We start from the raw sequence: 57,671 nt of genomic DNA on the forward strand, positions 1-57,671 counted from the left end.
ATAGGTTGATAGAAAATCCAAACAGTTGCATAAAGAAGAAAGTCCCAATTAAGGATACCGGTACTGCTATCGCAGGAATAAGGGTTGACCTGAAGTCCTGCAAGAAAATAAACACTACAAGTGATACTAATAAGAAGGCTTCAATCAAGGTTTTGATTACCTCAAAAATCGAAGCATCCAAAAACCTGGAAACATCATAGGAAACATTGTACTCCAATCCAGGGGGAAATGAACTTTCCTGAAGCTCTTCCATTTTGTCCTTTATATTCTGGATGACCTCTTTGGCATTTGAGCCAGGCCTTTGCTTGATCATTATGGATGCTGAAGGCCTTCCATCAGTCATGGAAACCATATTGTAATCCTGAGAATCAAACTGAACTTCAGCAACATCTTTAAGTTTGAGCAGTGAACCATCAGGAAGTGACTTCAGCGTGATATTTTCAATATCTTCTTCTTGGTTGAACTTCCCCGTGTATTTGAGGACATACTGAAGGGCCTGTGGATCCCTATCAGAGGAAATTCCTGATTTCCCAGGTGCGGCTTCCACATTTTGATTTCGAATGGCCTCTGTCACATCCTGAGGGGTCAATCCATAAGCCACCAACCTGTCCGGGTTGAGCCATACTCTCATTGCGTAATCCCGGGAACCCATGATTTGGGCGAAGCCCACCCCATCAATCCTTTTCAGCTCAGGCAGTATATTGATATCAGCAAAGTTGAAAACAAATTTTTCGTCTTGAGTACTGTCTGAAGTCATCAGATTGAGGTACAAAAGCATAGAGTTAACCTCCTTCTCTGTCTGTACGCCAGCCCGGATTACTTCCTCCGGCAATTCATCCAAAACAGTAGCCACACGGTTTTGAACATTTACAGCCGCTTGATCGGGATCAGTTCCTACTTCAAAAACAATGTTGATCAGTGATATTCCATCATTTGTATTAACTGAAGTCATGTAACTCATCCCCGGCACTCCATTGATGGCCCTTTCCAGAGGTGTGGCAACAGCCTTGGCCAAAACCTCTGCATTGGCTCCGGTATATTTGGCTGTTACCGTAACTGCCGGCGGTACAATTTCAGGGAATTGGGTGATTGGCAGAGAAGTCAATGACAAAAGCCCTAATAAGGTGATGAAAACCGAAATCACTGTGGAAAGTATCGGCCTTTTGATAAATAGTTCTAGCATCTTATGGGAAGTTTAAGCTTTGAACAATGTATCGTACACCTCATTTTCAGGAGTCAGTTCAGGAGAGATTTCCATCCCGTCTTTGACTTGCTGAATACCTTCATAAATGATCCTGTCTCCTTCCTCAAAACCATCCGTAATGTAGAATAGACCAAATCGCTGCAAAGGCTTGAAGCTTCTGACCCTTACTTTATTTTCCTTATCTACCAAGTACACATAGCTGTAATCCTGGATTTCAAAAGTTGCTTTTTGAGGAATGAGAAATATGCCCTCCAATTTATCCTCCATCTGCACTTTTCCACTCGCACCATGTTTGATCAATTGATCAGGATTTGGAAACCTAACCCTCAAAGCAATTGAACCTGTTCCTCTTTCAAAATCTGCTTCCATGGTCTCAAAAACTCCTTTATGGGGATAAACTTCTCCATCCGAAAGAATCAGGGAAATTTCTTCACTGATAGAATCAGTACCAACCTTATCTCTCATGTATTGCAGGTACTCATTTTCATTGATCTTGTAATAAGCAAACACCTCTGAGATGTCGGTAATGTTGGTTAATAAATCACCAGCAGTAACCAAACTTCCGGTCTTAAACGGAATCCTATCCACAATCCCGTCAAATGGTGCCTTAATAGTGGTATAGGAAAGGCCGGTCCTGGCATTTTTCAACATGGATTCAGCCTCGGCGATAGCTGACTCAGCTACTGCTTTTCGGGATTTTGCCAATTCCAACTCAGAGCTTGAGATGATATTTTTTTCCACCAAAACTTTGAGTCTGTCAACCTCCAGTTGTGCTCCTTTGGCTTCCGCTTTTGCCTGCAGCAATTTGGCATTTGCTGAGTTGACTATCTCATTAAATTCATTTGAGCTCAGCTGGAAAAGGTTTTGTCCTTTTCGGACAAATTGACCTTCATCCACAAAAATTCTATCGACAAAGCCTTCTACTTTGGCCCTGACTTCTACAAATTGGACTGCCTGAATATCACATACATAAGTTTTGGGGACATTCACTTCCATTGGTTTTAGCTCCATGATGGGAACTAAAACGGGTTGTGTACTTTGGTTTTTGCCAGTTCCGCTACTACAAGAAAATAACGTAGACAATAAGACATATAATAATATGTTCATCGTAAAAGCCAAGACAGGGTAAAACCTATCAAAGCTCACTTTGAAGTAATAATTGTTCATAAAATAAGAGATTTAAATACCTTTTGATGAAAGGCTACTTTGGGTTTTAAAGAGTCTTATGATTAAAAAAGAGCACTCAGGGTGCGTTCATACTGATAGACTTCCCTACCAGAATCTCTAAACTGGAAAATAATTCTACGGGTATGTATGAAAGAATTTGAGATGGCTTGACCTCAAGTCTTGTGATACTTAGGAAAAAATCATAAATCCTGAATAATTCAATACGCTGAACTTTGGAAGCAGGTGTAGTTGATGGCCTGGAGATAGAAGTAGGGAAATCCACATAATCAAAATCAGCCTCATCAAAAAAATGACCTTGATATTCTATTTTTTCTTCAACCTCAAACCCGTCGAAAACAGCTAACACTACGAAAAACAAAGACAGCAAACAGGCTAAAAACCTGAATTGGCAGGAAAATGCATATCGTAGTTTTTGAATCATCGCACAAAATTAACTTTTTTCTCGATATTCAATACCCTGTTCAAAAAGATTGCCAATTAAATAAGATTACCCTGTCTGCAATTCTTTCAACTGAATAAGATTTTAGACATTTGTATCATGAATAAAAAAGATTTACGGATTGTTTACATGGGTACCCCTGAATTTGCGGTGCCTTCATTGGAAATATTGGTAGAAAATGGCTGGAATGTAGTGGCAGTAATCACGGCTCCTGACAGACCTAAAGGAAGAGGTCAAAAAATGATCCCTTCACCTGTCAAAGAAGCTGCATTGGAGCACCAGATTCCGGTGTTGCAGCCAAGTAACCTGAAATCACCGGAATTTTTGGAAGAGCTTCAATCTTACCGTGCGGATATTCAAGTGGTAGTTGCATTCAGAATGCTCCCGGAAGCTGTCTGGAATATGCCTCCACAGGGCACATTCAACCTGCACGCTTCCCTCCTGCCTGATTACAGAGGTGCTGCACCGATCAATTGGGCCATCATCAACGGTGAAAAAGAAACTGGCGTGACCACATTTTTTCTCAAACATGAAATAGATACAGGAAGTGTTATTTTTCAAGAAAAAGAACCCATTCATCAGGAGGATAACGTGGGATCACTCTACGAAAGACTGATGGAACGTGGGTCAAAACTTGTCTTGAAAACCATAGAAGCAGTGGCGCAAGGTACAGTAACCACCACGGTTCAGGATGAAAGCAAATTCAAACATCATGCTCCCAAGATCTTTAAAGAGACCTGCCAAATCAACTGGGAAAAACCTGCAATTGACATTCAGAATTTGGTCCGGGGGCTTTCCCCTTATCCTGCTGCTTGGACGGTGTTGGAAGGAAAAACCTGTAAAGTGTTCCAAACGGAAATATTAGATGAAAATGATCCACATTTAAAACCAGGAGAATTTGAGAGCGACAATAGGTCATATCTGAAATTTCAAACAGGATCAGGGAAAATTTCAATTTTGGAACTGCAATTGGAAGGCAAGAAAAGAATGAAGCTAGAAGACTTCCTCAGAGGGTATCAACTGAAAAAAGGATAGTCTTTTTCATTACCGACCAATACTCTTTCAAAGCATGATTTTAATCACTCAGCAAAAAGCTTAACAAAAGAGTATTGGTCAATCCACCCAATTTTTCCTAACTTGTTAAACAAATAATATCGAGCACCTTATGAAAAAATTATGCACGCTTTTATTGGGTATTTTTCTAGTGAATCCCTTTTTCGCTGAAGCCCAAATTATGAATAGACTGAGAAATGCTGCTGAGCGAGGCGTTAGTAGAGCCATAGAAAAAACGGTAGAGAACGAAGCTGAGAAATTGGCTCAAAGACAACTTCAAAAAGCTTTTGCAGGCCTTTATGGCGAAGACGGAATGCCCGGAGTAGACTGGGATAAAGTACTGAGCGGGATCAGTTCAGATGTAGAGGTGGCTGATCAATATGACTTTACAGGCTATACCGTATTGGAAATCACTGGCAAAGACAGCAAAGGAAAGGATATGGATCCCATGAAAATGAAAGCTTTCCTGTCAGAAGATGTTCAGGTCATGGGTATGGAAGTGGATATGGACCAGGGCAAAAAGAAAAAAGAAGATGGAACTGCCATTATGATTTATGATTTTTCCCGGAATGCTTCCATCATTCTGATGGAAAGTGAAGGAGAAAAGCAACGCATGGCCTATGGCATTGATCTGGTCAAAATATCAGAAGGGATTGAAGTGGATGAAGAAGATATGCCAGAAGAAGACTTCACATTTACCAAAACAGGAAATACCAAAACCATCAATGGCTATGCATGTGAAGAATTTGTCATGGATTCTGAAGATGCCAAAGCAAGTTACTGGATAACCCAGCAACCTATCAAAGGGAATAATACTTTCTGGGGCAATGAAAACCCATTCCTTACTTCAAAAATGAAAAGTAAAAACCAATCTTACTTCAGTGACCTACCTAAGGGAAACTTGATGGAAATGTATTATGAAAGTAAGGTTGATAAAAGTATTGTAGACATGAAAGTCATTGAAATCAATGACAATCAAAAACAGGTATTCAAAATGAGTGATTACCCGAGTGTGTTTGCAGGTATGCAGGCAGCTAATGATTGAACTTAAACAAGTTTTTACTTATCCCGAGCAGGAAACACCCTGTTCGGGATTTTTTTTGTCAATCTACAGATAGTAGTATTATATTGTAGATCTAAATCTGAATATTTTGAAAATATCCATCATTGTAGCAAAAGCCAACAACAATGCCATAGGCAAGAACAATCAGTTGATTTGGAAACTATCCTCTGATCTGAAACTATTCAAAAAGATCACTTCTGGTCATTACATTATCATGGGCAGAAAAACCTATGAATCAGTCGGGAAACCCCTACCCAATAGAACATCTATAGTAATCACCAGAAATCCGGAGTTCCAACTCCCTGATGGGCATATAGTCTGTCACTCCCTTCAGGAGGCCATTCAATTGTGCATTGGAAAACATTTGAATCAGGTTTTTATCATTGGAGGAGCTGAAATCTACAAACAGGGTCTTGAATTGAGTGATGAATTATTGGTGACAGAGGTAAATGCTAGCCCTGAGGCCGATGTATTTTTCCCTCCTATTGATCCTTCCAAATGGAAAAAGGTATCTTCAGAATCTTATAGAAAAGATGATAAAAATGAATTTGACTTTGACTTTGTGACTTACAAAAGGATAAAAAAATGAGCCGGAAAATTGTATGGATCACAGGAGCGACATCGGGTATAGGGGAAGCCTTAGCCAAACTTTACCTTTCAAAAGGTCATCAAATTATCGTTTCTGCAAGAAAAGTAGAGCTCTTGGAAAAAATCAAAACTGAAAGTAGGTCTCCTAAGGATGTTTTTGTTTTGCCATTGGATTTGAACGATTCAAACGGGATGAAAGAAAAAGTGAAGGCAGCTACCCAGGCCTTTGGAAGGGTTGATATACTCATCAACAATGGTGGTATCAGTCAAAGGTCACTTGCTGCGGAAACCAGTTTGGAAGTAGATAGAAAAATAATGGAAGTGAATTTTTTTGGAACTGTGGCACTCAGCAAAGCCCTACTTCCTCATTTTATCGACAAGAAATCCGGGCATTTTGGAGTAGTCAGCAGTTTGGTTGGGAAATTTGGCTCACCTTACCGAACAGCTTATGCCGCCAGCAAACATGCATTGCATGGATTCTTTGACTCACTTAGGGCTGAGCATTTTAAAGACAATATAGGTGTAACCATGATCTGTCCAGGTTTTATCAAAACCAATGTTTCTATTAATGCTTTAACAGGCAATGGCAGTCCGCTCAAAGAAATGGATGATGCCCAAGCCAAAGGGATGTCTGCTGAGGATTGTGCATGGCAGATTTACAAAGCCATTGAGTCTAAAAAAGAAGAGGTTTTGATTGGCGGTAAAGAAAAATATGCTGTTTACCTTAAGAGACTATTCCCTTCTGTATTTTCCAGAATACTTCGAAAAGCAAAAGTGAGGTAGATGATCTTTAAATTGGATTTACGATTTACGAGGCTTTTTCTGATTTCAAACTGCTTCAAGTTACTTGTTTCAAATTTACTTTCTGACCTCCAAGGTTTTTAAAACCTCAGAGGTACATATCTCATTAAGTTATCTTTAATTGTTTCCTTGTCTCGGTATTTGCTTCTCCTATCTCGATTCTATCATCTAATCTCTCGCTTCTTCTACCTTCCCAGACCTACAAGCCTAAAAGGCAACATCAGCAGATTCCTTATAAAGGAAAAAGAAATATCAATTGCAAAGCCCAAAAGTCTGAACGGTAACAACAGCAACCAAACAATTGGATAAAGTATTAGGGCAAGAACTGCCAATGGCCAGCAAAGAACCGCCAATATCAACCAGAGTAAGAATGTCAACATATTGGATTTTTATTCAGTCAACACAAATTTGAGACCAGCCATGCCAAATCTGCCCTCAATAAAGGAGAACGGGATTTTACAAAAACACTCCTCTGTCCCTTGTCCAAATACGAAACAGAATTTGTTCGAAACTGAACAATAAAAAGCTTCCTCTTTATACTTTGAAATATTCCCCTTCGGATAAATATTGATTGATAGTCTTGCCTATATTCCTATTTTAGCAAATCAATCAAGACACCCAATATATGCTTAGAAATTGCTTTCAACTGCTGGTATTTTTCTTCTACCTAGTTCCGGCCATAGCACAGGAAAACCTGGACAGGTGGAAATCCCATGCCCAAAACACCGAAATCATCAGAGATGAATATGGTGTCCCTCACATTTATGGCAAAACCGATGCTGACGCAGTCTTTGGTATGATTTACGCCCAGTGCGAGGATGACTTCAACCGCGTGGAATCCAATTACATTTTTGCCTTGGGGAGAAAAGCGGAAGTGGAAGGTATTCAAGAACTCTATGCCGACCTCAGGATGAAGCTCTACATAGATGAGGAAGTACTTAAGCAAGAATACAAGGAATCTCCGAATTGGCTTAAATCCTTGATGGATGCTTGGGCTGACGGGATCAATTATTTTCTACATTCCCATCCGGAAATCAAACCTAAGTTACTGACCAAATTCGAGCCTTGGATGGCATTGGCCTTCTCTGAGGGCAGCATAGGCGGAGATATTGAAACCATTTCGGTCAATGAGCTAAAAAGTTTCTATGACAAAGATTTCCACGCTGGTTTGGTATATCAGGAGCGGGATTGGGATGAGGAACCCAGAGGATCAAATGGCTTTGCCATAGCTCCAAAGCTCTCTCAAACTGGCAATGCCCTTTTATTTATAAATCCGCATACATCCTTCTATTTCAGGCCGGAAGTTCATATGGTTTCCGAAGAAGGGTTAAATGCTTATGGAGCGGTTACTTGGGGACAGTTTTTTATTTATCAAGGATTCAACGAATACAACGGATGGATGCATACTTCCAGCAGGGCCGATGCCATTGATCATTTTGCGCTGACTGTTGAAAAAAGAAACGGGAAATACCATTACAAATTTGGAGAGGAATGGAGACCACTTACCGAAAAGAAAATCCTTACCAAATACAAAGAAGGTGATCAGTTAATCGAAAGAGAATTTACGGCGTTTTATAGCCATCACGGCCCGGTCATTCGCGAAGAAGACGGCAAGTGGGTCGCCATCTCCTTGATGGTAGAGAGGCAAAAGGCTCTTACCCAATCCTACATCCGAACCAAAACAAAAACACACGAGGAATTCAAGGCCACCATGAACCTAAAGACCAACTCTTCCAACAACACGGTGTATGCCGATAAAGATGGGAACATTGTGTATTACCATGGGAACTTCATTCCGAGAAGAAACCCGGATTTTGATTGGAGAAATGTGGTGGATGGCTCCAATCCGGAGACTGACTGGCAGGGACTTCACGAAGTGGATGAGATGATCTATATTGAAAATCCTGAAAACGGTTGGATACAAAATTGTAATTCCACTCCCTTTACCGCGGCAGGTCCATACAGTCCAAAGCAAGAAGATTATCCTGGCTATATGGCTTGGGACCTCGAAAATGCCCGCGGGATCAATGCTGTAAGGATCATGAAAAACAAGGACAATTACACCATGGAATCCCTAACCAAAGAGCTTGGCTACGAACCTACCCTGATGGCTTTTGATCCACTGATTCCTGCCCTTGTAAAAGCTTATGAAGCATTACCGGCCGATCACTCCCAAAAGAATTCCCTTTCGGATCCAATCAAAGTTTTAAAAGACTGGGATTTGAAAACAGGTGTTTCTTCTGTGGGTACCTCCATTGCTGTTTTTTGGGGAAATCAACTATTGGCAGAAGTAAGAAATATGGACAGGCCTTGGGATGCCTATATTTTTGATTATATCGCTGAAAAAATGGAAGGTCCGGCCATGCTTGATGCCTTAGAAAGAGCGGTAGACAAGCTCATGGAAGATTTTGGTACCTGGAACAGGCCTTGGGGAGAAATCAACAGGTTCCAAAGGGTCACCAACGAAATTCAGGGAAAATTTTACGATGATCTGCCAAGTTTACCTATTGGATATAACTCTTCCCTTTGGGGCTCATTGGCAGCTTACGGAAGCAGGTCGTATCCAAATACCAAAAAGTGGTATGGCAATGTAGGCAACAGTTTTGTGGCCGTAGTGGAGTTCGGTGATAAAGTTAAGGCAAAGAGTCTGCTTGCCGGAGGGCAAAGCGGAAACCCATTTTCACATCATTTCGTCGATCAGGCAGAGATTTATGCTGCTGGAGAATTTAAGGATGTACACTACTACAGAGCAGATGTAGAAGCCAATGCCAGAAAGAAATATAGACCTGGTCAGTAAATAATTTTATCAAACACAAATCAATGGCAGCCAAACGGTTGCCATTTTTGTTTTTCCCTGATGATCAAGGGTTTTTCATTTATGATATTTCGCTATTGCATACATTTTTATATAAATTGAAAAAAAATCCAATCCAAATGAAAGTCACATTTAGCACTTTGACCCTTCAAGAGGAAGCGGTCAAAACCCAGAGCAACAGCGCCACTTCAATCAGACAGATTCCTACCTATGTGTATGCTTCTGTCTTTTCCTCCCTTTGTATCGTTATTGGATTGATCTGGGACATTTCCTGGCACATGAGTGTGGGGCGTGACACCTTGTTTTCTCCACCGCATATTGCGATTTATGTGGGAGCAGTAATTGCCGGTGTCTTCTCAGGAATCAAAGTCCTCAAAACGAGTTTTTGGGGAACAACTGCTGAAAAATCAAAAGCAATCAAGTTTTGGGGAATATTTCATGGTTCTTTAGGTGCTATGTTTTGTATCTGGGGAGCCTTTGCCATGCTGACCTCAGCACCTTTTGATGATTGGTGGCACAATACTTATGGACTGGATGTACAGATCCTCTCACCTCCGCATGTGCTATTGGGATTGGGAATGATCATGATCCAATTTGGTGCAATGATTTCCGTTACTGCACTTCAGAACAGACTCCAAAAGAACATCACAGAAAACACCTATGGCCAATTGCAGTGGATGTATGCCCTGACTGCGGGGATTCTTCTGGCCATGGTTTATGTGTTGGTTTCCCAGTATTTCTGGCCGTTTTTGATGCATGGAGCATTGATGTACCAGATTGCGGCCTTGACTTTTCCTCTGTTTATGATTTCAGTGACTTTTGCGGCACCATACAAATGGGCATGTACAAAAATGGCACTGGCTTACACCTTGATTATGGCTGCAATGGTATGGATTCTGCCCCTTTTTCCTGCAGAACCAAGGTTAAGCCCTGTTTACAACCACATAACTACCTTACAGGCTTATCATTTCCCGATTCTTTTGATTGTGCCTGCTGTAGCAATTGACCTTATTATGGCCAGATTCAAGCACATAAATAAATGGTTGCTTTCATGCCTATTAGCTGTGGCGTTTTTGGGAACTTTTGTTCCGGCCCAATGGTACTTTGCTGAGTTCTTACATACAGAAGCTGCCCGCGGTTGGTTTTTTGGCAGGTCCTCCTGGTCTTATATGAGTTCTCCTGATTATGCCTACAGGTATGCTTTTGTTCCCAGCAGTGTAGATACTGGATGGGCATTGGTCAAGGGCCTATTGATTGCCTTACCTATAGCGTGGATTACATCAAGGATTGGGCTTTCATGGGGAAATTGGATGAAACAGGTGAAAAGATGATAAAGCATAAAAATTTGGTTTTCCTAGCGCTGCTGGGGATTTGGTACCTGAGCATGGGGCATGTGGGTAGTCCCGGGGTGATTTTTGAAGGTATGATGGGTAATTACAGGGTCTTGGCCAATGTAGACCCACCTGAAGTCATTCCAGGAACAGCCATGGTATCGGTCATTCTTCCTGAAAATCCGGATGGGGTAATATTAGAAGCAAGGCCAGTGTATTGGTCTGCCGGATTGATGGGAACGCCCACAGCAGATGCTTTGATATCGGTGCCCGATGAACCGGGGAAATATGAAGGGGAGATGTGGTTTATGCAAAGTGGTACTTCTAGCGTGCAGATTTTGCTTACCAAAGATGGGGAGACTTACGAAGCGGTAGTGCCCATCATGGCCATGCCTACAGCTCAAAATGAAATGCCTAAGGAACTCGGGATTGCCTTATCTGTTTTGGGGGGGTTCCTTGTTATCCTTTTGGTGACCATTTTTTCTTCAGCAATGGGTGACAGCATCCGCAATCCCGGTGAAGAAAGAAGCCCCAAAGGTCAAAGGAAAAGAATCATCGGTACAGCAATTGGGGCTGTTGTAGTTGGTTTGGTTCTTTGGGGTGGTAAATCCTGGTGGGATGCAGAGGCAAGGCAATACAATGAGACATTGTACCAGCCTTTTTCTGCTGAAAGCAAATTTATTGAAAGAGATGGTGGTAATTACCTGCGCTTAAAAGTGGACTCTACGGAACTGAAGTATGGTCAAATTACCCGCAAACTGAGCTATATGGTTCCAGACCACGGTAAACTCATGCATTTATTTTTGATCAAAAAAAATGAATTGGATGTATTTGCACATTTGCACCCAAAAAGATTGGATACATTAAATTATGAAGTCCAATTACCTCCTTTGCCTGCTGGTGATTACCACGTTTTTGCAGATATTACAAGGTACACTGGATTCTCTGAAACCATAGTTTCCGAACTTTCAGTACCGGAATCTGCTAATTTTCAATTGGCTTCTAATAGGGAATTCAGATTGGGGAGAGATGATACTTTTACATTTTCAAATCCCATAGGAAATAAACCACTGGTTTTGGATGGTGACATCATGGTATGTGGTAAGCCAGGCCTGATGACTGATCTTCCTGGAGGATATTCTGCCATGTGGGAGACAGAGACAGGCAAGTTTGAAGCAGGACGGCTGTACAGTCTGGATTTTGCCCTATTCGATCCTGATGGAGAACCTGCACAGCTGGAACCCTATCTGGGCATGATGGGTCATGCAGTTGTGTTGAAGCATGATGGATCGGTTTACATACACTTGCATCCCACTGGAACTTATTCCATGGGCTCTCAGCAAATGCTTTTGGAAAGGTTTGAATCAGGATATGTTGGATTTAATAACCTACCCAAAAATTTGAGTTTTATGGACAGTGTAGATCAGGTGCTCTCATTTTTGGATGAATTGCCGGATGAGGAAAGAGACAGCCTGCTCATGGGAGATATGGTACACCTGCCCTATCTTGAGGATCCCGAACACGAGGACCATAGTATGGTTAGATTCCCATATGCATTTCCACAACCAGGTGATTACAGGGTGTGGATTCAGGTGAAAATTGATGGAGAAATCGTCAATGGAGCTTTTGATGTGGAAGTAATCTGAAAAATCGGTGATCAACTTATGGCCACCTGTTGGGTACTGTGTGCTTTTTTAAGATCCGGGAAGCTTCTTGTTTCACTTCAGGGAGTTTCTGCGCTGCCCAGATTTTGTCTCTGGCATATTTTCCGGAAGCTTCCACGTCGATAATGGGCAAAGGATAGCCCTCTCCTAGCCTAACACCATATAATGACTGTTCAATTCCTGTCAGTTTCCAAGGCTCATGAATCAAAGCATTGGGAATGCTTGTCAATTCAGGTACCCATTTCCTGATAAAAACACCCTCAGGATCGTGATCTAATGATTGTTTGATCGGATTGTAGATCCTTACGGTGTTGATACCTGTTACTCCAGCCTGCATCTGTAGCTGTGGATAGTGAATTCCCGGCTCAAAATCCAAAAACTGCCTGGCTAAGTGAGCTGAGCCTACCTTCCACTCCTGGAATAGGTGATGGGTAAGAAAGGAAACCAACATGGCACGCATCCTAAAATTCAAATACCCCGTCTCTACCAAACAACGCATACAGGCATCAACCAAAGGAACGCCGGTTTCACCCTTCTTCCAAGCTTGCAATTTGACCTCATCCAGTGGCTTTTCCATAATTTCGAACCCCTTGTTGAGGTGCCTAAATTCCATTTCAGGTTCCATTTCAAATTTTTGTATAAAATGACAATGCCAACGCAGACGGGATTGGAAATTGGTAAAATTACGAACTTGGAAATTTTCCTTTTTTCTCTTTTCGGCCGCTTGATATACTTGCTTAATGGACAGATTTCCCCAGGCCAAATAAGGTGACAAACGGCTACAGCCTTTCCTGCTTAGTTCTGGTTTACTGATATGTCTATTATAGTTCCCGACTCTTTCTTTAATGAATGAATTCAGGTATTTTCTGGCAAATGTCTCTCCTCCGGCCTGCATGGATGGGTTCGGTGTTTTCCAAGAAAGAGGAATTTTTTCTACTCCGGAACTACCCATTAATTCCTGGGATAAGGTGAAGAACCTACCCATTTTCAGATCAGGATTTTGCTGTGGTGAGAACATCATCGCGTACCATTCCTTTGACCAGTTTCTTCTATCCTTTCTGCCCCTTCTGACTCCCTGCTGTTTGAATTCTGACCATATGATTTTTTTCTCTTTAAAAAAGGAAGCCATCCTCAGGTCCCTTTCATAAGTAATTCCTATGCCTGTTTCCTGATGTGAAAAAACTTCATGCACCTGATAGAACTTCAATAAAAGTGTGAAGACTTCCTCCACCTCTTTAAAAAAAACATGCACCTTGGTCTCATAGTCCTGAAGTTTTGCATTCATATCCTCCAAGCTTTGTAAGACAAACCTCCAGTGCCTTGCATCACTCTGGGCAGCGGAAACCAAGGAAGGTTCAAAACAAAAGATCAAAATCAAGGGTAACCCTGCCTCAGTCCCCTTTTGCAAAGCTTCATGATCCTGCAACCTCAAGTCTCTCTTGAACCAAATGACATTTATTTTTTCCATTCATTTGTAAACAATGCCAATTCCACAAAGTTTTAGCACCATGGACAAATCAAAAAATCTTTCAGTTGAAGAAGTTGACAGGATAATCGAAATGGCATGGGAAGACCGTACAACTTTCGATGCTATAGAGCAGCAATTTGGACTAAGTGAAAAAGAAGTCATTCAATTGATGCGAAGAGAAATGAAAGAAAGCTCTTTTAGAATGTGGAGGAAAAGGGTTCAGGGCAGAAGCACCAAACACGCCGCCAAGTCACCAGGAGACATGCTCACCTTCAAATCACGCATGCAAAAAGGGATAGCTCTGAATAAAATCAGTAAGAGAAAAGGGTAAGGAAGCATACAATATTTTTTGATCCGAATAATCAGATAAATAAAACTTAGCTTAATAGCAGCCCGTGAAGCTTTAGAAACGAAAGTTTATCCCAATATCCTCTTTGAAAAACGATTTTTTGATTTTTTCTACTTGGCTTTTGACCATTCAACCGTTCGCCCAATGAGAGATACTCCTACATAGCCTCTTACTTCCAAGGTTTGGGCATCTTTTTTCTTTAAAGTACAGGAGTAGTTCTTCCCGTTCCTTGGGTCATAAATAGTACCATCTTCCCATTTTCCATCATTAAATTTAAAGTCTTCCAGCAGTTTCATTCCCAAAATCGGCCTGGCTCTTTTACTTTTATCTGAATTGTTTTCATCTAATATTGGCTTCCCATCAATCTCCGGTTCCTCCATCCAGATGATTCTACCATGGTATTTATCCTGAATTTTGAATATCTCAATTTTGGCGTCCTTTTCAGTAGTGTACCATTCTCCTAAAATATCGTCAGGACTTTGAGCTAAGACTCCAGATAATCCACTGAAGGTAAAAACTAAGCATAATGTCAATAAATAATTGTTCATAGTAAAATTAAAATTTTGAAATCGATGATATGTAATACTTTTACAAATCTAAATCGGATTGGTTCGTTAAAAGGTTTAGTTTTTAAACTGAAAAAGTAAGAAAGGGTTATTGGAAGTGGTATTTAAAAAAGGACATTTGATAAATTGGAAGGAACAGAAAATCTTAATGCTGCCCGAAAAATTAATTTTTTTACCTCATACCCAATCCTTGTTAATTGCCGACCCTCACTTTGGCAAAGCTGCACATTTCAGAAAATCAGGGGTACCCATTCCTGAAAATGTTCATACCGGAGATTATCTTCAATTGCAGAGAATTTTGGATGAATTGAAGCCAAAAGAAGTGTTTTTTCTAGGAGACCTGTTCCATAGTGATTGGAATACTGCATGGAATGATTTGGAAGTTTTTCTGGAATTCTTTCCAAAAACTATCTTTCATCTGATCAAGGGCAATCATGATATACTACCGGCTTTGATCTATCGTTCGGAATTATGGAATGTACATGAATCATCCTATCAATTGGGTAAGCTTTTACTTACACATGAGCCTCAGGAATTAATTCCAGAAAACACCCTGAACATCTGTGGCCATATCCACCCAGGGGTTTCACTTCGGGGAAAAGGAAGACAAAGTCTGAGTTTACCCTGCTTTTTTCTAAGTGGTAATATTCTGATCATGCCTGCTTTCGGAAGATTTACAGGCTTGGCAAAAATGAAAGGCAAGGAAGGTGATGTAGCTTATGTCACTGTTGATAAAAAAGTAATTCCAGTTGATTTCAGAAAATAAGATTGGTTTACAAAGCCAAGCTGTTTAATTTTGGCAGAATTCATTAGGAATATGAGGGTAAATCCAAGAAAAAAAACCAGATTAGGAAGGTTTAAATTTGTTTCAGTTTTGTTCAGTACCACGCTATCCCTTTTTATAGTGGGCCTTTTTGGAGTTATTGTCATTCAGGCCAAAACACTGACAAGTATTATCCGAGAGAATATTGAGATACAGGTTTTTCTAAACAAAAATCTTGATGAGACCGGTATTGCCAAAATTGGAAAAACCTTAGAATCCAAAGCATATGTTTTACAGAAAGAAGGTAGCGCAGCTTTAACCTTCATTTCCAAAGAGGACGCTGCTGCATCCTTTCTGGAAGACACGGGAGAAGATTTCTCCAAATTTCTCGATGACAACCCTTTGAGAGACAGCTACACACTGGCTATTTCGGAAGAGTTTCAGACAGCTGAACAAATAGAAGAAATCGTTGAGGAAATCCAATTACTGGATGGAGTCTTTGAGGTAACTTATATGGCTGACCTGGTAGAATCCATCAATCAAAACCTTACTAAGGTAGCCTTGGTCATGGGTGGATTCATTTTGATTCTTGGTTTTACTGTAGTCATGTTGATCAACAACACAATCAAGCTTGCACTGTTTTCCCAGAGATTTCTTATCAGAAGCATGCAATTGGTTGGAGCTACTAGAGGATTTATCCGAAAGCCTTTTCTCTCCAGAGCTTTAGGTTTCGGGATTTTGGCAGGACTTATAGCCTCAGCCTTATTATTCGGAATTATAGAATATACCAAAGCAAATATTGACGGTTTTGCCATGCTACAGGATTATGATTTGCTGTACTACCTTTTTGGAGCTTTGGTATTAATCGGTGCCACTCTGTCTGTTTTCAGTACCTTGCAGGCAGTCAATAAATATTTAAACATGTCATTGGACGAACTATACTAATCATGCCAAATTCACATTTTGCATTTACCAAAAAAAACTACATCCTCATGCTCATTGGATTGGGTATGATCATCATTGGATTTACCATAATCGGCTTGGATAAAGAACCCCATGGTTTTGGGTTTTTAGGTCTAATTCTTGGACCTGTAATAACCCTTTCAGGATTCTTGTTTCAGTTTTATGCTATTTTTCACAAATCCGGGAAATAACAAACATGGAAATAATAGATGCAATCATCCTTGGAATTATTCAAGGATTGACTGAGTTTTTACCGGTTTCATCAAGTGGACATTTAGAACTGGGTTCAGCCATATTGGGAGATCAGAAGATTCCTGAAGAAAGTCTAATGTTTACTGTAGTACTTCATTTTGCTACTGCTTTAGCGACTTTATTGGTTTTCAGAAAAGACATTGTGGTGTTGCTGGAAGGACTTTTTAAATTCAAATGGAACGAAGAGACACAATTTGTAGCCAAAATTGTTTTGTCTATGATTCCAGCTGTAATCGTTGGCTTGTTTTTCGAAGAACAGCTAGAACAATTTTTCGGAGGACAGATTGTCTTTGTGGGATTTATGCTATTGGTTACTGCTTTGTTACTTTTTTTGGCTGATAAAGCAAAAAATACTGAAAAACCTGTAAGCTTTCCAAACGCTGTATTGGTTGGTCTTGCCCAAGCGGTCGCCATGCTTCCGGGAATCTCAAGATCCGGTGCTACCATCTCCGCGTCTGTATTGTTAGGTATAGACAAAACCAAGGCTGCCCGCTTTTCTTTTTTGATGGTGGTCCCTCTCATATTTGGAAAAATAGCCAAGGATATTCTGGACGGTGCCTTGACTTACAATAGTGAAAGTTTTGGTTACCTGTCTGTTGGTTTTGTTGCAGCATTCATTTCAGGGTATTTTGCTTGCACCTGGATGATTGCTTTGGTAAGGAAAAGTAAGCTAACTTATTTTGCTATCTATTGTAGTATTGTGGGTTTGATAGCCATATTCGCAGGATTATATTTATAAAATGCAGCAAGAACCTTACGGTGAAGTATTTCTGATCAACAAACCTTTGGAATGGACTTCATTTGATGTAGTCAAGAAGGTCAGAAATGCCTTGAGAATCAAAAAAGTTGGTCATGCTGGCACTTTGGACCCTTTGGCTACCGGCCTGCTGATAGTCTGTGCCGGAAGAAAAACCAAATCCATTGAGTCCTACATGGGGCAGGAAAAGGAGTATACAGGGGTTTTTGTGATCGGGAAAACTACCGAGAGCTTTGATCTTGAGCATCCCGTCATTGAAGTTGCAGATGCGTCGGCTATCACTTTGGATCAGGTAAAAGCTGCCGCCGCAGAATTAACAGGTGACATTTTACAGATTCCCCCCATGCATTCCGCTATCAAAGTAGACGGAAAAAGGGTGTATGAAGCAGCACGCAAAGGCCATGAGGTTAAAATGGATCCCAGGCCAGTAAGCGTTTCCACTTTTGAAATCACCAAATTTGAAAACCCAGAGGTACATTTTAGGATTATTTGTTCTAAAGGAACATACATCAGAAGTTTGGCAAGAGACTTAGGTGACATTCTTGGAGTAGGTGCCTACATGTCTGCTTTGTGCAGAACACGCATTGGTGAGCATTCTTTAGAGCAAGCCGAAGAGCTGGATTTGCTGATACAAAAAATCAAAGAAAGACGGGATGAAAATATATGAAGGAACAGATCATTTTGAACCGGTAAAAAACCCGGTTGTAACAAGTGGAACATTTGATGGTGTTCACCTTGGGCATCAAAAAATCCTTCAAAGAATCCGGAATATTGCAGATGAAGTCGGTGGAGAGACGGTAATGATCACTTTTTGGCCACATCCCCGAATGGTCCTTTACCCAAACGAGCATAAGCTTAAACTGCTCAGCACTTTTGAAGAGAAAGCCAAACTGCTCAGAGAGTTTGGTATTGATCATTTGCTGACTATTCCATTTACTAAAGATTTTTCCAAATTGAGCTCGGAAGAGTTTATTCAAAAAATCATTATTGATAAAATCCAAACCCGTAAATTGGTAATAGGCTATGACCATAGGTTTGGGAAAAACAGAGAGGGTAGTTTTGAGTATCTGAAAGCTAATATTGATAAGTTTAGGTTTGAACTCGAAGAAATATCCAGAGAAGACGTGGACCATGTTGGTGTATCCAGCACCAAAATCCGAAAAGCATTGGAAGAAGGCAACGTCAGTACTGCCAATGAATATTTGGGCAGAGACTATGAGCTCAATGGAATCATCATCAAAGGTCAGCAGCTGGGAAGATCCATCGGCTTTCCTACAGCCAATATCCATGTTCCCCATGATTATAAGCTTATCCCATGCGATGGGGCCTACGCCGTCAAGGTAGAAGTGGATGAAGGAAGCTTTGGAGGAATGCTTAACATTGGTATGCGACCGACCGTAAATGGAGAGAGTCAGAGTATCGAAGTTCACCTCTTCGATTTTGAAGGAGATTTATATGACAAGAGAATTTGTGTACATTTTAAATCCTATCTTAGACCTGAGGTCAAGTTTTCCGGGATTGATGCCTTGAAAGAACAATTGAGCAGAGATAAAGAAGATGCGAAGCGCATTTTAAGTCAATTATAAACCCAAAAAACAATTTATATGATCAATAAAACTGTAGCAAATGCCCAAGAAGCAGTGGCTGATGTATTTTCAGATGCTGTGTTGATGTTTGGAGGATTCGGTCTTTCCGGTATTCCTGAAAATAGCATTAAGGCACTTCTTGAAATGGATCTAAGCGGGTTAACTTGTATTTCAAATAATGCCGGTGTGGATGATTTTGGAATAGGTTTGATGCTCCAAAAAAAAATGGTCAAAAAAATGATCTCATCCTATGTGGGAGAAAATGCTGAATTTGAAAGGCAATTATTGAGCGGGGAATTGGAGGTGGAATTAATTCCGCAGGGGACTTTAGCTGAAAGAGTACGGGCAGGAGGAGCTGGCATCCCTGCATTTTTTACTCCTGCTGGCGTAGGAACAGAAGTAGCCGAAGGAAAGGAAATAAGAGAATTTGAAGGAAAGCTTTACTTATTAGAAAGGTGGTTGAAGGCTGATTTTGCTTTTGTCAAAGCATGGAAAGGAGACACTTCAGGGAATTTGATTTTTAAGGGAACTGCAAGGAATTTCAATCCTATGATGGCAGCTGCCGGTAAAATCACCATTGCAGAAGTAGAAGAATTGGTTCCTGCCGGTGAATTGGACCCGAATAGCATTCATACACCTGGAATTTATGTCCAGAGGATTTTTCAGGGCGTTGATTACGAAAAAAGGATAGAACAAAGGACCGTTTCTAAGAAATGACATATACTTAGTGATATATAGTAGAAATATACTTCGTGAAATAAAATTGAAATATGCCTTCGGCGATATAGATTACTAAATCAGGCCGGATTAGGGGAATATGCCTCTACTAGAAAAAAGTTGAGGTAGAGATATGTAAAGGAAATATACTTCGTGAAATAAACGGATATATGCTACGCGATATAAAGTTGAAATATGCCTTCGGCGATATAGATATCTAGATCAGGCGGGATTAGGAGAAATAAGCCTTGATTTCACATCCTTCTATCAATTGTATTTCTATTGTATTTCAACCTTATTTCTACTTTATTTCAATCGTATTTCTACTGTATCCCGAATCGCTTCGCTCTCGGGACTTCCGCTAAAGCGCCAGTTTCAACCTTATTTCAATCTTCTTTCCACTGTATTTCAAGCATAATTACCTAAACTAACATCACAACCCAAAACAACTTAAAGACATGTTAAATAAAGATCAAATAGCCCAAAGAATAGCCAAAGAGGTCCAGAATGGACAGTATATAAATTTAGGGATCGGTATTCCCACATTAGTGGCCAATTATATTCCTGACAACCTCGAAGTGGTCCTTCAATCCGAAAACGGGCTTTTAGGTATAGGCCCCTTTCCTACCGAAGACAAAATTGACCCAGACTTAATCAATGCAGGTAAACAAACCATAACCATGACTAAGGGGTCTGTGCTCTTTAACTCCGCAGAATCTTTTGCCATGATAAGAGGCGGACATGTCCATTTGACCATTTTGGGGGCCATGGAAGTTTCTGAAACAGGTGACATAGCCAACTGGAAAATCCCAGGAAAAATGGTTAAGGGAATGGGCGGAGCCATGGATCTGGTAGCATCAGCAGAAAACATCATCGTGGCCATGCAACATTGCAGCAGAGATGGAAAGTCAAAGCTTTTACAAAAATGTACTTTACCGATTACAGGTATCAGATGTGTAAAAAAAATAGTCACTGACCTTGCTGTATTGGATGTATTACCCGAGGGAGGTTTTCAACTTTTGGAAAGAGCTCCAGGGGTGAGCGTCGAAGAAATCAGGGAGAAAACTGAAGGTAAATTAATAATTAGAGGCGAAATCCCGGAAATGAGATTTGATTGAAAAAAGGCTGGTTTGGCCCAGCCTTTTTCTACTTGTATTCCATATAATTGGCCGTTTGCTTTTTAGGTTCTTCGCCGAAAATTTTTTCTACTACATAAAGGGAAAGATCAATACCTGCTGCCACTCCTGCGGCTGTCATAACCTTACCATTATCAACAAAACGTTTGTTTTTCATTGCTATGGCTTTGGGAGAAATTTTCAGAATATCATCGAAAACAGATTGATGGGTGGTAAAAGGTTTCCCGTCCAAATACCCCAATCTGGCCAATATTCTCGCACCACTGCAGACCGACATGGTTACCTGAGAGTTCATTGTTATTTTTTTGACCCAATCCAAGACTTCCTCATCCTTTGCAATGATTTTACTTCCATCACCTCCTGGTAAAACCAGAATATCTGCTTGCTGAACTTCTTCCAAGCCACAGTCAGGAGTGACTCTCAGACCATTTTTTGCAATGATCCCTTGCCCTGATTTCGTTACGGTTTTTACTTCAAGTTTTCGGTAATCCGATAGTTGAGCTGTCACTGAAAACACCTCAAAAGGGCCTGCAAAATCCAAGACTTCAACATCATCAAACAAGAGAATAATAACTCTAAGCTTTTTTTCTGACATGGTTTTTGTAATTATTACTCCTAAATTTAAACATACTCCAAATATGCAACACTATCTTTTTAAATATCTCTCTGTGGGAAAAGCTATACATGTAGAAAATATCAACTTTTAAGATTAATTTAAAAACAACTTTTAGCAGAAAATGGAATTTGACGACAACCTGATCTATGCATTTATTCTTACCACGCTGGCTGGCCTTTCCACTGGAATAGGTGGGTTGGCTGCCTTTAGCAAGCATGCCAGAAAAAGTAAATACCTTGCTTTTGGGCTTGGTCTGGCTGCTGGTGCCATGATATACATTTCATTCGTTGAGCTGATTTTTGGAGCATTGGAAACCTTCAAGGGCAATTATGAGGAGGAATCAGAAGCTTACTTGAGAGTGACCCTCTATTTTATCGGAGGCTTGGTCATCATAGGTTTTTTGGGGGTTATCATTTCTTGGATTGCTGACCGGTTCAATATTTCCAAGGAAAACCTTGCCGAAATCGGAACAAAAAAACTTGACAGCGACAAATCCAAAAGCCTATATAAAACCGGAATCATCACAGCTTTTGCTTTGGCTGTACATAATCTCCCAGAAGGCTTGGTCACTTTTTTGACCACTATACAAGATATCAATTTAGGTATAGGTATATCAATAGCCATTGCTATACACAACATCCCGGAAGGCTTGGCTGTAGCGCTTCCCATTTATTATGCAACAAAAAGTAAAAAGAAAGCACTCTTGATTACTTTGGCAGCAGGACTTTCTGAACCTATCGGTGCAGGAATTGCCTACTTCCTGTTTTTCGAAAATGCTGATCCTGAAGTTTTTGACGTAGTCAATGTTTTTGTGGCCAGTATTATGGTGTATGTGGCATTCTTTGAGCTACTGCCCCAAGCATACAAAACCGGCCACCAATCCCACAGTAAATGGGGACTCATAGCCGGTTTCGGAATTATGGGAATAAGTATTGCTTTGTTGGCTTAGGTTTTTAGGAATTTTCTCCTACCCACCTATAAGCATTTACAAAAGCTTCCACCCATGGGCTGATTTCTTCATTGGCCCTTTCTGCTGGATAATGAGGCCAGTTCCATGGCTTCAATGACCTTTCAATGTGGGGCATGATGGCTAAATGTCTGCCATCTGATGATGCAATTCCAGCTACTGAATGATCCGATCCATTTGGATTACCTGGATAGCCTTGATAGGAATAAGTCATCCCAATGTGATAAGCACTTTTCTCTTTAGGCAAGGAAAACTTTCCTTCTCCATGTGCCACCCAAACGCCAAGTCTTTGGCCGGATAAGCTACCGAACATCACCGTTTCGTTTTCAGGTATATCTACATTGACAAATGCAGACTCAAACTTGTGACTCTCATTGTGCAGCATCTTGGGCTTTTGGTCATGATCCGGAGTTACAAGTCCCAATTCAACCATCAGCTGACAACCATTACAAACACCTAGACTGAGGGTATCCTTTCTGGCGTAAAAATTATCCAAAGCCTGTTTGGCCTTTTCATTGTAAAGAAAAGCACCAGCCCATCCTTTGGCAGACCCTAAAACATCCGAATTGGAAAAACCTCCTACAAATACAATCATCTGCACATCTTCTAGATTTTCTCTACCCGAAATCAGGTCTGTCATGTGGATGTCTTTGACATCAAAGCCTGCCAACCAAAGTGAATAGGCCATTTCCCTATCCCCATTGACACCTTTTTCACGGATAATGGCTGCCTTTTTCCCAGATGGTTCTTTTCTGAACGGATTCAATCCAAAACTATCAAAGCTTCCTTTCCAGTCTGCCGCGAAATTATAATGAAGCTTTTGGTTTTTATAATTGGTGAATCTTTCCAAAGCCAGTTTCTCCCCACTTTGCTTTTTATCCAATAAATAGGAAGATTTGAACCATACATCTCTTAATTCAGCCACATCCAAAATCAATCCTGCTTGATCAATAGAAACTTTTGCATCCAATGTCACATCTGCTATCGATGCGTAACTGATGCCATAATTGGCCAATACTGCCCTGGTACGCTCAGGATTTTCTACCTGTATCAATACCCCTGGATTTTCTGCAAATAAAGCCTTGGTAATATCCCTCTCATCAAGCCTGTCCAATTTAATCTTTAGTCCCACTTCTGAATTTGGGAAAGACATTTCCAATAGGGCCGTGATCATCCCACCGGAAGAAATATCATGTCCCGCCAAAATCTCCCCTTTTTCAATCAGCTTTTGAATTACCATAAAAGCTTGGGAGAAGTAATGCGAATCTTTGATATCCGGAACTTCATTTCCTATTTTATTCAGGGATTGCGCAAAGCTAGATCCCCCCAATTTAAAAGCATCTTTGGAAAAGTCAATGTAATAGATTTTGGAACCTTCAATAGGTTTGATATCGGGAGATATTACTGCGGTCGGGGCTGAACACTCCCCTACTGTTGAAATAATCACTGTACCTGGAGAGTACACTGTTTTTCCTCCAGGATATTTTTGTGTCATTGAAAGAGAATCTTTGCCCGTAGGGATATTAATTCCCAACTCAATGGCAAATTCTGAAACTGCTTCTACTGCTCTGTAAAGCCTGTCATTTTCTCCAGAATTTTTCGCAGGCCACATCCAGTTGGCACTCAGTGAAACTCCAGCCAAACCATCTGTAATTGGTGCCCAGACCAAATTGGTAAGTGCTTCTGCTATTGCTAACCTTGAACCTGCCTCGGGATCGGCTAAGGCGGCTACTGGGGCATGACCTATGGAAGTAGCTATACCCTTCTCGCCGGTAAAATCCAGAGCCATGACAGCGACATTGTTCAAGGGCAATTGAATTTCTCCGGTTGTCTGTTGCTTGGCCACACGTCCTGTCACTGACCTATCCACTTTATTGGTCAGCCAATCTTTACATGCCACTGCTTCCAACTGAAGTACCTCTTCAATGTATGATTTGATTTGTTCAGGCGAATACTCAGGTTCCGAAAAATTGACTTTCGCTGGACTATCCTCCAAAATGGTCTTAGGGCTGCTACCAAACATATATGCAAGATTCCAGTCCACAGGCTTCTCACCCGTCTTGGCATTTTCAAACTTGAAATGCATATCCCCACTCGTTTCACCAACTACATAAAATGGAGCTCTTTCCCTTTCGGAGATTTTTTGCAGCGTTGCTACATCCTTTTCAGAAACAACTAGACCCATTCTTTCCTGTGACTCGTTTCCAATAATTTCCTTAGCAGAAAGTGTAGGGTCGCCAACAGGCAATTTGTCCAGATGAATTGTTCCACCGGTAACTTCCACCAGTTCAGAGAGGCAGTTTAAATGTCCACCAGCGCCATGGTCGTGAATAGAAATGATCGGATTCTCTTTACTTTCAGCCATAGCACGGATCACATTGGCAACCCGCTTTTGCATCTCTGGATTGGACCTCTGAATAGCATTTAATTCGATGGCATTGCTGAATTCGCCTGTATTGACCGAGGAAACGGCTCCTCCTCCCATTCCTATCCTGTAATTATCACCGCCCATGACGATAATTTTATCACCTTTTCCAGGTTCATTCTTTTTGGCATATTCTTTCCTGGTGAAGCCAACACCTCCTGCCAACATGATTACTTTGTCAAAACCATGGGCTTTTCCATCTTCCTCATGCTCAAAAGTCAATAATGAACCACAGATCAATGGCTGACCAAATTTGTTTCCGAAATCACTTGCTCCGTTGGAAGCTTTGATCAGAATATCCATTGGAGTCTGATAAAGCCACTTCCTTTCCTCCAAAGCCTTTTCCCAACTTCTTCCCTTCTCAGATCTTGGGTAAGATGTCATGTATACGGCAGTACCGGCAAGAGGAATGGATGCAGTACCACCTGCTAATCTATCTCTGATTTCACCACCTGAGCCTGTAGCAGCTCCATTAAAAGGCTCAACTGTGGTCGGAAAATTGTGCGTTTCTGCCTTTAGAGATATTACAGTATTGATATCCTCTGTTTCAAAAAAATCTGCTTTGTCCTGTGTTTTGGGAGCAAATTGTTGTGCTTTTGGCCCTTCAACAAATGCAACGTTGTCTTTATAAGCTGAAACAATCTTATTGGGGTGTTTCTTTGAAGTTTCTTTGATCAATTGGAAAAGGGTCATCTCCTTTTCAACCCCATCAATTACAAAGTTACCATTGAAAATCTTGTGTCTACAATGCTCTGAGTTCACTTGACTGAAACCAAAAACCTCGGAATCTGTCAAAGGCCTTCCCAGCTGTTTGCTCACATCCTCAAGGTAACTCACCTCTTCTTCACTTAATGCCAGACCCTCTTTTTGATTATATGAACTGATATCTTCTACTGGAACGATTGATTCGGGCTGAAGGTTAATATCAAAAATATCCTGAGTCAAACCATCGTATTCCTTTTGAAGCATGGGGTCAATGCTGTCCTTGTCCGAAATCGGGTAATATTCTTCTATTCTGATAATTCCTGAAATCCCCATATTCAGGGTGATTTCCACGGCATTGGTAGACCAAGGAGTAATCATTTCCTTTCTCGGTCCTGCAAACTTTCCTTTTATCTGCTCTTCGTCAAGAGATTTGGCTCCTCCGAAGAGCCAGGTAAGTTTGTCTAAATCTTGGGTATTTAATTGGTTTTTGACCTGAACTGCATAAATCAGGTCCTTGGGGGATTGGAAAAAGAGGATCATGTGCTGTTTTTTGAAGCCTTTTTGAGAAGCAGCAAAGGTAACCATTTGGTGGAAAAGATTAAAGAAATAGGACTAAACTGTGAGACTGAAGTCAGAATTGTTTTGAGCGGTAATAATCCCCGAAAACCTAGCAGCAAAACTGTATGATGTCCAAAGCGCTAAGAAACTTCCCTCTGAGGTTTAAAATTGAGATTCCTTCAGTCTTTTCCAGACATATTCAAAGTCCTTAAAAATTCTATCCGCATGGTGGGCTACCAAAGAAGGGGAGCTGTTTTGATCCAGCTTTCTTCCCAAAAAATGCTGCATTCTATCCTTATAGGGCAAAATGGTATCCTCAATCCAATGAGCGGTTTTATATCTTGGATTGATGTTGATATAACCAGCAGCCAGACCTGAAGGAATAAGCAAATGAGAACCATGAACACCAATTATCAAATGAGTCTCAGAATAAACCCTATTTCTTTCCTTTTCATTTTCAGAAATAATTTCTTCTATTCTTTGATCATCTATGTACTTGGGAAACCTTCTTGTCTTCCCCAGTCCAGATACATAGATTTCAACTTCAGGAATGGACTTTTTCAATAATTTAGAACAACGCATCACCAACTGCTTTTGCCTCCACAGAAATACAGGCTTGAACTGATTCAATAATTTAAATTTTTTAGCAAACAGAAATAAAAACTCCAAAAAAGGGGAATTAAGCCAAAACCTATCCTCTCTCAGCACAAAGCCTATCTTTGGTTTCATTTCCAAGAATTGTCCCAAAGGAAAACTTTGGGATTTCAATAACTTCTCCATTGGAACTTCCAAATGATTCAAATGCATGAATGCCGGATGGATCAAAACTTCCTCATATTCTAAAAACAATTTGGAAAGCTCCCGATGTAAACCTGATACACCTTTTCTTATTTGCGATACAGCAATCGGAACAGTCCAGATTTCTGAAACATTTTCAGGGACCAACCAAGCACATTGGCTTGGTATGATAACCACGACTCCGTAACCGGCTACATCAAAACAGGCATTCCAAAGTTTGGTAAAGACATGTCCGAAGCAATCATCCAGGCAATTCAAAAGAATAATTTTCTTAGCTTCCGATTTCTTTTCTACTTGGACTTTTATTGCCTTATTTTCGGGAGACTTTAGTCCTTGAATCAGGGGTGCAACCAACCATTCTTTAACCCCAACATCACCGATTATTTCAAAGCTTTCCTTTTTGACCACTACCTGCGAATCTATGGTATGACCTATGGGCAAGGTTTCCCAGAATTCAAGACCACAATGACCACAGGATAAATCTCTTAGCACATGTATTCCCTGAAAAAAGTATGCATTTGAAATCACTTCAAATTCCCCACATTGGGGACATTGGCTCTTTTGCTGCACGTATGGTTTGAGGGAGATGAAATTCATTCTGTAGTTTTTCTGTTCTAATATCAACTTTTTTATCTAAAGCAAAAACCCAAACCGCATAATTTGGAATCTCCTAAAAATCAGAGATTACGATGACTACAATCCAAAAGCTGCCTTTCATGAATCTTCTTCCTTTTTAATAAATTAAGCCCATAATTCAGCTATTTGGTGGATTTTTTGTATTTTCCAGCATTCACTAAATCCAGAAAAAATGAAAACGATCCTCGTACCTTATGACTTTTCAAAAGAGGCAGAATATGCATTTAAATTTGCCCAAGAATTAGCCAAAAATACAACCAAGAAACTTAAGCTTTTTCATGTTATAGAATTGCCGGGCCCTCAAAGCTTTAGCAGTATGGGTGAAGCTGGAGCTTTTAACAATGATGCCCAGCAGATATTTATGGTGGAACTTGTAGAAAAGCGTAAAAAGCAAATGGCTGACTTAAACGCCAAATTCAAAGATTCACCTTTCACCTTTGAATCCAAAATTGTTTTTGGCAATCCATTTGCCGGAATTTCAAAAGAAATTGCAGATGCTGATGCGGACCTGGTAGTCATGGGAAGCAAAGGTTCTTCCGGGCTGGAGGAAGTTCTTATCGGAAGCAACACCGAGAAAGTGGTGAGAAATGCCACTTGTCCTGTAATCACTGTCAAAAATGAGATTCACCCTAAAGACATCAAAAAAGTTGTGTTTGCAAGTGATTTTGACAGTGTTCCGGATAAAGTGGTCGACAAACTGAAAAAAGCCTCAATAGTAATAGATGCAGAGCTACATCTGGTTAAAATCAACACACCAAGCATGTTTGAAAACACCAGAACTTCCAAGCAAAAAATCAAAGATTTTGTAGATAAACATGGCTTAAAGGTAGCCTCTATGGATGTGTACAATAGCTCTTCGGAAGAAGAAGGCATTATTGAATATGCAGACGACATCAATGCAGATATGATTGCAATGGCCACACATGGCAGGACAGGATTCCTTCACCTCTTAAGTGGCAGCATTGCAGAGGATGTAGTAAATGCAGCAAAAAGACCCGTGTGGACCATGAAATCCAAATAAAACATGGGTAGAAAAAAAAATAATGACTGGAAAAAAAGAGATGGAGTAGTTTTTTCTACCAGTGACAATTTTGATTTTGATTCTGGGGATGAGGAATCCATAGAAACTTTGCCTCCACAGCAGCAAAACCTTAAGGTAATGTTGGATAAGAAGTCCAGAGGTGGGAAACAAGTAACCCTAATTGAGGGATTCGTAGGAGGTGAGGAAGACCTAAAAACTTTAGGAAAAATGCTCAAAAGCAAATGTGGTGTTGGTGGCTCAGCTAAAGACGGAGAAATCCTGATTCAAGGTGATCACAGGGATAAAGTTTTAGAGATTCTTCTCAAAGAAGGATATAAGGCAAAAAAATCAGGAGGTTAAAACTAGAATGCACCAAGCTTTATTCAGTTTGGTGTTCTTTTATATCACATGTGGAATAGACTATCTTATTTTGCAGAACTGGTTTTTTTGATTCCATTTTTACCCCTTCTACATTTTGAGGGAAAAAGACTTCGGAAAAAAATCAAAAGATTAAAACCATATTCTGAATATCTACAATTTGGACCCAAGAGCAAGAACCCCATTCTGATCATTGGTGAATCAACTGCCGCTGGTGTAGGAGCCTCTTCAGCTGAAAAGACCATAGCCAAACAAATATTCGAACTAAGTGACAAATCCGCAGAAGTTCTGAATCTTGGGAAAAATGGTCTTTTGGCAAAAGGGCTAAATGGACTGTTGAGACACGGCTTGGACAAATCCGGTTGGAAGGCACAAAGAACTATAATCCTGATAGGAGCCAATGATTGCTTTAAGTTTACTCCACCCTGGAAGTTTTTTCAGGAATTAAGCACTTTTACAAACCTCCTTCAAAAGCAAAATGGAACGAAGGATATCATCATTCCCAGTATTCCCCCAGTCAACAGATTCCCTACCATCCCTTTTGTATTGAAGATCTTTTTAGGTTGGCATAGAAGCTTATTAATGAATGAGTTGAGAAAATTGGACAAACAAAATGAAAATGTAAAGCTCCTGGATTTTGGTGTTGATTATACTCAGGAATTTTTTGCTGAAGACGGAATACATCCATCAGACTTAGGTTATGAAATAATGGCGAAAAGAATTGTAGATAACTCGGATATTTTGGATGAGCTTTTGCCAAAATAAAGTGACTCCCAAAGGGAGCCACTTATTAAGCCTAAAAAATGAACCACAAACTAAACTGTTATCTCAAATTTTAGGGTAGTTAAATAATGTTGGTTTTGGAAATATGTACGAAAGGAATAATGTATCTGGATCACTGTACTTCTACATTTCATGTTTTATTTATGTTTGAAGTCTAATGAGTAAGACTTTAGCAAGCGCAAAAACCCTGTCTATCATAGGGCATCCACTGATCTTGGGAAACCTCTATGTGATCATCATGAGCTTTCAGAAAATGCCAAGTAAGCAAGCCTTATGGGTCAGTGGAATGACCTTATTATTAGTTACCCTACCGATCATTTTTCACAATTTGAGAAAAACAAAATCAGGGGCATACAGCAATTTTGATGTATCAGACCAAGCCCAAAGAAAATCATTTTATCCCTTTGCTATAGGATTGTTTGTCCTCTTGAACCTACTTTTTTTCTTATTGGACCTCCCTAGGGCCGTGATTTACCACACTCTCAATTTCCTGGTTTTCCTGATCATCATGGCATTAGTGAATTTCAGAATCAAAGCATCTCTTCATGCAGGAATCGCATTCTATATTTCCGTTTCACTCTGGGAAGTTCATTTGATTTTAGGTTCAATACTCTTGTTTTTAGCTCTTGGAATCGCCTGGTCAAGACTGTTCACAGGCAGACATAGTCTGAATGAACTGATTATTGGAAGCATGTTAGGAATCATTTCAGGATTATTTGGAGTTTTTCTGATTATATAGATGAAAAAATCATATTCTGCCATTCAAAGGAAATATTATATCAGTCATCAAAACCTTTAGCTTTCAATTGCATTGGAAATTGGATTACTCTTTAGATTTAGGTAATTTTTAAAACTTAGTATACCTTTTTCACAAAATCAATCCAATAAAACGCGTAATTATTTGAACTATGAAATACAGCCAAATCAAAGAGACCTGTCTCTACATTTCTGATCTTGATTTAGCAGAAGAGTTTTATCACCATATTTTGGAAATGCCTGTTATTTCTAAAGTAGATGGAAGGCATATTTTCTTTAGGTGTGGCTCTTCTGTCTTGCTTTGCTTTCTACCCGAAGCTACACAACATGAAGAAAAGCTTCCCCCTCACTTTGCAAGAGGCAAGCAGCACATTGCTTTTGAGGTCAGCAAAAGGGATTATCTCAAGGCAAAATCTGAATTACTTCAAAAAGGGATCACAATCACCCATGAACAGGAATGGGCTAAAGGTCAAAAAAGCGCTTATTTTGAAGACCCCTTTGGTCACGTTTTGGAAATTGTACCCTATGGAATTTGGGAGAAATAATGCATACATGCTTCTTTATCATCAATAATCCCTTTAAAAAGACTACCTTTGTCTTAGTTTTTGCATAATGCACAAGGCCGGTTGTAGGCCCAAAGATCATCACAATAGGCTTCAGAAGTACATACAACGACTTTTAGCCAGTTTAATTCGCCCAAATGGCATTCAATAATTTACCACTCATAGAGCCCATCCTTAAGGCTGTTGCCCAAGAAGGATACACTACTCCTACCCCAATTCAGCAAAAAGCCATCCCGCTTGTACTCGATGGAAATGACCTATTAGGTTGTGCCCAGACCGGTACAGGCAAGACAGCTGCTTTTTCTATTCCCATTATCCAGCTGCTCAGCACACAAAAGCAAAGCAGACCAGGTATCAAGGCACTTATCCTGACACCCACTCGGGAACTGGCTATTCAAATCAACGAAAGCCTGGCCTCCTATGGCAAGTTTACCAAAATCAGGCATACTGTTATTTTTGGGGGTGTTTCACAGCTTCATCAAACTAATGCACTCAAGCGAGGAGTTGACATTCTTGTAGCTACCCCGGGAAGACTTCTGGATTTGATCAATCAAAAGTATATTGACCTGAGACATTTGGAAATCTTTGTTCTGGATGAGGCAGATAGAATGTTGGATATGGGTTTTATCCACGATGTCAAAAAACTGATCAATATCATTCCCACTAAGCGGCAGACGCTGTTTTTCTCCGCGACCATGCCTTCGGAAATTCAGAAATTGGCCGATACTTTATTAAAGAACCCGAAATATGTAGAAGTAACGCCCCCATCCTCCACTGTGGAGAAGATTACTCAAAAATTATATTTCACCAATAAAAATGACAAGGCCAAGCTTCTGATACACCTTTTGGAAAAAGAAAACATCGGCTCAGCTTTGGTATTTGGAAGAACCAAACATGGTTCTGACAAGGTGGTCAAGCTCTTACAGAGGGAAGGAATCAAAGCAGCTGCTATCCATGGCAATAAAAGCCAAAATGCCCGACAGAATGCTTTGAATGATTTTAAAAATGGAAAAATCCGTATTTTGGTAGCCACTGATATCGCTGCAAGAGGCATAGATATAGATGAATTGGCCACTGTGTTCAACTATGATTTGCCAAATATTCCGGAAACATACGTTCACAGGATAGGCCGTACCGGTAGAGCCGGGAATTCAGGTGTTGCCATTTCATTTGCAGATCAGGATACGATGAAGGAATATAGAGATATTGAAAAACTTATTGGGATCAAAATACCTGTCATCGATGAGCATCCTTATCAAATGAGTGGTAATCCTACGGTAGAAAAGAAGGAACAAAAAAATAATAAAAGGTCCTTTTCCAGAAAAAGACGCTAATCATACTTTGTTTATTTATGGGTAAAATTTATACTCATAGATTTTTTTCACCATTAGAGCTTTGAGTTTGATCAATTCAGTCAGAAAACCGGCAGCTCTTAGATCTCATTCTTCAAACTGTCTAGTTTGAATTAATATCAAAAAAAAACCGATGAAAAATCATCGGTTTTTTTATTTTTTGAATTAAGTTCAAGAGGGCTTTACGGTTTAGATCCTTTCCTCTATCCATTCCAAAATATCCTTCATGATAGTGTCTCTCTCAGGCTCGTTGACTAGCTCATGATAAAGCTCCGGGTATCTGTGAAAAGTTTTATCTTCAGATGGGATATTCCTAAAAAACTCCTCTGTTCCTTTAGGATTGGTAAGTTTATCAGCTGTTCCATGTAATAAGAGTACCGGCCAATCAAATTCGTTTGAATTGAATTTGATAAAATCGATCATGCGCAGAATTTGGTAGCCAGTTCTGGCAGGTATAGATTCTGAATAGACCAAAGGATCTTTATTGTAATTTTCAACTACTTGCTTATCCCTGGAGATTTTTGTTGAATCCAGTTTGAGAACTTTCAACTTGGGAGTCAAAAAACTCAATACTGATGAGACTTTAATCAAAAAGTCAGAAACATTTTCATCAGGTTTGAGAGCAGGGGCAGACAAAATCACACCCTCGGCCTGACTCTTATATTCCAACATATAGGAAGCTACTAAAGCTCCTCCCATACTGTGTCCGAAAATAAATGCTGGAACAGAAGGGAAATAGTTTTTTACTTTTTCGAAGAGGGAATCAATATCTTTCAAGTAGTCCAAATAGTCTCCGAAATAAGCAGTGGGTTTGGGTAAAGATGATTGCCCGTGCCCCCTCCCATCAAAAGTAAAAACGGCTATATCATTCCTCACAAGAAGGTCTGCCAAATGGCCATATCTACTACTGTGTTCACCCAGCCCATGGACTAATAGAATTGAAGCTTTGGCCCTTTCTGGCATCCAAGCTTGTAGAAAGAGTTTCAGTCCATCATGAGTGTTATACTCTGTTTCTAAATGTGGCATACTGTGAAATTGAAAAGTAAATAATCTTATCAAAAACCAATTTAGCTTTTATTCCTGAAGGGAAGTAAAAGACTGGAAAATAAATGAAAACCAGAAAATAATAAAGGTGAGTTTTTTAAAAACCCACCCTATAATTTACTTGATTTAAATCATGGTATCCATTTGATTCCCTTAAAATTAGGCTTTCGCTTCTCAAGAAAAGCATTCCTACCTTCTTTGGCTTCTTCAGTCATGTAAGCAAGCCTGGTCGCTTCGCCTGCAAAGACCTGTTGTCCTACCATTCCATCATCTGTAAGGTTCATGGCAAACTTCAGCATTTTGATGGATGTTGGAGATTTTTCCAGAATTTCCTGAGCCCATTGGTAGGCAGTACCTTCTAGCTCATCATGGGGAATTACAGCATTGACCATGCCCATATCCGCTGCATCCTGAGCTGAATAATTCCTTCCCAAAAAGAAAATTTCCCTAGCCTTTTTCTGACCCACCATTTTGGCAAGATAAGCTGATCCATACCCTCCATCAAAGCTCGTCACATCAGCGTCAGTCTGTTTGAAAATGGCATGTTCCTTACTGGCCAAAGTCAGATCACAGACTACATGCAGACTGTGACCTCCACCCACAGCCCACCCAGGAACTACAGCAATTACGACCTTTGGCATAAACCGGATCAAGCGCTGCACTTCCAATATATTCAAGCGGTGCATTCCGTCCTCTCCGACGTAGCCTTGATGTCCACGAGCTTTCTGATCTCCGCCGGAACAAAATGAATAAACCCCATCTTTGGGAGAAGGGCCTTCAGCAGAAAGAAGAATGACCCCAATAGATGTATCTTCTTGCGCATCGTAAAAAGCATCATATAATTCACTGGTGGTTTTGGGTCTGAAAGCATTCCTTACCTCAGGCCTGTTAAATGCTATCCTAGCTACACCGTTGCATTTTTTATAGGTAATGTCCTGATATTCCTTTGCGGTTTTCCAGTCTATAGTCATATTTATTCGTTTTATTTTTACGCAAGATAACAGCCTTGCAGGAAATTTGTTGAATTTTGGAGCTATACTGAATTGAGAATGGGAAAATTCATTTTAGAGAATCGGGAATATTCTTTTGAGGAGATCAAAAATGGAAACTGGAAGGAAAGTGATCATTACTTCCATCAAACATTTACTTTTTGCCAACAGTGGCTCAAAGGAAAAGAAACCTTTTCTATAGCAACCTCCGGATCCACTGGAGTACCCAAAAGTATTTCTATCCATAGGTCACAAATGAAGGCCTCTGCAGAAACAACTGGAAAATATTTCAAAATTGAACATGATTCAAAGTTACTATGCTGCCTGAATACTTGGATGATCGCAGGAAAAATGATGCTAGTCCGGGGAATGGAATGGAATGCTACAGTCTATCTGGTAAAAGCCAATTCTGACCCCTTACATGATGATTTTCTGAAATTTCCTCTGGACTTTGTCGCCATGGTTCCACTCCAGGTTCGGGCTTCTCTCGATAAAGTAGAAGGCCAAGTTAAATTAAAACAAATCAAAACTTTAATTATAGGCGGTGCACCGATCAACCAAAAATTAAAGGATGATATAAAATCAAGCAATCTAAATGCTTTCCAGACCTATGGAATGACAGAAACCGTTTCGCATATTGCCTTAGCAGATTTAAGAAATGAAGATCTGATCTACATAACTCTCCCCGAAGTACAAATAGGCCTGGACAAAGAAAATAAGCTCTGGATCAAAGCTCCAATGTCTGCTAATCAAGTGGTGCAGACAAATGACCTTGTTGAGATATTGAACAAAAGTCAATTTAAATGGCTGGGAAGAGCGGACTTTGTTATCAATTCAGCAGGAGTAAAAGTATACCCCGAGCAGGTCGAGGAAAAAATACAAGAGCCTATTCAAAAACAATTTGGTGACACAAACTTTTTTATAGCAGGAATTCCTGACGAAAAATTTGGGCAGAAAGTAAGCTTGCTTCTAGAAATAGCAGAACCTGAAAATTTCGATCCTGAATCGTTCAATCAGGAGTTGAGAAAATATATCAACAGGTTCCATGTGCCTAGAAAGTATTTCTTTCTGAAAGATTTTATTTACACCAAATCAGGTAAAATCAACCGTCCCGAGACATTAAATAAAATACTATGAAAATCATTCTTTTGTTTTTGGCCATGCTCTTTATTATAGATTTTGACCAAGATTCAACCGATCTGACCATTACAGTTTCCGGTCTGAAAAATGAAAGTGGAGTAGTCCGTGTTTTGCTTTTCAAAGGAGAAGATGGGTTTCCAAGCAAAGTCGATAAGGCTTTCAAAAATGCATCTGTTTCCATTAAGGGAGACAAAGCCAGCATTGTTTTCAAAGATATACCAGAAGGTACCTATGCTTTTTCAGTTTTTCATGACAGTCTTAACACTGGCAAGCTCCGCACCAATGCGCTAGGCATTCCTAAAGATGCCTATGGTTTTTCAAACAACGCCTCTGGTACATTTGGACCTCCCAGTTATAAAGACGCTTCATTTAAAGTAACCGCTGATCAAAATAAAGTAAGCATAAATCTCCGCTAAACTTAATTTGGCGGAAAATTAGCTTATGATTTTACTAGATTATCCTTATACCTCTGATTTTCTAAAGAAAACAATCCTTGATCAGCAATTAGAGATCATTGCTACACCTCATGCGAGAGAAATTATGGGGGAAGTTCAGGCTAATTGGATTTCTGAAGCAGATGCTGCCATGAGAATCCAAATCAACCCCCTGACAAAAATTTACACCAATTCAGAAAACTCCATTGCCTGGATTCAAAAAAATACCAAAGGAACAGGCTTACCCGAAAAAGTTGAATTATTCAAAAACAAATACCTGTTCAGAGCATTGATTCAGGAAGGTTATCCAGATTACTTTTTTGCAAAAGCCAGTTTGGAAGAACTTGAAAATCTGGAGCTGGCAGATTTAGAATTTCCCTTCATTATCAAGCCAATTGTCGGGTTTTTCAGTATAGGAGTTTACAGGGTTTCCGAGCCATCTGAATGGAAATCTACAGTTGCCAAAATCAAATCAGAAATTCGGAAAACGCAGGAACTCTACCCAAGAGAAGTTGTAGACAATACGCAGTTTATACTTGAATCCTACATTGAAGGGGAGGAATATGCCTTTGATTGTTATTTTGATGAATATGGAAAACCTGTCTTGTTGAATGTACTTCATCATGTATTCAAGTCCTCTGAAGACGTAAGTGACAGACTTTATTCCAGTTCTGAAGAAATCATTGTTTCCTTGAAAAACTCCGTATTTGAATTCCTAGACTTGGTTGCTTCCAAGGTAGAATTGAGAAATTTCCCTTTACATATAGAATTTCGGATGACAGATCAAGGCAAACTGATTCCAATTGAAGTCAACCCCATGAGGTTTGGTGGTTGGTGTACTACAGCAGATTTGACCTGGTTTTCCTATGGGATCAATTCTTATTTACATTATTTCAAATCTCTAAAACCAGATTGGGAAAAAATATTCGCTACCAGAAAAGATAAAAAATACAGCCTGATCCTTCTGGACAATCAATCCGGAATAGACTTTGAGCATATTGAATCTTTTGACTTTGAGAAATTAGCCGCTGAATTTGAAAATCCTCTGCATATAAGAAAAGTAAATATGGAAAAGTACGGGGTCTTTGGTTTTCTTTTCACAGAAACAAGCAAGGGAAACGAAGGAGAGCTACATAAGGTGCTACGGTCAGACCTCAAAGAATACATCATCCAAAAGCATGAATTTTCTAAAAATTAAATCAGCTTCTAAACAAAATCAGGTCTAATCCCTATCTGTATTCTTGTTTCCTCGAGAATAGAACTAATTTTGTGCATTGAGAGATTGCTGTCCAAACTGAAAACAAGCATGCATTTAAAAACAGAAGATCTTACGAGAATAGAAATTGAATATGATTCAGGCATCATTCCTCCTCCCTATAGTCACATATTCAAGTTGAAAATTGGTTTGGGCAAAAATTTTCTGAATACACACCTTGACTTACATTACACTGATCGGGAAGATTTATCAGAAGAGGAGATTTTTGAAGAAGGCTTCAGTTTGAATGATGATTATCAGTTTCAGGGTGAGGTGCCCAAAGTCTGGGAAAGTCCGTTGAAAGAATTGTATGCGAACTCCAAATGGTCAAATAGTAAATCCAATGATCAGGGTGGAGTCAGCATAATTGCCAAAGATACCCATGGGAAAATAGTCCGCTCAGTACCTCTCAATCAGCAGGACTGGCAGTTTTTTGCCCAGGATTATATTCAGGCCATTTATGAACTCAACAAAAAGGAAGCTCCACTTCGAATCAATTATTTGATCAATGATGAAAAAAACAGCAAAGAGATCAGTTTGACTGTGAAATTTTCAATCAGAAAGGTTGAGGTGCTGGTGAACAACAAAGCTCAGGAAATGAGATGGGAAGATGCAAAAAAACTTCTTGCCAACATTTTTTTACCGGATTATGATTATGATCAAGCAAGCGAACAAAAACCAAAGCAAAAAGGAGAATTCATTGACTGTGGAGATGGCTATTGGCACAATATGAAAAAAGGAGTCTTCAACATAGATGACTCCTTTGATGCGGTATCGCGGATTATTGCGGGTTTTAGAAACCTGGGCTGATGGATGGGAATTCATCCTTGTAAAAATCCCTAACAAAAGCCAATAATTGATTTTCGGTCAATCTATCACTTTTTTGGATTGAGAGCCATTTTTTATCAAATGACTTTATTTCTCTCAACCGGTTACGGATTTGTTCTTTGGCTGTTCCAGGTCCAAAAAGCAAGATATCCTCATAAGGATGAAGTTTATTTTCCAGGATTTTGAAATATTCTTTCAATTCATTTTGGCTGACATTATGCTTTTTGTATTCATTATTGGAAGTGTGGTTGTTATTGCTGGTGAACCGGGTACTGTCGTTTCCTTCACCTGCTTCTCTTTTGAGAGCTTCCACCGGCGACTCAACGGTTTCGATCAATTTGACATGCCCTTCATCGTATCCAATGATATGGGCTTTGTTATGGTCTATCCAAAGTCCGATTTGTTTGAACGCTTTTTCACTCATGTTTTTTGGGTTATTGGTTAATTTAAGTTTCCACCCTGTACAGCAAACAAGGAATCCTTAAGATACTTTATTTTTACAAAATGTACCATCACCTATGCTCTTTAAATTTCTATGAAAAGCATTTACCTTGCAGGCTTATTTACAAATGGCAATCATGAATGAATCAGGTGGTACAAGAATTAATAAATTTTTGAGTGAAGTAGGCTATTGCTCGAGAAGGGAAGCAGACAGACTGATAGAAAAAGGCAAAGTCACCATCAATGGGAAGGTGCCAGAAATGGGAACCAAAATTCAGGAAGGCGATGAAGTCAGGGTAAATGGAAAATTGATCACAGAACCCAAAGAAGACCATGTTTACATCGCTTTCAATAAGCCTGTAGGCATAGTATGCACCACAGATACCAAAGCTGAAAAAGACAATATCATCGACTATATCAATCATCCTAAACGGATATTTCATATAGGCAGACTGGATAAGCCCAGTGAAGGCTTGATTCTTTTGACCAGCGATGGGGATATAGTCAACAAAATTCTCCGGTCCAAAAACAACCATGAGAAGGAATACATTGTCACAGTAGACAAGCCGATCTCAGCAGAGTTTATCAGGAAAATGAGTGATGGAGTACCCATTCTAGGAACAGTTACGGAAAAATGTCAAGTTACACAGATCAATCGATTCAAATTCAAAATCGTCTTGACTCAAGGTCTGAACAGACAAATCCGCAGAATGTGTGATTACTTGGGGTACAAAGTAACAAAGCTTAAACGGGTGCGCATTATGAATATACATCTTGACATTCCTTTGGGTAAGTGGAGGGATTTAAGTCCAAAAGAAATGGCGGAAATCAATTACCTAATAAAAGACTCATCTAAGACCTTTGACTAGTTATTATTCAAACTAATTTTACATACTTTTAAATATATAAATAAAAATCAGGTTATTTTTTTAACTATAAAATCACTTTTTTACATACTTTTAAAGAATTATGGTTTATTTTTAAGCCTATATAAACTATTATTCAAACCTATGAAAAATCTAAACAGAAGAAATTGGCTAAAAACCAGTCTATTTGGGCTAGCCGGATTAAGTGCTATGCCTGAAGTTCTTGCCAATAGCAAAAATCCAACTAGTCCGAAGGCATTCAATTACTCAAGCAGCTTGCGCGAAATCCCATTGACTTTCGATGCTAACGTGCCCATGAAGGCCCGCTTATTGGCCAATGAAAACCCATTTGGTCCTTCCGCAAGTACCATTAAAGCGATATCTTCCTCTATTTCTGAGGGAAATAGGTATGGGCATTCTGATGCCCAATATCTGATCAAAATGATCGCAGAAAAAGAAGGTGTAAGTCCTGATCATATCATGTTGGGCCCTGGATCCACGGATTTGCTCGAAAAAACAGCAATTGCTTTGTGCAGATTCGGTGGAAATGTTATTTCGGCAGATCCCTCCTATTTATCTCTTGTCAATACAGCACAAGCTGTTGGCGCTTCTTGGAAGTCTATTCCACTGACCCAAGACCACGGACATGACCTTGAGGCCATTTCACAATCCATAGATGAAGAAACCAAGCTTGTTTACGTTTGCAATCCCAACAACCCGATGGGATCTATTACCGATTTTGAAAAAGTAAAATCTTTCTGTAAAAAAACTTCCTCTAAAAGTCCGATTTTCATCGATGAGGCTTACTTGGACTTTTTGGAAAATTCCCAAGAGAAAAGTGCAGTAAATCTGGTGGCTGAAGGTTATGATGTAATTGTTGCCAGGACATTTTCCAAAATACATGGAATGGCAGGTTTAAGAGTTGGATATATAGTAGCCACTCCAGAAAGGATAAAGTCAGTAACAGATATGGTCCGCAGTACAATGGGGCTATGCATCACCTCTCTTAAGGGGGCAATAGCCAGCTTTCAGGATGAAGCCTTTTTAACAGAATGCAGAAAACTTAATGCAGAGTCAAGGGATTTTACCTCCCAAAGTATCAAATCATTTGGTTATGCTGAAATACCCTCCCATACGAATTTCATGATTTTTCCCATTCGTTCAGAAGCCAAAACATTTGCGCAATCCATGATCAACCAAGGTGTAGGCATTAGAATGTATGCCATTGATGAAAAACCTTGGTGCAGAGTAAGCATGGGTACTATGGAGGAGATGAATTATTTTATTGAGGCGCTAAAGGTCAGCGAAGGCTGATACCACTACCCAAAATAGCCTTTTGAACCTTTCTTAAATAGTAAACTTAATTTCACTGATGAATCCTGCAGTTCAAAAGACACTTTCCCTTATCATTATTCTGACCATTGGGTTTTTACTCAGAAATAAATTTGACCAGGCAGCCAAGCAAAATGGTCTTAAAACCATTATTCTTACTGTCGCTCTACCTGCAATTATTTTTGTGGCCTTACTCAAGGCAGAAGTAAATTCAGACCTTCTAGCCTTGCCAGTTTTGGCATTGGCCTTTAATTTTCTGCTCTTTTTCCTTCTGAAACCCCTACTGCCCTTCTATGGCATAGAAAAAAATTCTGCTTCGTACAGAACCTATCTTTTGCTATTTCCCTCATTAGCACCGGGCCTATCATGTTTCCCATTTTTGATAGAATATTTGGGCGACGATGCATTGGCTTGGGGCGCATTGGCTGATATTGGGAACAAGTTTTTTGTTCTGATATTCGCATACTTGGTCGCGTTCAATTGGTTTTTGATCAATTATCCCAACAAAAGCAATGGAAATGGACATAAAATAAAATCACTGTTTTTAAGTCTGATCAATGAACCAATCAATATTGTAATTGTGATTGCTTTGGCGCTCTTAGGACTGGGAATACACATGAATAACCTACCGGTTTTTCTATCTTCAGCTATTTCAAATCTCAGCAATCTGATGACGCCGTTAGTTTTGCTTTATATTGGAATAGCAGTAGTTTTTAACTGGAAACAAATTCAAAAGATCACAGGACTACTTCTGCTTCGATCAGGTCTCACCTTTGTGCTTTCAGGAGCTGTAATTCTCTTCGCTCCATCACTATCCTACATGGCTGTTTTGGTCATTATTGTTTTTCCACAAAGTGCGATTAGCTTTTGGCCTTTTGCGCACATGTCTGCCATCACTGCAATGGAGCAAAAAATCGAAAAAAGAGACAAAAAAACATTCGATCTGGAATTGGCTGTCAATATCCTTGCTGTTTCCCTTCCTTTTTCGACAGCAGTCATGTTGATTGTTTTCTCATTTGGACAGACCTTTACTTCCCCATCATTTGTGATTTCTTTAGGGATTGCTCTGGTATGCCTGGGATCTGCCAAGGCCATTTTAAACTGGATGGGACATGTAGAGGCAAAACCCGAATTGAAGAAAAACTAAACTATCTCATCCTTGTAATCTCTGCTTTGAGCTCAAGGATCATCTGGGAAATATCATCTAAACTTACAGGTTTGGATTTGTCTTTAGGATTTGGGAAATCTGTACTGATAAAAGCACGGGCTTCCCAGATCTCAAGGACATCCTCACCTTTGACTTCATAAGGTTTGTAATGCTCGTTATCTGAAACCAAAAAAAGTTTTCCATTTTCTTCCAGATAATTAAATACTCTTTTGTAAACCACTCCTTCTGTCGAAGTTACCAAAACATAAGTCTGCCCACTTCTTATGTCCCTCAATTGCTCCACATAAGATCCAATAACAATGGTACCCGGCACCAAAGGCAACATGCTATCACCACTTAATTCGAAAGCCCTATAGGTATTGTTTTTGGAAAGGTTTGGCAAATGAAATTGGGGCAAAGATTCCATATACTCTGGATCTGCAAAACCGTTAAGATATCCCGCAGATGCTTTTTGGGGAACCATGGTAATATTTTCCCTATCAGAATCATCCACTGCTATGGTCAATATTCTGATTTCCTTTTGAAAATGGGCTTTCCTTCCATTATGCTGTATATCATGATGCAGCAATTCATCCAAACTCACTCCAAATGTATTGGTAATCACCTCCAAAGCCCAAAGCTTTGGCTCTGACCTCCCATCTTCGTAGGCAGAAATCATACTTCTCTGAACCCCGAGCTTGGCAGCCAGTTCGGCTTGTGTAATACCGGATTCTGATCTGAGATATTTAAGATTTTTGGCTAATAGCATAAGGAATTGATTTTAGGCCGAGTATAAATAAAAATTATGGTCCTCTTTCACTGGGTTTTGTAAAGAAAGAGGATTGTTTGAAGTCATCATCTTTCTTCGGATAATTCTTTCCTGAATTTCGGAAATGATTTCTCCTACAGGTTTGGGTTCATTGGTCAAAAGGTAACCATACATAGGCTTCCGCTCATCCTCAATATAAAACTTAACCTGACAGTTGCCACTTGGAAGTTCCTTTTGGGTAATGCTGATGTTTGCTTCTGTTTCCATGAGTATTTGATTTAAAGAATGATAACAGGAGCTAATTTAATAATGTTATTTAAAATAACATATATATGTTTATAAAATTAACTATTTTGTGACATATAATGTCGTGTTTTGTAAAGGAAGCGAGAGATGAGATGCGAGAAAATTTGTTGAATCTTGATGATTCGATATTTTTAATTCAATGTCGTTTAGATAAGACTACAAGTTGAATTTAAACTTTTCCAAAGTTTGGTTAAAAGTAAGAACAAACATTGTTTACAAATCTGAACTTTGGAAATTTACCCTAAACTAAACGACATTGATTTTTACTTTTGAATTTCGAATGATAAAAATGATCCCTGAAGTTGGGTAACACCTATCTTGAATCTTGCTTCTTTGGTCTTTTCTTTCACTTCTCTCGCTTCCTATCTTCAGCATCTCCTCTCCAACATTTCCCAAAACCTTTGAAACCTTGTGTAGCCTATACGCGTCCATAGAGTAGTGTTCTTACCAAAGACTATTTATAGAACTGCATTACCTAAACCAACTATTACTAAAAAAGCGCCGTAGATTTCTCCACGGCGCTTTTACATTTCACAGGAAAAACGTCTACCTAAATTTATTCTGAAGCATGGCGAGCTTGGCCGCCAAATCCCCTTCGGGTTCTTTTGCTTTCCCCCTACTTGAATCTGATCTATCAGACTTTTGGGTTTTAGGCTTTGCTCCAAAAGGATCTGACTTCATACTCAAGCCTATTCTTTTCCTTGGAATATCTACCTCCATGACTGTTACCTCAACTTTTTGACTGACAGCAACGATTTCTGCGGGGTCGCTTACATATTTATCAGCCAATTGACTGAGATGGACTAAACCATCCTGATGAACTCCAATATCCACAAAAGCCCCAAACTTAGTGATATTGGTAACTATACCGGGAAGTTTCATACCTACCTTCAAATCTTTAACTTCATTGACTCCCTCCTGAAAATTAAAAACTTCAAAAGTTTCCCTCGGATCTCTTCCAGGTTTGGCAATTTCGGCCATGATATCTTCTAAAGTAGGTAGACCCACTTCCTCGGAAACATAATTCTTCAAAACTACTTTTGCCCTCAATTCCTCTGAGGTCATCAAATCAGATACACTTGCGCTTAGATCTTTAGCCATTTTCTCTACCAAAGCATAACGTTCTGGGTGAACCGCCGATGCATCTAAAGGATTGACAGCATTCCTTACTCTAAGAAAGCCTGCCGCCTGTTCAAAGGCTTTATCTCCCAAGCGTGGGACTTTTTTGATTTCATCCCGGCTTTTAAACGGGCCATTTTCATTTCTGTAGCTCACAATATTTTGAGCCAACACAGGCCCAAGTCCGGAAACGTAAGTCAGTAGCTGTTTTGAAGCAGTATTCACTTCTACACCTACACCGTTGACACAACTCATTACTGTATCATCAAGGGAGTTTTTCAGAGCATTTTGATCTACATCATGTTGGTATTGTCCTACCCCAATGGACTTGGCATCGATTTTCACCAATTCAGCCAAAGGGTCCATCAATCTGCGACCTATAGACACTGCACCTCTTACTGTCAGGTCCATATCCGGAAATTCTTCTCTTGCCACATCCGAGGCAGAGTAGATCGAAGCACCACTTTCATTGACCATGGTGATGATCACATTTTTGGGAAGCCCAAGGGATTTTACAAATGATTCAGTCTCCCTACTTGCCGTCCCATTGCCAATGGCGATGGCTTCTACCTGATGTTTTTCTACCAAATGCCTTACCGTAGCTCCGGCTTCTGCAGTTTTCTTTTGAGGCTCATTCGGGTAAATTGCATCAAAACTTAATAGTTGCCCCTGAGGCCCGAGGCAAACAGTTTTACACCCTGTCCTGAAACCAGGATCAATGGCCATCACTGCTTTTTCGCCCAATGGAGCAGCCAATAATAACTGTCGTAGATTTTCCGCAAAAACCCTGATGGCCTCTTCATCAGCCTTCTTTTTGGTATAAAGCCTGACTTCAGTTTCCATAGAAGGCTTGAGCAAACGCTTATAGCAGTCTTTGATGGCCAACTTTACCTGCTCGACAGAAGCATTGGATGCATTTTCCAAGACAGTTTTTTCCATCAATGCAATCGCTGAGATTTCATCCGGACAGGAATCTAACATCAAAAACAACTCCTTCTCCCCTCTTCTCATAGCCAAAACCCTATGAGAAGGAGCAGATTTGATAGGCTCAGTCCAATCAAAATAATCTTTGTACTTGATGGCTTCATCTTCCTTTCCCGGGATCACTTTGGATACAAATAGACCTTCTTCAATGAAAAAGGTTCTCATCTTTTTCCTCAACTCCACATTTTCATTGACCCATTCTGCAATAATATCTCGGGCCCCTTGTAAGGCCTCCTCAACAGATGTCACTTCCTTTTCCTCATTGATATAAGTTGATGCTTCAGCCTCTAAATCAAATGAATCTTGGCTGAAAATTTTCTCTGCCAATGGTTCCAAGCCCTTCTCCCTTGCTACTGTGGCCTTTGTCCTCCTCTTGGGTTTGAAAGGTAAATAAAGATCTTCCAAAATGGACATGGTCTCAGCTGCATTAATTTTTTTCTCCAATTCAGGAGTTAGCTTTTGCTGTTCTTGAATTGACTTCAAAATAGCCTCTCTCCTTTTATCCAAATCCCTCAACTGCTGTACCCTATCCCTGATAGCCGCTACCTGCACTTCATCCAAACTCCCTGTAACTTCCTTTCTATACCTGGAAATAAAAGGCACAGTTGCTCCACCATCCAACAATTCTGCAGTATCAGTGACCTGCTTGACTTTGACACCGAGCTCTTCGGCTATTTTCACAAAATGATTGATATCCATAATATTTTAAGAATTGACGCGCAAAGTAATCACTAAGCAGGGCCCTTCAAAAAATTCTCAGTGACATTATGTCCCCTCTTGATTAAGCATCTGAATCTCTGAAAAAATAAATTCCCGGACTTAAGGCCCGGGAATATAAACTGGAAAAATCTCTATTTTAAAAATCAAAATCATTGCCCAGGCCAGCCAAAAATGCAGCTCCAAAAAAGGCAAAGAATAAAATATACAAGGCAATGATCACTGCAAACCATAACAAGGTAGCTTTTGCCCAATTTTGTTTATTGACATTTGCTCCTCCTCCGAAGCCCCAAACAAAGAGCATAATGAATCCTACAATTGGAATGGCTACTATCAAAACAGTGATAAACCAATCTTTTACTGACATGACACTCGTATTGGTATTTTCCATAGTTGAAGTGGTTTTATTTGGTTTTTAAAGAATTAAACATCTTACAATTTAGAAACATATGGTAAAATTAAAAATACAAGCATCAGATAATCAGAAAGAAAAGGAAGAAAAAACAGTATTTAAACCTTCTTGTAATATCCATCACAAATAGGATTCGATGATATGGGTATCTTTGTGATTCACAGATGAAAACTATGGATTGGAAAAAGGAAATTAAGAGTTGGGGCATCATACTGGCAGCCTTTGCATTTTTGTATTTTACAGGTCTGATCACCCCGATAATGGGGGGATTGCAATCACTTTTACTCAGCACTGGACTAATCAAACCAAAAATCACCTTGGTAGATAAAACCAATAAAACCTTCGATTATAATGGCAGGTTTCAGGACTTGGATGGCAATCCTGTCTCATTGGCAGATTATAAAGGTAAAACTGTGTTTATCAACCTTTGGGCAACCTGGTGTCCTCCTTGTCGGGCTGAGATGCCTCATATTTCCGAATTATATAAAAAAGTCAAGGATACGGAAAACCTGGAATTCTTAATGATCGCTTTGGATAAGGAAATGGAAAAGAGCAAGGATTTTATAGATAAAAAGGGATTTAGTTTTCCTGTAGTCCATGCCAATCTTGGTTTAAATGCATCCTTACAAAGCCAGTCCATTCCCACCACTTTGGTCATCAGTCCTTCCGGAGAAATCGTCTTCTATCAGGAAGGAATGAGTAATTTTGACACGGAAGAATTCAGGTGTTTTTTGATTAATCAAAAATAAAAACACTGATTATTAATACTATAAGCTTTCAAATGACTTTTTATTGACCTATCTGGAACCATTCTCGTAGAAATATTAAATTTTAGACGAAAATTTCTATTTCTATGAAAAATCTCTTCTCATTTGTTCTTTTCGGCTTGTTATTCTCTTTTCAAGCATACGCCCAAGAAAAACCCCTCTTTGATTACGAAGAAACCAAGCATGAACTTTCACTGGATATTGACCCGGTCATCAATGGGAATTATCCAAGTACTTTACTTTATAGAAGACATTACAAGACTAAAAATGATAAAAATGCAGCTCTTAGATTTGGGCTTAATTTTTCAAGTGATTTTAGAACAATAGAAACAGATTTTACGCCAATAAATTCAACAGATTTCCAGAATCATTTTTATGCAATTACAATTGGAAAAGAATGGCAACAAAAATTAACAACCAGGATTATCGGGTACTATGGTATTGATCTTGGTTTTGCTTATTCAGGTTCTAGGTCCAAACCAAATGCAGATGATCCTGCTTTTATCACAACTCAAAAAGGTGATTCTTTTAATTACTCAAGCATTGGATTTTTGGGAATGAAATACCACTTTTCCCCTCATTTTTCTGTTTCAGCCGAAACAGGTGCTTCTGCAAGGTTCAACCATTCTATCTACACTGAAAAAAGAGGAGTTTCACCAGAAGAAACAAACGAAACACAAAGTTTTGGACTTTCTTTTATTCCTTTAAGAGCCATCAGGTTTGCATTTCATTTTTAAATGAAGCACCAAATTTAGCCTACTGTCATCTTATCCTTGCCCTCAAGTGTCGACTTCTTGCAGATTCGGTAAATATTCAGGAATTTAATTTCATTAAACCTAACCTCATGAAGTCTTCGTTTTTTTTCTTACTCCTATTAGTAACAATCCTTTCTTCTATTTCAACTTCCTATTCCCAAAGCTTACTTTGGTACGAGCAACCTGCCGACAAATGGGAAGAGGCCTTGCCGCTAGGCAATGGCAGGTTGGGAGCCATGGTTTTTGGGAGAACAGACGTAGAAAGAATACAGCTGAACGAAGATTCACTTTGGCCAGGTGGACCTAATGACTGGGGCTTGGCACAAGGAAAGCCTGACGACTTGGCCTGCATCAGAGAACTTTTGGTAAAGGGAGAAAACAAAAAAGCAGACTCATTAATGGTAGCTCTTTTTTCCCGAAAAAGCATCACCCGCTCTCATCAGACCATGGGAGACCTTTGGTTGGAATTGGGGCATCAGGACATCAGCAATTACCAAAGAAGCCTTGATCTCGACAAAGCGCTAGCTACTGTCACCTATCAATACGAAGGGTATGAGTTTGAACAAAAAGCTATTGCTTCCGCCAAAGATCAAGGAATTATTATCCAGATCACCACTACCCATCCAAAAGGTCTAAATGGCAAGATCAGGCTGGATCGACCAGAAGATGATGGATATCCTACAGTAAAAATCAGTACTCCTGCAAACAACTCCCTCCAAATGGACGGAGAGGTCACCCAAAGAAAAGGACAGATCGATTCCAAACCTGCCCCAATTCTGCATGGCGTTCGTTTTCAGACTATAGCTTTGCTGGAAAACGAAGGAGGAAAACTGGAAGGAAAGGGAGATGCCATTTGGATAGAAAATGTAAAAACACTCAGCATCAAATTGGTAGCAAACACCTCCTTTTACCACACTGATTTTAGAGGGAAAAATCAAGCTGACCTGATGGCATTGAAGGAGCTAAATTTTGCTGAATTGCAGAAGAGGCATCAGAAAGACCATCAGGGTTTATTCCGAAGGGTAAATTTCCAATTGGGAGAAAAGAGTATTGATACAATCCCTACCGATAGGAGAATTGAAAATATAAAAGCCGGAGCTACAGATCTGCATCTTGAAAAGCTGCTTTTTGATTATGGCCGATACCTTTTGATTGGCAGTTCCAGACCAGGCACCCTTCCTGCCAATCTTCAGGGAATCTGGAACCAGCATATTGCTGCTCCCTGGAATGCGGATTACCACATGAACATCAATATGCAGATGAATTACTGGCCTGCGGAAGTCACCAATTTGAGCGAACTCCATGATCCTTTTTTTGAGTTTACAGATGCTTTGATTCCCAGTGGGCAAAAAACAGCAAAGGAAACTTATGGCATGCGGGGAGCTGCATTTGCTCATGGCACAGACCTTTGGAAAATGACTTTCCTTCAAGCAGCACAGGCCTATTGGGGATCATGGTTGGGAGCTGGAGGCTGGATGATGCAGCATTATTGGGAAAGGTATCTCTTTACCCAAGATGTGGAGTTTTTAAAAGAAAGGTTTATTCCGGTAGCTGAAGAAATCGTGGCGTTCTATGCAGACTGGATAGTTCCTCACCCTTTGGATGGGAAATTGGCTTCATCCCCCTCCACATCTCCTGAAAACAGTTTTATCAATTCAAATGGAGATCATGCTGCAAGTACCATTGGTGCAGCGATGGATCAACAGATCATAGCTGAGGTTTTTGACAATTACATAAATGCCGTCGAGCTTCTGGGCATTCAGTCAGATTTACTCCAGGAAATCAAAGAAAAACGCTCCAGACTCAGATCAGGACTTCAGGTAGGCAGCGATGGAAGACTCATGGAATGGGATCAGGAATACAAAGAAACAGAAAAAGGTCACAGGCATATGTCTCACTTGTATGCTTTTCATCCAGGAAATGCTGTTACCAAAACGCAAACTCCTGAGTTGTTTGATGCTGTACGCAGGACACTGGACTACCGGCTTGAGCATGGTGGTGCAGGTACTGGCTGGTCCAGGGCCTGGCTGATTAACTTTTCTGCAAGGCTGATGGATGGGGAAATGGCACATGAGCATGTTCGGAAACTGATTGAAATTTCTTTATACCCCAATTTGTTTGATGCGCACCCGCCGTTTCAGATTGATGGGAATTTTGGTTATACCGCGGGTATTGCAGAGATGCTTCTCCAAAGCCATGATGGGTTTATAGAGTTATTGCCGGCATTGCCTTCCATCTGGTCAGAGGGGAAAATTGAAGGCCTGAAAGCAAGGGGAAACTTCAATATTGATATAGAATGGTCAAATGGCACTTTAACAAAAGCCAGCATTATGTCTCCCTTAGGTGGAAATGCATTAATTCGGTACAAAGGCAAAGAGATTGAAGTAGTCCTGGAAAAAAATCAAAGACTTGAATTAAGCTTTTAGCAAATATACATTTGCGCTTGATTTTGAAATGGATTCAACAAAAAAAATCAAGCTTTAAAAAAATTCTTGCATTTTGAAAAGCTTGATTTCATTTTACTCTGCCATTCTACAGCAGTATCATTGTCTGACGGCATCAATATCTGGTAACCGGTACCTGAAAGGTTCAGCAGGCAAACCTTCTGAATTATAAAGGTTCACGGAGGGGTTATCTGCCCAGGCATACCTAACCTCTACAGGCTCCTTGACCAGAGGGTGGGAAACTTTAATTTCATTGCTCCCGCTGATTACAGCATTTGCACTGTGAAATTTCCCATCTTTACCTGCAATGATAAAACCTTTCACTTTGTCATTGATTGCAAGGGAAAACCCTTCTCCAAGATCAGCAAAAGATAAAAGGAAGGACTGATCTTCTACTCTTGCTCTCAGCAAGGTAGGACCTCGGTACAATACTTCCTCATTATAAGCTACTTTCTGCGCTACTTTCCATAAGCGTTGACCCACATCTTTTTTATTTCTTGGATGTATGTCCTCAGCATTTCCAATATCTATGGTAACAGCCATGCCTGTATTGGAAAGGTCTCTTGTATCGCTTTGAGCCTCCCTCAGAAAAGCCCAATTAGAATCCGGCTGAACTTCTTTTCGCTCCATAAAATTAGCCAATTGGACAAACAGGAAGGGGAAATCTCCAACCCCCCAATTTCTTCTCCAATCAGTAATCATGGTAGAAAACAGCTCCTTGTAATGCTCATGGTCTTGTGTATTGCTTTCTCCCTGGTACCAGATCACACCTTTTATAGGGAATTTGGTCAAAGGAGCTATCATGGCATTGTACATCATTCCAGGAAGCCAATTGTATTTTTCCACAATCGGCAAAGGTTCTTCTATTGTATTGCTGAACTTCCAATCCCCTTCTAAATTGACTTTCCCTTTATTGGAGGTAATATAAAAATTTCCTTTTTCACCTAAAACCACTTCATTGTCCCATGTATTGACAATCCTTACGGCAAGGGTATTTTCCCCTTTGTTCAGCATACTGGGAGGAATGGGAAATTCACGCAGTTTATCACCATAGTCTTTGACAAATAACCTCCCACCATTGATATAGACATGGGCAATTTGCTGAACATCTCCCAATTGCAACCTAACACCTTGTGTATCATTGAGGGTGAATTTTTTCCGAAACCACGAAATATCATTTAAAGGATTGTCTTTGGGAAGATTAACATTCTTCCAAGAAGAATCGTCAAAATTGGCGTTGACCACCCCTTGGATTTCTCCATTTCTTGCAGCTCCTACGACTTCATTTCTTTGGAGCTCTCTCAGTTTGTTGTCTACCACCTCCTGAATCCAGTATTCCTTTTTGTCTTCAATGTCCTTTGCTTTTTCGGCGTAAAAATCGATATTTTTCAAAGCTTCAGAGCTGGTCCATCCTTCTGCAGGTGTACCTCCCCAATTGCTTTCTATGATACCGATAGGTACGCCTTTTTCCAAATGATTTTTCTTCGCAAAAAACCAGGCTACAGCAGAAAAATTAAGCAGGTTGTTTGAATCAGCAACTTTCCATGCTCCACCTCTGATATTAAACTTTTCTTTGGCATCATAATCATGCGGTACTTTGAAAAATCGAATTAAGGGATAATCTGAATCAGCCAGCTCTTCCTGCAGCCCCTCCACTTCAGCACTCATTACCCACTCCATATTGGATTGTCCACCTGCTATCCAAACATCTCCTACCTGAACATCGCGAAGTTTTAATTCATTGATCTTGAGCTCAAATGGACCTGAAGCAGGCCTAGGGTCAAATTCCACTTGCCAATCTCCATTATCATCAACCTTTACTGATTTATTGTTATAGTCAAAACTGATTTCTACTCTCCTTCCCGGATCACCTTTACCCCAAATACGGATAGGTTCTCCTCGCTGGAATACCATGTGATCCGAAAAAAACCTGGGGATTTCAATTTCAGATAACCTTTCTTCTCCCTGGCAACTAAAAAGAATGATCAATCCCAGAAGGAGGGACATTTTGCTGAGTGATTTTAACATTGGATAAATAGGTGTTTAAGATGAAGCACCAATTTATCTAATTTGTCCCTTAAGTGACAATGATATTTTCAGGAAATATAAAAATTAAGTGTCCTTTAGACAAAGGCAATTCAATTTCTATACCCATTAGGGTTAATATCAGCCGTTGCTATGTTTCTTGTGATTTCCCTGCTCTTATAATCCATCGCACAATGAATCGTTTTATCTACCCAATGCACCTCTTTGACCTCATTTTTAAACTCAGAGGAATAATTATCTGTGATTTCCAACTCAAGTTCCTCCAGTGTTTCTGCTAATATTACAGACTTGGAGCTATCATTCAGGATTAAAGTATAAAAAGGCATAGTTCTTAAATTTATCAAAAACTTAACCTGCCAACTCAAAAATTGTTGTTGAAAATTACAAGGAGTAACCGCTGATGATTTTATCGTCATTCATGGATTTGAGATAAGTTGCGGCTTTTCCATCATCACCTACCTCTATCACACGATAACCCGGCAAAGGAGAGCCCCAATTTCCTCCAAAATGTCCTGTCCAAAGGTATGGTTTTTTCTGATTCAACATGACCCCATTGACATCGTGATCGTGACCATGAACGACTGCTTTGACATTGGGGTAAGTCGCTATCAAATCTAACAGCTCCTGACAGGAAACTCCATGCCTGGTCCAGTCATTTTGAGAAATATGGATGCAAATAAACACATGGGAAAAATCTGAAAAATCATCAAGACTCCTTTTTAAAAATTGTTGGTTGACACAGAGATAATCACCCTTTTCATTGGAACTGTCAGCAAGGACAAAACCAAAATGGTCTTTATAAGAAAAAGTATAATCGGTAGGGATCCCCCAAATATCCTCCCAAGTATTTTTGGTGACACGGTCATGATTTCCCCGAACTGGGAAATAGGGTGCCTGAAGTCGGTCATAGACTTTTTTGACTTCAGGCATCCACTTAGGGTCATCATGGATCAAATCTCCATTGAAAATTACAAAATCCACCTCTTCTTCTTGGTTAATCGCTTGAATCAAAGTTTCGTGGACCGCTTCAAAATCTGTGTCAGGCTGACCATAATGTCCATCTGATGCAATGATAATTTTAAGCTTGGGATTTTCGGGAAAATGCATTTTCCCATATGTCATAAATGGCATAAGCGGAGATATTGCCGTAAGAGCCGTAATTTTTTTGATAAAAGACCTTCTTTGCATAGAGAAAGTTAATACATTAATTCTAACGGACTTAGGCAATGCTCAATTTATTTTTTCCTTGCCGACATGATCAGGCCAATGACAAGGACTACACCACTGACGATTACAGGAGTCCAGTTCGCTGTGCTCACCGCAATATCTACTCCCAATAGACTAAAGCTTTCAGAATCCTCCATTGCCTGAAGCCCAAAAACAATCAAGCCCAAACCTCCTATAATCGATAAAATAATTCCAACAGTTTTCATAGTGTTACTGGTTTATGTTTAAAATACCTCAATGAAAGATACAAATGATGTACCGAATAGGTTGTAGGTTGTATGATTTTAGATTTAAGATTGTAGATTTAAGATTGTAGATTTAAGATTCAATATCGTTTTAGTTTAGGCTAACATTTCCAAAGTTCTGATTTTTAAATAAGGTTTGTTTTTATTATTAACCCGACTTTGGAAAAGTTTAATTCAACTTGTCCTCATATCTAAACGACATTGTTTTTAGATTGTATATTTTTGAAATTCTCTGAATAGATTTGATTGAATATTTTAGAATTTACATTTGAATCCATCTGAAAATCACATTTTTCTGTTTGGTGTATATGGAGCTCCTGCCGCTTCAAGTTTTCTTTCATAGCTACCCAGTTTATCAAAAAAGACTGATGCCTCTTTTTGATATGCTTCAAACTCATTCCGGGCAATCTCAACATTTCGTTTTTGTGTAACTGTAGGTGCTTCAGTACTGCTCCAATGCCCATAAACTGTTCCGCCAATCCTACTCATAATGGTTGGAGAAGTGGAAACATCCTTACTATTGGGAATCTCGTCATTCATAAGTTTTATTTTCAAATCTTTCAATGCTCTATTCAAATCCGTCCACTCAGCATAGAGTTCTTCTGAACCATTTGGAGTCTTCATCAAAGCCGCCTTGATAAACCTGAGTTTTTCTTCCGCTTCAGATAGCTGCCTGGCAGCATTGAACGCTCTCCTGTAAAGCTCTGAAGTTTGTTTTTTGAAAGCAGCCATGGCTACATAATCGGTCGTTAGGTCATATGCAGGCTTCAATTCAAACTCCTTCTTTTCACCCTGCAATTCCAATGCACCGTTATTGTGCACATAAAGTTCAACGCTGTATTTTCCCGGTGCAACCAAGGGTCCCTCCGGATCACTGGCCCAAGGCGGTTGGAATTCCGGGACATAAAGACTGATCGGGTGTGGGGCAGGAAGTCTTAAATCCCAATTCACCCTATGCACACCTTCCGAACTTCCACCTTGTACCCAACGAATTGGATTTCCTGCCTCATCTCTGACCAAAAGCATCACCCCAGGATCCTGCTCCAATGCTTCCTCTCTCAACTGATCCCAATCCGGAATGGGAATATTGCTCTTTTGTTCATGTAATTTTTTCTCTTGCTCCTTACGCTTGTCCACTTGAGTTTTAGGTAAGTCTTTCAAGTAATAAGTAAAAATAGCTCCAAAAGGAGGGTTCTTACTGACATAACTGTCAGATCCTTGTGAAGGCATACCTTTGGCTTGCATGGGCACACTGGGCACATACCACCAAGCATCCTTGACAGGCAATAGTGTATTCGAATTAGAAATGCTCAGGTTATTGATTTCTCTCAATGGCGAATAATCATCCAGCACGTAAATCCCTCTGCCAAAACTCGCTCCCACCAAATCATTTTCCCTTGGATGTAATTCCACATCACGGAAAGATATTGTAGGTACTCCAGTATTTAGTTTTATCCAATTACTTCCTTTATTGATGGAAAAATACAAACCATACTCAGTCCCTATAAATAACAAATTCTCATCTATATAATCCTGCTTGAGTACCCAAATAATGGTATTGGAAGGTAAGTCACCTGCTATTGACTTCCATGACCTACCTTTATCCGTGCTCATAAAAACATAAGAATTGTAATCTCCAAGCTGATGCCCATCAGCCACTGCAAAGACCGTATTGGCATCGTGTGGGGATGCATGGACATGATTGATAAATGTCAATTCAGGAACACCGGGAAGTCTTGTGCATTTCCTCCAGCTTTCACCTTCATCCTCACTGACATGGAGAAGACCATCATCAGATCCTGTGTAAAGCAAGCCTGCCTGAATTGGTGATTCACTGATACTGGTCAAGGTGGCAAATTTGGACATGGCTCCATTATAATACAAAGCGTCGATACCAGGAACTCTGTCTTTCATGGGAAGCTCGTACCTGCTTTTCCCTTTTGTCAGGTCACCACTGATTGCTTGCCAGGAATCACCTCGGTCAGTGCTTTTCCAAACCCTTTGCGAGCCGAAATACAAAGTCTTGTGGTCATGAGGACTCAATTGAATAGGACTGTCCCAATTCCACCTTTCCGGTGGATCATTGGGTTCTGGCTGGGGCTGAATACCCAGTACTTCCCCTGTCATCCTGTTGTGTCTATGCAGCATTCCTTGCTGTATTTCCATGTAAACTGTATTCGGATCTTCTGGATCAAATACAGCATCATGTCCATCAGCACCCAAAGGCACATACCAATCCTGATTTCGCACACCTTCAACATTGGTCGTACGCGATGGTCCAAGCAATGTCCCTAAGTCCTGGGCTCCTACTACCACATTGTAAAATGGCTCTGTATTGTCCAAACCTATTTTATAAAATTGTGAGATGGGCAGGTTCGGAAATAGCCTCCAGGTCTCCCCCTCGTCAAAAGATTCGTATAAGCCACCGTCTGTTCCTACAAGCAGGTGATTGTCATTTCCAGGATCAATCCATAATGCATGGTTGTCACTGTGTTTTCCCCTACCTGTTTCACCATAATTAAAGGTCTTCCCACCATCTCTGGTTCTGTTGAGAAATACATCCATTTGATAAACCAAATCCGGATTTGATGGAGAAGCTTCTATTTCCTGATAATAGTGTGGGCCTGTACCGCCTGAAATGTAGCTGTTGCGTTTTTCCCAACTCTCTCCTTTGTCTGTAGATCGATAAAAACCCTTATTGGATTCATCTGCTTCGATGGTTGCATATACAATGCTCGGATCAGCCGGAGTTACTGCCAATCCGATTTTACCAATGTCTCCTTGGGGTAAACCTTTGCTTACTTTTCTCCAGTTTTCACCACCATCAGTCGACTTATAGATTCCCGAATTGGGGCCTCCTGCTAAGAATGCCCAAGTTTTCCTTCTCCTTTCATAAGCAGCCGCATAGATAACATCCGGATCGGAAGGGTCGAATTCGGCATCTGTCACACCTGTATTTTCATCTATTTCAAGGACCAGGTTCCAATTTTTACCTCCGTCATTTGTCTTGTACAAACCACGCTCTCCACCGGATGACCAAAGCGGTCCCTCAGCAGCTACATACACCACATCGCTGTCCCTTGGATCCACCAAAATCTTCCCAATATGCTCAGATTTTTTCAATCCCATCTGCTTCCATGTGGCTCCGCCATCCAAACTTTTGTAAATGCCATCACCCCAACCGACATGCCTTCCGCTCACATTTTCCCCAGTGCCTACCCAAACCACTTCGGGATTGTTGGGGTCTATCACTACGGTACCTATGGAGTAAGACGGCTGATCATCAAAGACCGGAGTCCAAGTAACTCCGCTATTGGTGGTTTTCCACAAGCCCCCTGAGCCCACTGCCACATACCAGGTATGAGGTTGATTTGGATGTATGGCAATGTCCGCGATACGGCCACCCATCACAGCAGGCCCTATACTTCTCAACTCTAAACCCTTAGCCAGCTTTTTAGCCAATTCTGTTTGATTGGTTTGGGCAAACACCAAATTATTGGACAGTAAAAAAAAGAGAAATCCTAGATAGAGCAGAGAAGTAGCGGTTTTTCGCATAGCATATTTGGTTTTGTGCGAAAAAAGATAGAGGAAATTTCCCGTATAAAAAACGCCATTTATCAAAAATGAAAGCTTATGTTCTTGAATAATCGGAATAAATTGATGCTATTTGAGGAAATCACTTTGCTCCAAATTAAAGATCGAGGTGCGTGGCTTTCACTGTTTTTTCTCTTCAGTTTCAAAATACAAATGATAATGATTGCTGCACCCTGGATTGAAGCTGGCTTCACAATGCGGGCAAGTGTTATCAGATGCCATATAGTCTTCAATGCTCAGCTCCTCTCCACATACCCCACAGAGAATCGCAGCTTGATCAAATTCCGATTTTGGCCAAACGATGTGTTCATGGTCAGCCTCCTCTTCATGGCAGGAAAAACAAGGGTAATATTTATCACAGCACTTAAATTTGATAGCAATCACGTCAAGCTGTGAATGCCAATGCACGCAACGGGTTTGCTTGTCTATGGCCTTCCCAAAAACCCTTACCTCTCCAACCTCAATAAAATTGAAAGGGCTTTTTTCTTTTTCCTGAGCAAATAAACTACTGGAAAATACCAAAAAAATAACAAGGGCAGCGCAGGCAGT

Annotated in this window: 54 protein-coding genes (2 of these 54 running past the window's edge); 33 read left to right on the top strand and 21 right to left on the bottom strand. The window is 40.0% G+C overall.

What is annotated here, in order from left to right; translation table 11 throughout:
- The 3 genes from A33Q_RS13245 to A33Q_RS13255 all read right to left on the bottom strand — a co-directional run.
- Positions 1-1,183: the beginning of an efflux RND transporter permease subunit gene (locus tag A33Q_RS13245; protein WP_009033334.1), read on the bottom strand. 1,970 nt of this gene lie to the left of the window's left edge; only the first 1,183 of its 3,153 coding nucleotides appear in the window; the start codon lies at positions 1,181-1,183; its stop codon lies beyond the left edge, outside the window.
- A gap of 12 nt (positions 1,184-1,195) precedes the next feature.
- On the bottom strand, positions 1,196-2,371 hold the full coding sequence (locus A33Q_RS13250; protein ID WP_016255245.1) for an efflux RND transporter periplasmic adaptor subunit: 1,176 nt from the start codon (positions 2,369-2,371) through the stop codon (positions 1,196-1,198).
- 76 nt (positions 2,372-2,447) lie between these two features.
- On the bottom strand, positions 2,448-2,813 hold the full coding sequence (locus A33Q_RS13255; RefSeq protein WP_009033336.1) for a hypothetical protein: 366 nt from the start codon (positions 2,811-2,813) through the stop codon (positions 2,448-2,450).
- A gap of 117 nt (positions 2,814-2,930) precedes the next feature.
- On the opposite strand from A33Q_RS13255, the gene fmt reads away from it, so the two are divergent.
- The 7 genes from fmt to A33Q_RS13295 all read left to right on the top strand — a co-directional run bounded on the left by fmt (position 2,931) and on the right by A33Q_RS13295 (position 12,128).
- Positions 2,931-3,866, top strand: coding sequence for a methionyl-tRNA formyltransferase (gene fmt, locus A33Q_RS13260; RefSeq protein ID WP_016255247.1), 936 nt, complete (start codon positions 2,931-2,933; stop codon positions 3,864-3,866).
- A gap of 199 nt (positions 3,867-4,065) precedes the next feature.
- Complete coding sequence (locus A33Q_RS13265) at positions 4,066-4,929, top strand: DUF4412 domain-containing protein (protein WP_016255248.1); 864 nt, start codon at positions 4,066-4,068, stop codon at positions 4,927-4,929.
- A 106-nt stretch (positions 4,930-5,035) separates the two neighbouring features.
- Positions 5,036-5,536 (top strand): dihydrofolate reductase, encoded by a 501-nt coding sequence (locus tag A33Q_RS13270; RefSeq protein ID WP_009033339.1) that lies wholly within the window; start codon positions 5,036-5,038, stop codon positions 5,534-5,536.
- Positions 5,533-6,318 carry an SDR family oxidoreductase gene (locus tag A33Q_RS13275; protein WP_009033340.1) on the top strand — a complete coding sequence of 262 codons (786 nt, stop codon included), beginning with the start codon at positions 5,533-5,535 and terminating at the stop codon, positions 6,316-6,318. Before A33Q_RS13270 ends, A33Q_RS13275 begins: the two co-directional genes overlap by 4 nt.
- 643 nt (positions 6,319-6,961) lie before the next feature.
- On the top strand, positions 6,962-9,133 hold the full coding sequence (locus A33Q_RS13285) for a penicillin acylase family protein (protein WP_009033342.1): 2,172 nt from the start codon (positions 6,962-6,964) through the stop codon (positions 9,131-9,133).
- A gap of 137 nt (positions 9,134-9,270) precedes the next feature.
- A complete protein-coding gene (locus tag A33Q_RS13290; RefSeq protein ID WP_051394860.1) occupies positions 9,271-10,482 on the top strand; it encodes a hypothetical protein in 1,212 nt (403 codons plus the stop codon).
- Positions 10,479-12,128: a hypothetical protein gene (locus A33Q_RS13295; protein ID WP_040490493.1), complete on the top strand. Its 1,650-nt coding sequence runs from the start codon at positions 10,479-10,481 to the stop codon at positions 12,126-12,128. The genes A33Q_RS13290 and A33Q_RS13295 overlap by 4 nt, the downstream gene beginning before the upstream one ends.
- Before the next feature lie 16 nt (positions 12,129-12,144).
- On the opposite strand, the gene A33Q_RS13300 is transcribed toward A33Q_RS13295, so the two are convergent.
- Entirely contained in the window at positions 12,145-13,614 is a 1,470-nt protein-coding gene (locus tag A33Q_RS13300; protein WP_009033344.1) for a cryptochrome/deoxyribodipyrimidine photo-lyase family protein, read from the bottom strand.
- A 40-nt stretch (positions 13,615-13,654) separates the two neighbouring features.
- Here A33Q_RS13300 and A33Q_RS13305 point away from each other — a divergent pair, with 40 nt between their 5' ends.
- Complete coding sequence (locus tag A33Q_RS13305) at positions 13,655-13,945, top strand: TIGR03643 family protein (RefSeq protein WP_009033345.1); 291 nt, start codon at positions 13,655-13,657, stop codon at positions 13,943-13,945.
- 128 nt (positions 13,946-14,073) lie between these two features.
- Here A33Q_RS13305 and A33Q_RS13310 read toward each other — a convergent pair whose 3' ends face one another.
- On the bottom strand, positions 14,074-14,511 hold the full coding sequence (locus tag A33Q_RS13310) for a DUF2147 domain-containing protein (RefSeq protein ID WP_009033346.1): 438 nt from the start codon (positions 14,509-14,511) through the stop codon (positions 14,074-14,076).
- A gap of 115 nt (positions 14,512-14,626) precedes the next feature.
- Between A33Q_RS13310 and pdeM the strand changes: the two genes are divergently transcribed.
- The 8 genes from pdeM (at position 14,627) to A33Q_RS13350 (ending at position 20,685) form a co-directional block, all read left to right on the top strand.
- Positions 14,627-15,295, top strand: a complete 669-nt coding sequence (gene pdeM, locus A33Q_RS13315) for a ligase-associated DNA damage response endonuclease PdeM (RefSeq protein ID WP_040490494.1) — start codon at positions 14,627-14,629, stop codon at positions 15,293-15,295.
- Between the two features lie 51 nt (positions 15,296-15,346).
- Positions 15,347-16,237 (top strand): cell division protein FtsX, encoded by an 891-nt coding sequence (locus A33Q_RS13320; RefSeq protein WP_016255250.1) that lies wholly within the window; start codon positions 15,347-15,349, stop codon positions 16,235-16,237.
- Positions 16,238-16,239: 2 nt separating this feature from the next.
- The gene (locus tag A33Q_RS13325) at positions 16,240-16,446 is read left to right on the top strand and encodes a DUF3098 domain-containing protein (protein ID WP_009033349.1); all 207 of its coding nucleotides are present in this window, start codon (positions 16,240-16,242) and stop codon (positions 16,444-16,446) included.
- 5 nt (positions 16,447-16,451) lie between these two features.
- Positions 16,452-17,246, top strand: a complete 795-nt coding sequence (locus A33Q_RS13330) for an undecaprenyl-diphosphate phosphatase (RefSeq protein WP_009033350.1) — start codon at positions 16,452-16,454, stop codon at positions 17,244-17,246.
- A gap of 1 nt (position 17,247) precedes the next feature.
- Positions 17,248-17,931: a tRNA pseudouridine(55) synthase TruB gene (truB, locus tag A33Q_RS13335; protein WP_009033351.1), complete on the top strand. Its 684-nt coding sequence runs from the start codon at positions 17,248-17,250 to the stop codon at positions 17,929-17,931.
- Positions 17,918-18,850, top strand: a complete 933-nt coding sequence (locus A33Q_RS13340) for a bifunctional riboflavin kinase/FAD synthetase (RefSeq protein ID WP_009033352.1) — start codon at positions 17,918-17,920, stop codon at positions 18,848-18,850. The genes truB and A33Q_RS13340 overlap by 14 nt, the downstream gene beginning before the upstream one ends.
- Positions 18,851-18,868: 18 nt before the next feature.
- Positions 18,869-19,567 (top strand): CoA transferase subunit A, encoded by a 699-nt coding sequence (locus tag A33Q_RS13345; protein ID WP_009033353.1) that lies wholly within the window; start codon positions 18,869-18,871, stop codon positions 19,565-19,567.
- 458 nt (positions 19,568-20,025) lie between these two features.
- Complete coding sequence (locus tag A33Q_RS13350) at positions 20,026-20,685, top strand: 3-oxoacid CoA-transferase subunit B (RefSeq protein WP_009033354.1); 660 nt, start codon at positions 20,026-20,028, stop codon at positions 20,683-20,685.
- Between the two features lie 28 nt (positions 20,686-20,713).
- Here the strand turns inward: A33Q_RS13350 and A33Q_RS13355 are convergent, their stop codons facing one another.
- Positions 20,714-21,298 carry a DJ-1/PfpI family protein gene (locus tag A33Q_RS13355; RefSeq protein WP_009033355.1) on the bottom strand — a complete coding sequence of 195 codons (585 nt, stop codon included), beginning with the start codon at positions 21,296-21,298 and terminating at the stop codon, positions 20,714-20,716.
- Positions 21,299-21,440: 142 nt separating this feature from the next.
- Between A33Q_RS13355 and zupT the strand changes: the two genes are divergently transcribed.
- The gene (gene zupT, locus A33Q_RS13360) at positions 21,441-22,268 is read left to right on the top strand and encodes a zinc transporter ZupT (protein WP_009033356.1); all 828 of its coding nucleotides are present in this window, start codon (positions 21,441-21,443) and stop codon (positions 22,266-22,268) included.
- Positions 22,269-22,272: 4 nt separating this feature from the next.
- On the opposite strand, the gene purL is transcribed toward zupT, so the two are convergent.
- Together purL and A33Q_RS13370 are read right to left on the bottom strand one after the other, a co-directional pair.
- On the bottom strand, positions 22,273-25,956 hold the full coding sequence (gene purL / locus A33Q_RS13365) for a phosphoribosylformylglycinamidine synthase (RefSeq protein ID WP_009033357.1): 3,684 nt from the start codon (positions 25,954-25,956) through the stop codon (positions 22,273-22,275).
- Between the two features lie 180 nt (positions 25,957-26,136).
- Positions 26,137-27,369: a hypothetical protein gene (locus tag A33Q_RS13370; RefSeq protein WP_009033358.1), complete on the bottom strand. Its 1,233-nt coding sequence runs from the start codon at positions 27,367-27,369 to the stop codon at positions 26,137-26,139.
- 211 nt (positions 27,370-27,580) lie between these two features.
- Between A33Q_RS13370 and A33Q_RS13375 the strand changes: the two genes are divergently transcribed.
- The 6 genes from A33Q_RS13375 to A33Q_RS13400 all read left to right on the top strand — a co-directional run bounded on the left by A33Q_RS13375 (position 27,581) and on the right by A33Q_RS13400 (position 32,243).
- Positions 27,581-28,429: a universal stress protein gene (locus A33Q_RS13375; RefSeq protein ID WP_009033359.1), complete on the top strand. Its 849-nt coding sequence runs from the start codon at positions 27,581-27,583 to the stop codon at positions 28,427-28,429.
- Positions 28,430-28,432: 3 nt separating this feature from the next.
- Entirely contained in the window at positions 28,433-28,789 is a 357-nt protein-coding gene (locus tag A33Q_RS13380; RefSeq protein WP_009033360.1) for a translation initiation factor, read from the top strand.
- Positions 28,790-28,837: 48 nt separating this feature from the next.
- On the top strand, positions 28,838-29,572 hold the full coding sequence (locus tag A33Q_RS13385) for an SGNH/GDSL hydrolase family protein (RefSeq protein ID WP_009033361.1): 735 nt from the start codon (positions 28,838-28,840) through the stop codon (positions 29,570-29,572).
- Between the two features lie 175 nt (positions 29,573-29,747).
- Positions 29,748-30,329, top strand: a complete 582-nt coding sequence (locus A33Q_RS13390; RefSeq protein WP_009033362.1) for a phosphatase PAP2 family protein — start codon at positions 29,748-29,750, stop codon at positions 30,327-30,329.
- 169 nt (positions 30,330-30,498) lie between these two features.
- Complete coding sequence (locus A33Q_RS13395; RefSeq protein WP_009033363.1) at positions 30,499-30,891, top strand: VOC family protein; 393 nt, start codon at positions 30,499-30,501, stop codon at positions 30,889-30,891.
- 155 nt (positions 30,892-31,046) lie between these two features.
- Complete coding sequence (locus A33Q_RS13400; RefSeq protein ID WP_009033364.1) at positions 31,047-32,243, top strand: DEAD/DEAH box helicase; 1,197 nt, start codon at positions 31,047-31,049, stop codon at positions 32,241-32,243.
- A 207-nt stretch (positions 32,244-32,450) separates the two neighbouring features.
- Here A33Q_RS13400 and A33Q_RS13405 read toward each other — a convergent pair whose 3' ends face one another.
- Entirely contained in the window at positions 32,451-33,287 is an 837-nt protein-coding gene (locus A33Q_RS13405) for an alpha/beta hydrolase (RefSeq protein WP_040490455.1), read from the bottom strand.
- Positions 33,288-33,436: 149 nt separating this feature from the next.
- Positions 33,437-34,276: a 1,4-dihydroxy-2-naphthoyl-CoA synthase gene (locus A33Q_RS13410; RefSeq protein ID WP_009033366.1), complete on the bottom strand. Its 840-nt coding sequence runs from the start codon at positions 34,274-34,276 to the stop codon at positions 33,437-33,439.
- A gap of 78 nt (positions 34,277-34,354) precedes the next feature.
- Here A33Q_RS13410 and A33Q_RS13415 point away from each other — a divergent pair, with 78 nt between their 5' ends.
- The 4 genes from A33Q_RS13415 (at position 34,355) to A33Q_RS13430 (ending at position 37,933) form a co-directional block, all read left to right on the top strand.
- Positions 34,355-35,431: an AMP-binding protein gene (locus A33Q_RS13415; RefSeq protein WP_009033367.1), complete on the top strand. Its 1,077-nt coding sequence runs from the start codon at positions 34,355-34,357 to the stop codon at positions 35,429-35,431.
- A complete protein-coding gene (locus A33Q_RS13420) occupies positions 35,428-35,850 on the top strand; it encodes a DUF2141 domain-containing protein (protein WP_009033368.1) in 423 nt (140 codons plus the stop codon). Before A33Q_RS13415 ends, A33Q_RS13420 begins: the two co-directional genes overlap by 4 nt.
- A gap of 25 nt (positions 35,851-35,875) precedes the next feature.
- Positions 35,876-37,066: an ATP-grasp domain-containing protein gene (locus tag A33Q_RS13425; RefSeq protein ID WP_009033369.1), complete on the top strand. Its 1,191-nt coding sequence runs from the start codon at positions 35,876-35,878 to the stop codon at positions 37,064-37,066.
- A 108-nt stretch (positions 37,067-37,174) separates the two neighbouring features.
- Positions 37,175-37,933, top strand: a complete 759-nt coding sequence (locus A33Q_RS13430; protein WP_009033370.1) for a hypothetical protein — start codon at positions 37,175-37,177, stop codon at positions 37,931-37,933.
- Here A33Q_RS13430 and A33Q_RS13435 read toward each other — a convergent pair.
- A complete protein-coding gene (locus tag A33Q_RS13435) occupies positions 37,917-38,375 on the bottom strand; it encodes a hypothetical protein (protein WP_009033371.1) in 459 nt (152 codons plus the stop codon). The two genes, A33Q_RS13430 and A33Q_RS13435, sit on opposite strands and share 17 nt — an antisense overlap.
- A gap of 154 nt (positions 38,376-38,529) precedes the next feature.
- On the opposite strand from A33Q_RS13435, the gene rluF reads away from it, so the two are divergent.
- From rluF to A33Q_RS13450, 3 genes are all read left to right on the top strand, one after another.
- Positions 38,530-39,261 carry a 23S rRNA pseudouridine(2604) synthase RluF gene (gene rluF, locus A33Q_RS13440; RefSeq protein ID WP_040490495.1) on the top strand — a complete coding sequence of 244 codons (732 nt, stop codon included), beginning with the start codon at positions 38,530-38,532 and terminating at the stop codon, positions 39,259-39,261.
- Positions 39,262-39,402: 141 nt separating this feature from the next.
- Positions 39,403-40,572 carry a pyridoxal phosphate-dependent aminotransferase gene (locus A33Q_RS13445; RefSeq protein ID WP_009033373.1) on the top strand — a complete coding sequence of 390 codons (1,170 nt, stop codon included), beginning with the start codon at positions 39,403-39,405 and terminating at the stop codon, positions 40,570-40,572.
- Positions 40,573-40,630: 58 nt separating this feature from the next.
- Positions 40,631-41,737, top strand: a complete 1,107-nt coding sequence (locus A33Q_RS13450; RefSeq protein ID WP_009033374.1) for an AEC family transporter — start codon at positions 40,631-40,633, stop codon at positions 41,735-41,737.
- A 1-nt stretch (position 41,738) separates the two neighbouring features.
- On the opposite strand, the gene A33Q_RS13455 is transcribed toward A33Q_RS13450, so the two are convergent.
- The 4 genes from A33Q_RS13455 to A33Q_RS13475 all read right to left on the bottom strand — a co-directional run bounded on the left by A33Q_RS13455 (position 41,739) and on the right by A33Q_RS13475 (position 46,023).
- Complete coding sequence (locus A33Q_RS13455; RefSeq protein WP_009033375.1) at positions 41,739-42,506, bottom strand: XRE family transcriptional regulator; 768 nt, start codon at positions 42,504-42,506, stop codon at positions 41,739-41,741.
- Between the two features lie 12 nt (positions 42,507-42,518).
- Entirely contained in the window at positions 42,519-42,773 is a 255-nt protein-coding gene (locus tag A33Q_RS13460) for a hypothetical protein (RefSeq protein ID WP_009033376.1), read from the bottom strand.
- Between the two features lie 585 nt (positions 42,774-43,358).
- Positions 43,359-45,614 carry a Tex family protein gene (locus A33Q_RS13470; RefSeq protein ID WP_009033378.1) on the bottom strand — a complete coding sequence of 752 codons (2,256 nt, stop codon included), beginning with the start codon at positions 45,612-45,614 and terminating at the stop codon, positions 43,359-43,361.
- A gap of 157 nt (positions 45,615-45,771) precedes the next feature.
- The gene (locus A33Q_RS13475) at positions 45,772-46,023 is read right to left on the bottom strand and encodes a hypothetical protein (RefSeq protein WP_009033379.1); all 252 of its coding nucleotides are present in this window, start codon (positions 46,021-46,023) and stop codon (positions 45,772-45,774) included.
- 194 nt (positions 46,024-46,217) lie between these two features.
- On the opposite strand from A33Q_RS13475, the gene A33Q_RS13480 reads away from it, so the two are divergent.
- From A33Q_RS13480 to A33Q_RS13490, 3 genes are all read left to right on the top strand, one after another.
- The gene (locus A33Q_RS13480) at positions 46,218-46,793 is read left to right on the top strand and encodes a TlpA family protein disulfide reductase (RefSeq protein WP_009033380.1); all 576 of its coding nucleotides are present in this window, start codon (positions 46,218-46,220) and stop codon (positions 46,791-46,793) included.
- Between the two features lie 104 nt (positions 46,794-46,897).
- Positions 46,898-47,548, top strand: coding sequence for a hypothetical protein (locus A33Q_RS13485; RefSeq protein WP_009033381.1), 651 nt, complete (start codon positions 46,898-46,900; stop codon positions 47,546-47,548).
- Positions 47,549-47,655: 107 nt separating this feature from the next.
- The gene (locus A33Q_RS13490) at positions 47,656-49,992 is read left to right on the top strand and encodes a glycoside hydrolase family 95 protein (RefSeq protein WP_009033382.1); all 2,337 of its coding nucleotides are present in this window, start codon (positions 47,656-47,658) and stop codon (positions 49,990-49,992) included.
- A gap of 117 nt (positions 49,993-50,109) precedes the next feature.
- On the opposite strand, the gene A33Q_RS13495 is transcribed toward A33Q_RS13490, so the two are convergent.
- From A33Q_RS13495 to A33Q_RS13520, 6 genes are all read right to left on the bottom strand, one after another.
- A complete protein-coding gene (locus A33Q_RS13495) occupies positions 50,110-52,017 on the bottom strand; it encodes a sialate O-acetylesterase (protein WP_009033383.1) in 1,908 nt (635 codons plus the stop codon).
- A 131-nt stretch (positions 52,018-52,148) separates the two neighbouring features.
- A complete protein-coding gene (locus A33Q_RS13500; RefSeq protein WP_009033384.1) occupies positions 52,149-52,382 on the bottom strand; it encodes a hypothetical protein in 234 nt (77 codons plus the stop codon).
- A 55-nt stretch (positions 52,383-52,437) separates the two neighbouring features.
- Entirely contained in the window at positions 52,438-53,244 is an 807-nt protein-coding gene (locus A33Q_RS13505) for a metallophosphoesterase family protein (RefSeq protein WP_009033385.1), read from the bottom strand.
- Between the two features lie 47 nt (positions 53,245-53,291).
- Positions 53,292-53,489, bottom strand: a complete 198-nt coding sequence (locus A33Q_RS13510; RefSeq protein WP_009033386.1) for a hypothetical protein — start codon at positions 53,487-53,489, stop codon at positions 53,292-53,294.
- Between the two features lie 324 nt (positions 53,490-53,813).
- Entirely contained in the window at positions 53,814-57,083 is a 3,270-nt protein-coding gene (locus A33Q_RS13515; RefSeq protein WP_009033387.1) for a WD40/YVTN/BNR-like repeat-containing protein, read from the bottom strand.
- Positions 57,084-57,242: 159 nt separating this feature from the next.
- On the bottom strand, positions 57,243-57,671 hold the 3' portion of the coding sequence (locus A33Q_RS13520; protein WP_009033388.1) for a CHY zinc finger protein. Its footprint extends 9 nt past the window's final position; 429 of the gene's 438 nt are visible here — the last part of the coding sequence; its start codon lies off the right edge, out of view; its stop codon occupies positions 57,243-57,245.

This window comes from Indibacter alkaliphilus LW1, from assembly GCF_000295935.2.
In the GTDB taxonomy this organism is placed as follows: domain Bacteria; phylum Bacteroidota; class Bacteroidia; order Cytophagales; family Cyclobacteriaceae; genus Indibacter; species Indibacter alkaliphilus.

Excerpts from the sequence above, each read along its gene's own strand:
- A33Q_RS13350 (WP_009033354.1), top strand. The coding sequence starts at position 20,026 with ATGTTAAATAAAGATCAAATAGCCCAAAGAATAGCCAAAGAGGTCCAG.
- A33Q_RS13470 (WP_009033378.1), bottom strand. The coding sequence starts at position 45,614 with ATGGATATCAATCATTTTGTGAAAATAGCCGAAGAGCTCGGTGTCAAA.
- A33Q_RS13460 (WP_009033376.1), bottom strand. The coding sequence starts at position 42,773 with ATGGAAACAGAAGCAAACATCAGCATTACCCAAAAGGAACTTCCAAGT.
- A33Q_RS13475 (WP_009033379.1), bottom strand. The coding sequence starts at position 46,023 with ATGGAAAATACCAATACGAGTGTCATGTCAGTAAAAGATTGGTTTATC.
- A33Q_RS13450 (WP_009033374.1), top strand. The coding sequence starts at position 40,631 with ATGAATCCTGCAGTTCAAAAGACACTTTCCCTTATCATTATTCTGACC.
- A33Q_RS13410 (WP_009033366.1), bottom strand. The coding sequence starts at position 34,276 with ATGACTATAGACTGGAAAACCGCAAAGGAATATCAGGACATTACCTAT.
- A33Q_RS13425 (WP_009033369.1), top strand. The coding sequence starts at position 35,876 with ATGATTTTACTAGATTATCCTTATACCTCTGATTTTCTAAAGAAAACA.
- A33Q_RS13455 (WP_009033375.1), bottom strand. The coding sequence starts at position 42,506 with ATGCTATTAGCCAAAAATCTTAAATATCTCAGATCAGAATCCGGTATT.
- A33Q_RS13485 (WP_009033381.1), top strand. The coding sequence starts at position 46,898 with ATGAAAAATCTCTTCTCATTTGTTCTTTTCGGCTTGTTATTCTCTTTT.
- A33Q_RS13505 (WP_009033385.1), bottom strand. The coding sequence starts at position 53,244 with ATGCAAAGAAGGTCTTTTATCAAAAAAATTACGGCTCTTACGGCAATA.
- A33Q_RS13345 (WP_009033353.1), top strand. The coding sequence starts at position 18,869 with ATGATCAATAAAACTGTAGCAAATGCCCAAGAAGCAGTGGCTGATGTA.
- A33Q_RS13305 (WP_009033345.1), top strand. The coding sequence starts at position 13,655 with ATGGACAAATCAAAAAATCTTTCAGTTGAAGAAGTTGACAGGATAATC.
- A33Q_RS13295 (WP_040490493.1), top strand. The coding sequence starts at position 10,479 with ATGATAAAGCATAAAAATTTGGTTTTCCTAGCGCTGCTGGGGATTTGG.
- A33Q_RS13480 (WP_009033380.1), top strand. The coding sequence starts at position 46,218 with ATGGATTGGAAAAAGGAAATTAAGAGTTGGGGCATCATACTGGCAGCC.
- A33Q_RS13380 (WP_009033360.1), top strand. The coding sequence starts at position 28,433 with ATGGGTAGAAAAAAAAATAATGACTGGAAAAAAAGAGATGGAGTAGTT.
- fmt (WP_016255247.1), top strand. The coding sequence starts at position 2,931 with ATGAATAAAAAAGATTTACGGATTGTTTACATGGGTACCCCTGAATTT.
- A33Q_RS13415 (WP_009033367.1), top strand. The coding sequence starts at position 34,355 with ATGGGAAAATTCATTTTAGAGAATCGGGAATATTCTTTTGAGGAGATC.
- A33Q_RS13405 (WP_040490455.1), bottom strand. The coding sequence starts at position 33,287 with ATGCCACATTTAGAAACAGAGTATAACACTCATGATGGACTGAAACTC.
- A33Q_RS13400 (WP_009033364.1), top strand. The coding sequence starts at position 31,047 with ATGGCATTCAATAATTTACCACTCATAGAGCCCATCCTTAAGGCTGTT.
- A33Q_RS13255 (WP_009033336.1), bottom strand. The coding sequence starts at position 2,813 with ATGATTCAAAAACTACGATATGCATTTTCCTGCCAATTCAGGTTTTTA.
- A33Q_RS13510 (WP_009033386.1), bottom strand. The coding sequence starts at position 53,489 with ATGAAAACTGTTGGAATTATTTTATCGATTATAGGAGGTTTGGGCTTG.
- A33Q_RS13420 (WP_009033368.1), top strand. The coding sequence starts at position 35,428 with ATGAAAATCATTCTTTTGTTTTTGGCCATGCTCTTTATTATAGATTTT.
- A33Q_RS13370 (WP_009033358.1), bottom strand. The coding sequence starts at position 27,369 with ATGAATTTCATCTCCCTCAAACCATACGTGCAGCAAAAGAGCCAATGT.
- A33Q_RS13300 (WP_009033344.1), bottom strand. The coding sequence starts at position 13,614 with ATGGAAAAAATAAATGTCATTTGGTTCAAGAGAGACTTGAGGTTGCAG.
- A33Q_RS13445 (WP_009033373.1), top strand. The coding sequence starts at position 39,403 with ATGAAAAATCTAAACAGAAGAAATTGGCTAAAAACCAGTCTATTTGGG.
- A33Q_RS13430 (WP_009033370.1), top strand. The coding sequence starts at position 37,175 with ATGCATTTAAAAACAGAAGATCTTACGAGAATAGAAATTGAATATGAT.
- truB (WP_009033351.1), top strand. The coding sequence starts at position 17,248 with ATGCAGCAAGAACCTTACGGTGAAGTATTTCTGATCAACAAACCTTTG.
- A33Q_RS13310 (WP_009033346.1), bottom strand. The coding sequence starts at position 14,511 with ATGAACAATTATTTATTGACATTATGCTTAGTTTTTACCTTCAGTGGA.
- A33Q_RS13330 (WP_009033350.1), top strand. The coding sequence starts at position 16,452 with ATGGAAATAATAGATGCAATCATCCTTGGAATTATTCAAGGATTGACT.
- A33Q_RS13490 (WP_009033382.1), top strand. The coding sequence starts at position 47,656 with ATGAAGTCTTCGTTTTTTTTCTTACTCCTATTAGTAACAATCCTTTCT.
- A33Q_RS13320 (WP_016255250.1), top strand. The coding sequence starts at position 15,347 with ATGAGGGTAAATCCAAGAAAAAAAACCAGATTAGGAAGGTTTAAATTT.
- A33Q_RS13395 (WP_009033363.1), top strand. The coding sequence starts at position 30,499 with ATGAAATACAGCCAAATCAAAGAGACCTGTCTCTACATTTCTGATCTT.
- A33Q_RS13285 (WP_009033342.1), top strand. The coding sequence starts at position 6,962 with ATGCTTAGAAATTGCTTTCAACTGCTGGTATTTTTCTTCTACCTAGTT.
- A33Q_RS13275 (WP_009033340.1), top strand. The coding sequence starts at position 5,533 with ATGAGCCGGAAAATTGTATGGATCACAGGAGCGACATCGGGTATAGGG.
- A33Q_RS13500 (WP_009033384.1), bottom strand. The coding sequence starts at position 52,382 with ATGCCTTTTTATACTTTAATCCTGAATGATAGCTCCAAGTCTGTAATA.
- A33Q_RS13355 (WP_009033355.1), bottom strand. The coding sequence starts at position 21,298 with ATGTCAGAAAAAAAGCTTAGAGTTATTATTCTCTTGTTTGATGATGTT.
- A33Q_RS13265 (WP_016255248.1), top strand. The coding sequence starts at position 4,066 with ATGAATAGACTGAGAAATGCTGCTGAGCGAGGCGTTAGTAGAGCCATA.
- A33Q_RS13340 (WP_009033352.1), top strand. The coding sequence starts at position 17,918 with ATGAAAATATATGAAGGAACAGATCATTTTGAACCGGTAAAAAACCCG.
- A33Q_RS13385 (WP_009033361.1), top strand. The coding sequence starts at position 28,838 with ATGTGGAATAGACTATCTTATTTTGCAGAACTGGTTTTTTTGATTCCA.
- A33Q_RS13290 (WP_051394860.1), top strand. The coding sequence starts at position 9,271 with ATGAAAGTCACATTTAGCACTTTGACCCTTCAAGAGGAAGCGGTCAAA.
- A33Q_RS13390 (WP_009033362.1), top strand. The coding sequence starts at position 29,748 with ATGAGTAAGACTTTAGCAAGCGCAAAAACCCTGTCTATCATAGGGCAT.
- A33Q_RS13375 (WP_009033359.1), top strand. The coding sequence starts at position 27,581 with ATGAAAACGATCCTCGTACCTTATGACTTTTCAAAAGAGGCAGAATAT.
- A33Q_RS13250 (WP_016255245.1), bottom strand. The coding sequence starts at position 2,371 with ATGAACAATTATTACTTCAAAGTGAGCTTTGATAGGTTTTACCCTGTC.
- purL (WP_009033357.1), bottom strand. The coding sequence starts at position 25,956 with ATGATCCTCTTTTTCCAATCCCCCAAGGACCTGATTTATGCAGTTCAG.
- A33Q_RS13435 (WP_009033371.1), bottom strand. The coding sequence starts at position 38,375 with ATGAGTGAAAAAGCGTTCAAACAAATCGGACTTTGGATAGACCATAAC.
- A33Q_RS13495 (WP_009033383.1), bottom strand. The coding sequence starts at position 52,017 with ATGTCCCTCCTTCTGGGATTGATCATTCTTTTTAGTTGCCAGGGAGAA.
- zupT (WP_009033356.1), top strand. The coding sequence starts at position 21,441 with ATGGAATTTGACGACAACCTGATCTATGCATTTATTCTTACCACGCTG.
- rluF (WP_040490495.1), top strand. The coding sequence starts at position 38,530 with ATGAATGAATCAGGTGGTACAAGAATTAATAAATTTTTGAGTGAAGTA.
- A33Q_RS13325 (WP_009033349.1), top strand. The coding sequence starts at position 16,240 with ATGCCAAATTCACATTTTGCATTTACCAAAAAAAACTACATCCTCATG.
- A33Q_RS13515 (WP_009033387.1), bottom strand. The coding sequence starts at position 57,083 with ATGCGAAAAACCGCTACTTCTCTGCTCTATCTAGGATTTCTCTTTTTT.